Origin of the sequence: Dietzia psychralcaliphila (assembly GCF_003096095.1) — a bacterium.
GTDB classification, from domain to species: domain Bacteria; phylum Actinomycetota; class Actinomycetes; order Mycobacteriales; family Mycobacteriaceae; genus Dietzia; species Dietzia psychralcaliphila.
Window position 1 is genome coordinate 228731 of record NZ_CP015453.1, and the last position, 57671, is coordinate 286401.

The 57671-nt window shown below is 70.5% G+C and carries 49 protein-coding genes and 2 riboswitches (2 of these 51 running past the window's edge); of the genes, 28 read left to right on the forward strand and 21 right to left on the reverse strand.

Annotated elements, in window-relative coordinates; genetic code table 11:
* The 7 genes from A6048_RS01000 to A6048_RS01025 all read left to right on the forward strand — a co-directional run.
* On the forward strand, positions 1-124 hold the 3' end of the coding sequence (locus tag A6048_RS01000) for a TetR/AcrR family transcriptional regulator (RefSeq protein ID WP_146166356.1). Its footprint begins 548 nt before the window's first position; the window shows 124 of its 672 coding nt (coding positions 549-672); its start codon lies beyond the left edge, outside the window; the stop codon is at positions 122-124.
* A gap of 8 nt (positions 125-132) precedes the next feature.
* Positions 133-1041 (forward strand): ABC transporter ATP-binding protein, encoded by a 909-nt coding sequence (locus tag A6048_RS01005; RefSeq protein ID WP_107748075.1) that lies wholly within the window; start codon positions 133-135, stop codon positions 1039-1041.
* Positions 1038-2747 (forward strand): ABC transporter permease, encoded by a 1710-nt coding sequence (locus A6048_RS01010; RefSeq protein ID WP_107747837.1) that lies wholly within the window; start codon positions 1038-1040, stop codon positions 2745-2747. Before A6048_RS01005 ends, A6048_RS01010 begins: the two co-directional genes overlap by 4 nt.
* A gap of 148 nt (positions 2748-2895) precedes the next feature.
* The gene (locus tag A6048_RS01015; protein WP_107748076.1) at positions 2896-3525 is read left to right on the forward strand and encodes a nucleotidyltransferase domain-containing protein; all 630 of its coding nucleotides are present in this window, start codon (positions 2896-2898) and stop codon (positions 3523-3525) included.
* Positions 3525-3911, forward strand: a complete 387-nt coding sequence (locus A6048_RS01020) for a hypothetical protein (protein WP_107747838.1) — start codon at positions 3525-3527, stop codon at positions 3909-3911. The genes A6048_RS01015 and A6048_RS01020 overlap by 1 nt, the downstream gene beginning before the upstream one ends.
* A 40-nt stretch (positions 3912-3951) precedes the next feature.
* Positions 3952-4233 (forward strand): hypothetical protein, encoded by a 282-nt coding sequence (locus A6048_RS18155; RefSeq protein WP_162533917.1) that lies wholly within the window; start codon positions 3952-3954, stop codon positions 4231-4233.
* A 76-nt stretch (positions 4234-4309) separates the two neighbouring features.
* Positions 4310-4990, forward strand: a complete 681-nt coding sequence (locus A6048_RS01025; RefSeq protein WP_159110318.1) for a TetR/AcrR family transcriptional regulator — start codon at positions 4310-4312, stop codon at positions 4988-4990.
* 31 nt (positions 4991-5021) lie between these two features.
* Here the strand turns inward: A6048_RS01025 and A6048_RS01030 are convergent, their stop codons facing one another.
* From A6048_RS01030 to A6048_RS01040, 3 genes are read right to left on the reverse strand one after another with little or no spacing between them, the layout of a single operon-like run.
* Positions 5022-6512 carry a sodium:solute symporter family transporter gene (locus A6048_RS01030; protein ID WP_107747840.1) on the reverse strand — a complete coding sequence of 497 codons (1491 nt, stop codon included), beginning with the start codon at positions 6510-6512 and terminating at the stop codon, positions 5022-5024.
* Positions 6509-7558 carry an isopenicillin N synthase family dioxygenase gene (locus A6048_RS01035; protein WP_107747841.1) on the reverse strand — a complete coding sequence of 350 codons (1050 nt, stop codon included), beginning with the start codon at positions 7556-7558 and terminating at the stop codon, positions 6509-6511. Before A6048_RS01035 ends, A6048_RS01030 begins: the two co-directional genes overlap by 4 nt.
* On the reverse strand, positions 7551-8219 hold the full coding sequence (locus A6048_RS01040) for a hypothetical protein (protein WP_107747842.1): 669 nt from the start codon (positions 8217-8219) through the stop codon (positions 7551-7553). Before A6048_RS01040 ends, A6048_RS01035 begins: the two co-directional genes overlap by 8 nt.
* A 177-nt stretch (positions 8220-8396) precedes the next feature.
* Between A6048_RS01040 and A6048_RS01045 the strand changes: the two genes are divergently transcribed.
* Positions 8397-9029: a Type 1 glutamine amidotransferase-like domain-containing protein gene (locus tag A6048_RS01045; protein ID WP_107747843.1), complete on the forward strand. Its 633-nt coding sequence runs from the start codon at positions 8397-8399 to the stop codon at positions 9027-9029.
* 90 nt (positions 9030-9119) lie between these two features.
* Positions 9120-9899 (forward strand): UbiA family prenyltransferase, encoded by a 780-nt coding sequence (locus A6048_RS01050; RefSeq protein ID WP_235027500.1) that lies wholly within the window; start codon positions 9120-9122, stop codon positions 9897-9899.
* Between the two features lie 91 nt (positions 9900-9990).
* Here A6048_RS01050 and A6048_RS01055 read toward each other — a convergent pair whose 3' ends face one another.
* The 5 genes from A6048_RS01055 to A6048_RS01075 form a co-directional block, all read right to left on the reverse strand.
* Positions 9991-11385, reverse strand: coding sequence for a hypothetical protein (locus tag A6048_RS01055; RefSeq protein ID WP_107747845.1), 1395 nt, complete (start codon positions 11383-11385; stop codon positions 9991-9993).
* A gap of 197 nt (positions 11386-11582) precedes the next feature.
* Positions 11583-12230 carry a 5,6-dimethylbenzimidazole synthase gene (bluB, locus tag A6048_RS01060; RefSeq protein ID WP_235027501.1) on the reverse strand — a complete coding sequence of 216 codons (648 nt, stop codon included), beginning with the start codon at positions 12228-12230 and terminating at the stop codon, positions 11583-11585.
* Entirely contained in the window at positions 12227-13762 is a 1536-nt protein-coding gene (locus tag A6048_RS01065; protein WP_107748077.1) for a precorrin-2 C(20)-methyltransferase, read from the reverse strand. The genes bluB and A6048_RS01065 overlap by 4 nt, the downstream gene beginning before the upstream one ends.
* Positions 13763-13851: 89 nt before the next feature.
* Positions 13852-14517, reverse strand: coding sequence for a precorrin-8X methylmutase (locus A6048_RS01070; RefSeq protein WP_107747847.1), 666 nt, complete (start codon positions 14515-14517; stop codon positions 13852-13854).
* A 53-nt stretch (positions 14518-14570) separates the two neighbouring features.
* A riboswitch (cobalamin riboswitch) is annotated at positions 14571-14685 on the reverse strand.
* Complete coding sequence (locus A6048_RS01075) at positions 14685-15554, reverse strand: nitrite reductase (protein ID WP_200837377.1); 870 nt, start codon at positions 15552-15554, stop codon at positions 14685-14687. It overlaps the preceding riboswitch by 1 nt.
* 81 nt (positions 15555-15635) lie before the next feature.
* Between A6048_RS01075 and A6048_RS01080 the strand changes: the two genes are divergently transcribed.
* The 4 genes from A6048_RS01080 (at position 15636) to A6048_RS18385 (ending at position 22237) form a co-directional block, all read left to right on the forward strand.
* Positions 15636-16973, forward strand: a complete 1338-nt coding sequence (locus tag A6048_RS01080; protein WP_235027502.1) for a M23 family metallopeptidase — start codon at positions 15636-15638, stop codon at positions 16971-16973.
* Between the two features lie 64 nt (positions 16974-17037).
* Positions 17038-17233: riboswitch (cobalamin riboswitch) on the forward strand.
* A complete protein-coding gene (cobN, locus tag A6048_RS01085; protein ID WP_211310055.1) occupies positions 17225-21238 on the forward strand; it encodes a cobaltochelatase subunit CobN in 4014 nt (1337 codons plus the stop codon). (Overlaps the previous riboswitch by 9 nt.)
* The gene (cobF, locus tag A6048_RS01090) at positions 21231-22028 is read left to right on the forward strand and encodes a precorrin-6A synthase (deacetylating) (RefSeq protein ID WP_235027447.1); all 798 of its coding nucleotides are present in this window, start codon (positions 21231-21233) and stop codon (positions 22026-22028) included. The genes cobN and cobF overlap by 8 nt, the downstream gene beginning before the upstream one ends.
* A gap of 71 nt (positions 22029-22099) precedes the next feature.
* Positions 22100-22237 (forward strand): hypothetical protein, encoded by a 138-nt coding sequence (locus A6048_RS18385; protein ID WP_162845704.1) that lies wholly within the window; start codon positions 22100-22102, stop codon positions 22235-22237.
* A 154-nt stretch (positions 22238-22391) separates the two neighbouring features.
* Here the strand turns inward: A6048_RS18385 and A6048_RS01095 are convergent, their stop codons facing one another.
* Together A6048_RS01095 and A6048_RS01100 are read right to left on the reverse strand one after the other, a co-directional pair.
* Entirely contained in the window at positions 22392-24278 is a 1887-nt protein-coding gene (locus A6048_RS01095) for an NTP transferase domain-containing protein (protein ID WP_107747850.1), read from the reverse strand.
* A complete protein-coding gene (locus tag A6048_RS01100; RefSeq protein WP_107747851.1) occupies positions 24275-24889 on the reverse strand; it encodes a TetR/AcrR family transcriptional regulator in 615 nt (204 codons plus the stop codon). Before A6048_RS01100 ends, A6048_RS01095 begins: the two co-directional genes overlap by 4 nt.
* Positions 24890-25078: 189 nt before the next feature.
* Here A6048_RS01100 and A6048_RS01105 point away from each other — a divergent pair, with 189 nt between their 5' ends.
* Positions 25079-26650, forward strand: coding sequence for an MFS transporter (locus A6048_RS01105; RefSeq protein WP_235027283.1), 1572 nt, complete (start codon positions 25079-25081; stop codon positions 26648-26650).
* 116 nt (positions 26651-26766) lie between these two features.
* Here A6048_RS01105 and A6048_RS01110 read toward each other — a convergent pair whose 3' ends face one another.
* From A6048_RS01110 to cysK, 5 genes are all read right to left on the reverse strand, one after another.
* Positions 26767-29166, reverse strand: coding sequence for an FdhF/YdeP family oxidoreductase (locus A6048_RS01110; protein WP_107747853.1), 2400 nt, complete (start codon positions 29164-29166; stop codon positions 26767-26769).
* Between the two features lie 81 nt (positions 29167-29247).
* Complete coding sequence (gene fdhD, locus A6048_RS01115) at positions 29248-30069, reverse strand: formate dehydrogenase accessory sulfurtransferase FdhD (protein ID WP_107747854.1); 822 nt, start codon at positions 30067-30069, stop codon at positions 29248-29250.
* 58 nt (positions 30070-30127) lie between these two features.
* A complete protein-coding gene (locus A6048_RS01120; RefSeq protein WP_107748080.1) occupies positions 30128-31144 on the reverse strand; it encodes a zinc-dependent alcohol dehydrogenase family protein in 1017 nt (338 codons plus the stop codon).
* Positions 31145-31324: 180 nt separating this feature from the next.
* Positions 31325-31948: a serine O-acetyltransferase EpsC gene (gene epsC / locus A6048_RS01125; RefSeq protein ID WP_107747855.1), complete on the reverse strand. Its 624-nt coding sequence runs from the start codon at positions 31946-31948 to the stop codon at positions 31325-31327.
* Entirely contained in the window at positions 31948-32883 is a 936-nt protein-coding gene (gene cysK, locus A6048_RS01130) for a cysteine synthase A (protein WP_107747856.1), read from the reverse strand. Before cysK ends, epsC begins: the two co-directional genes overlap by 1 nt.
* Positions 32884-33057: 174 nt before the next feature.
* Between cysK and A6048_RS01135 the strand changes: the two genes are divergently transcribed.
* Positions 33058-34866 carry an AMP-dependent synthetase/ligase gene (locus A6048_RS01135; RefSeq protein WP_107747857.1) on the forward strand — a complete coding sequence of 603 codons (1809 nt, stop codon included), beginning with the start codon at positions 33058-33060 and terminating at the stop codon, positions 34864-34866.
* Between the two features lie 118 nt (positions 34867-34984).
* Here the strand turns inward: A6048_RS01135 and A6048_RS01140 are convergent, their stop codons facing one another.
* Positions 34985-36775, reverse strand: coding sequence for an AMP-dependent synthetase/ligase (locus tag A6048_RS01140; protein WP_107747858.1), 1791 nt, complete (start codon positions 36773-36775; stop codon positions 34985-34987).
* Between the two features lie 150 nt (positions 36776-36925).
* Here A6048_RS01140 and A6048_RS01145 point away from each other — a divergent pair, with 150 nt between their 5' ends.
* The 7 genes from A6048_RS01145 (at position 36926) to A6048_RS01175 (ending at position 45611) form a co-directional block, all read left to right on the forward strand.
* Entirely contained in the window at positions 36926-38137 is a 1212-nt protein-coding gene (locus A6048_RS01145; RefSeq protein WP_107747859.1) for a GAF domain-containing protein, read from the forward strand.
* 257 nt (positions 38138-38394) lie between these two features.
* Complete coding sequence (gene mdo / locus A6048_RS01150; RefSeq protein ID WP_107747860.1) at positions 38395-39666, forward strand: NDMA-dependent methanol dehydrogenase; 1272 nt, start codon at positions 38395-38397, stop codon at positions 39664-39666.
* 121 nt (positions 39667-39787) lie between these two features.
* Positions 39788-40861, forward strand: a complete 1074-nt coding sequence (locus tag A6048_RS01155) for a MadB family AAA-type ATPase (RefSeq protein ID WP_067714965.1) — start codon at positions 39788-39790, stop codon at positions 40859-40861.
* A complete protein-coding gene (locus A6048_RS01160; RefSeq protein ID WP_107747861.1) occupies positions 40858-42390 on the forward strand; it encodes a VWA domain-containing protein in 1533 nt (510 codons plus the stop codon). Before A6048_RS01155 ends, A6048_RS01160 begins: the two co-directional genes overlap by 4 nt.
* Positions 42391-42415: 25 nt before the next feature.
* The gene (locus A6048_RS01165; RefSeq protein ID WP_162845705.1) at positions 42416-43579 is read left to right on the forward strand and encodes an iron-containing alcohol dehydrogenase; all 1164 of its coding nucleotides are present in this window, start codon (positions 42416-42418) and stop codon (positions 43577-43579) included.
* Positions 43576-44943 (forward strand): GAF domain-containing sensor histidine kinase, encoded by a 1368-nt coding sequence (locus tag A6048_RS01170; RefSeq protein ID WP_107747863.1) that lies wholly within the window; start codon positions 43576-43578, stop codon positions 44941-44943. Before A6048_RS01165 ends, A6048_RS01170 begins: the two co-directional genes overlap by 4 nt.
* Positions 44940-45611, forward strand: a complete 672-nt coding sequence (locus A6048_RS01175) for a MadR family response regulator transcription factor (RefSeq protein ID WP_107747864.1) — start codon at positions 44940-44942, stop codon at positions 45609-45611. Before A6048_RS01170 ends, A6048_RS01175 begins: the two co-directional genes overlap by 4 nt.
* A gap of 120 nt (positions 45612-45731) precedes the next feature.
* Here A6048_RS01175 and mftM read toward each other — a convergent pair whose 3' ends face one another.
* Positions 45732-46565, reverse strand: coding sequence for a mycofactocin oligosaccharide methyltransferase MftM (gene mftM / locus A6048_RS01180; protein ID WP_107747865.1), 834 nt, complete (start codon positions 46563-46565; stop codon positions 45732-45734).
* Positions 46566-46779: 214 nt separating this feature from the next.
* Between mftM and exaC the strand changes: the two genes are divergently transcribed.
* From exaC to A6048_RS01195, 3 genes are all read left to right on the forward strand, one after another.
* Positions 46780-48303: an acetaldehyde dehydrogenase ExaC gene (gene exaC / locus A6048_RS01185; protein ID WP_107747866.1), complete on the forward strand. Its 1524-nt coding sequence runs from the start codon at positions 46780-46782 to the stop codon at positions 48301-48303.
* An 80-nt stretch (positions 48304-48383) separates the two neighbouring features.
* Positions 48384-48977 (forward strand): DUF779 domain-containing protein, encoded by a 594-nt coding sequence (locus A6048_RS01190; protein WP_107748081.1) that lies wholly within the window; start codon positions 48384-48386, stop codon positions 48975-48977.
* A gap of 61 nt (positions 48978-49038) precedes the next feature.
* Positions 49039-49683: an HD domain-containing protein gene (locus A6048_RS01195; RefSeq protein ID WP_107747867.1), complete on the forward strand. Its 645-nt coding sequence runs from the start codon at positions 49039-49041 to the stop codon at positions 49681-49683.
* 87 nt (positions 49684-49770) lie between these two features.
* Here the strand turns inward: A6048_RS01195 and A6048_RS01200 are convergent, their stop codons facing one another.
* Positions 49771-51336, reverse strand: a complete 1566-nt coding sequence (locus A6048_RS01200; protein ID WP_107747868.1) for an FMN-binding glutamate synthase family protein — start codon at positions 51334-51336, stop codon at positions 49771-49773.
* 275 nt (positions 51337-51611) lie between these two features.
* Between A6048_RS01200 and A6048_RS01205 the strand changes: the two genes are divergently transcribed.
* Entirely contained in the window at positions 51612-52448 is an 837-nt protein-coding gene (locus tag A6048_RS01205) for an acyl-[acyl-carrier-protein] thioesterase (RefSeq protein ID WP_235027559.1), read from the forward strand.
* A 106-nt stretch (positions 52449-52554) separates the two neighbouring features.
* Here the strand turns inward: A6048_RS01205 and A6048_RS01210 are convergent, their stop codons facing one another.
* Positions 52555-53676: a glycerate kinase gene (locus tag A6048_RS01210; RefSeq protein ID WP_107747870.1), complete on the reverse strand. Its 1122-nt coding sequence runs from the start codon at positions 53674-53676 to the stop codon at positions 52555-52557.
* Between the two features lie 115 nt (positions 53677-53791).
* The gene (locus tag A6048_RS01215) at positions 53792-54463 is read right to left on the reverse strand and encodes a hypothetical protein (protein ID WP_107747871.1); all 672 of its coding nucleotides are present in this window, start codon (positions 54461-54463) and stop codon (positions 53792-53794) included.
* 226 nt (positions 54464-54689) lie between these two features.
* Between A6048_RS01215 and A6048_RS01220 the strand changes: the two genes are divergently transcribed.
* Complete coding sequence (locus A6048_RS01220; RefSeq protein WP_107747872.1) at positions 54690-56264, forward strand: bifunctional aminoglycoside phosphotransferase/ATP-binding protein; 1575 nt, start codon at positions 54690-54692, stop codon at positions 56262-56264.
* 107 nt (positions 56265-56371) lie between these two features.
* On the opposite strand, the gene A6048_RS01225 is transcribed toward A6048_RS01220, so the two are convergent.
* A complete protein-coding gene (locus A6048_RS01225) occupies positions 56372-57535 on the reverse strand; it encodes a DUF4185 domain-containing protein (RefSeq protein ID WP_107747873.1) in 1164 nt (387 codons plus the stop codon).
* A gap of 109 nt (positions 57536-57644) precedes the next feature.
* Between A6048_RS01225 and A6048_RS01230 the strand changes: the two genes are divergently transcribed.
* A protein-coding gene (locus tag A6048_RS01230; protein ID WP_235027558.1) for a thioredoxin domain-containing protein crosses the window boundary here: on the forward strand, positions 57645-57671 show its 5' portion. The gene runs 492 nt beyond the window's last position; the window shows 27 of its 519 coding nt (coding positions 1-27); its start codon is at positions 57645-57647; its stop codon lies beyond the right edge, outside the window.

The following is a 57671-nucleotide window of genomic DNA, read 5'->3' on the forward strand; positions in this document are numbered from 1 at the left end:
GGAGAACCTCGCCCCCTACATGCTCCCGGTCGTGGAGCTGTTCACCCAGGGCGTGTTCGAACCCGGCACCATCGACCGGTTCGCGGACGCCTTCGACACCCTCGACGATCCCGACAAGGAGTAGTGACCACCATGAACGACTTCGTGATCTCCGCGCGAGGGCTGGTCAAGACCTTCGGCACCACGCGCGCCCTCGACGGCCTGGACCTCGAGGTGACGCGGGGGGAGGTGCACGGATTCCTCGGACCCAACGGCGCCGGCAAGTCCACCACCATGCGCGTCCTGCTCGGCCTCCTGCGCGCCGATGGGGGCACCGTCCGACTGCTCGAGGGCGACCCGTGGACGGACGCCGTCGAACTCCACCGCAGACTCGCGTACGTCCCAGGGGACGTGGAACTGTGGCCCAACCTCACCGGCGGGGAGGCGATCGACCTACTCGCCCGACTGCGTGGCCCGCTCGACAAGCGCCGTCGAGACGCCCTGTGCGAGCGCTTCGACCTGGACCCCACCAAGAAGGCCCGCACCTACTCCAAGGGCAACCGGCAGAAGGTGGCGCTGATCTCCGCCCTGACCTCCGACGTGGAACTGCTCCTGCTCGACGAGCCCACCGCGGGCCTCGACCCCCTCATGGAGGTCGTGTTCCAGGACGCGATCGGTGAGGTCAAGGCCGCCGGCCGCACCGTCCTGCTCTCGAGCCACATCCTCGCGCAGGTCGAGGCGCTCGCGGACCGCATCTCCATCGTGCGACTGGGTCGCACCGTGGAGAGCGGGAGCCTGGAGGAGCTGCGCCACATGACCCGCACCACGATGGTCGCCCGTACCGAACGACCATCGGACGACCTGCGTCGGGTCCCGGGTGTCCACGCCGTGGAGATCGACGACGACGAGGTCCGCTTCCAGGTCGACGGGGACAAGACGGACGAGGCCGTTCGTGCACTCGCCCCACTGGGCGTCCGCTCGCTGGTCGCCCATCCCCCAACCCTCGAGCAGCTGCTCATGCGCCACTACGGCGACGCTGCTGAGGCGGGGACAGCGCGATGACCGGCAGTGCGGCGACCGGCAGTGCGACGACCGGCAGTGCGACGACCGGCAGCGCGACGACAACCCCACCCACGGCCACCCGCGAGCGCGCACACACCACCGGGTCCGCTTCCGCGCTGGCCGGCACCGGCACCCTCGTGCGGTTCTCCCTGCGGCGGGACCGGATCAAGCTCCCGGCCTGGGTGGGCGGCCTCGGCCTGTTCGTGGTCTACATCGGTGCCGCCCTCCCTCAGCTGGCGCCCACCGAGGAGGACCTGGCCGCGGTCGTGCCCCTGTTCACCCAACCGGTCGGGCGGATGTTCACCGGCCCCGCCTTCGGAATGGACGCCCCCACCTTCGAGCGGTTCTTCGCCGCCGGTTACGCCCCGTACCTGTTCCTCCTGGCCGCGCTGATGAACATCATGCTGGTCACCAGGCACACCCGCGTCGAGGAGCAGACCGGCCGCGCCGAGCTGATCCGCGCCAGCGTCACCGGCCGACATTCCGCTCTCACCGCCACCCTGATCGTCGCCGGGATCACCAACGCCCTCGCGTGCGTGGTGGTCGCAGGACTGGCGGTCGCAGGCGGGTTCGCCCCCCTCGGCTCCCTGCTCATCGGGTTGGGCACCGCGCTCACCGGTATGGCGTTCGCCGGGATCTCGGCGGTCACAGCGCAGCTCAGTGCGTACTCGCGGGCGGCCGCGGGAATGGCCGGGCTGGTGCTCGGGGTCTCCTTCATCCTCCGTGCGCTCGGCGACATGGCGGCCGTCGGCGGCACCGCCCTGTCCTGGGCCTCGCCCCTCGGGTGGGCAGCCCAGACGGCCCCCTACGTGTACGACCGCTGGTGGCCGCTGCTCCCCCTCGTCGTCGTCGCCGTGGTCGGTGCCGCCGCCGCGTACGTCCTCCAGTCGCGCCGCGACTTCGGCGCGAGCCTCCTCGCCCCCCGCCCCGGACCCGCGCACGCCGGCCGGTTCCTCGGACAGCCGGTGGGCCTGGCCGCCCGACTCCAGCGGGGCGCCCTGCTCGGGTGGGGCGCGGCCATCGTCGTCCTGGGCACCGTCAACGGCGCGTTCACCGACGCCATGCTCAGCGCGAGCCAGGACATGCCGCAGGCGATGCAGGACATGTTCGGCGCCCAGGGCCTGGTCAACGGCTATGTGTCCTTTCTCGGGTCATTCATCGCCGTCCTCACCGCCGCCTACGTGGTCTACGCGCTGCAGTCCCTCTGGGACGAGGAGGGGCGGGGCCGCGCCGACCTCGTACTGGCCACCCCGGTCAGCCGCGTCTCGTGGGCGGGCGCGCACCTGGACGTGGTTGCGGTGGGTGCGGCGCTCATCCTCCTGGTTACCGGGGTCTTCACGGCGCTCGCCGCCGTGGGCGTCACCGGCGACGGATCGCTCGCCGGCGGGGTGATCGGCGCGCACCTCGGCACCATCCCGGCGGTTCTGGTGGTACTGGGAGTCTGCGCGGTGCTCTACGGCTGGGCGCCGCGCCTGACGGCCCCCGTCGGCTGGGCGGTGGTCGTGCTGATGTTCCTGGTGACCAACTTCGCCGACCTGCTGGACCTTCCCGGGTGGCTCCGGTCGCTCTCGCCACTGCACCACCTCGCGGCGGTCCCGGTGGAGGAGTTCGCCGTGGTGCCGTTCCTGCTCGTCACCGTCCTGGCGGGGTTCCTCGTGGCCGTGGGCCTGGTCGGGTTCCGGCGCCGGCAGGTTGCGGCTGTCTGACAACAAGGCGCAAGGCGGTGGCGATGTCTGCTACGGCCACTGCGGTCCCCGATTGGGTTCGACAGCACGCATAACCACGACGTCGTTCGACATTCTCCAACTATAGTTGTGCTACTCTAACTTTAGTTGGAGAAATGGGGTGTGGAGTGTGCAGCTGAACAAGCCGTTCGCCACGGTGACGCCGACACTGGACGGCGACGTGCTGGCGGTCCTGGCGAGCGCGGACGTCACGTTCACGGTCAGCCAGGTCCAGCGGATCCTCTCCACCGCGTCAGGGGAGGGCATCCGCAAAGTCCTCAACCGCCTCACTGCTCAGGGCGTGGTGCTGCACGACGAAGTGGGCCGGACCCACACCTACCGCCTCAACACCGAGCACCTCGCGACCGAGCCGATCATGGAGCTATCACGGTTGAACTCCACGTTCCTGAGCCGTCTCACCCAGCACCTGGGCGAGTGGGGGACGGCGCTGCGGTACGGCGCGGTGTTCGGGTCGGCGGCGACGGGGCGCATGACGCTCAGTAGCGACATCGACCTGTTCCTGGTGCGCGCCACCGATTACGGGAATGACGTCTGGGAGCAGCGGGTGACTGAACTCGCCCGGCTGGTTACCGCTTGGACCGGCAACGAAGGCCGAATCGTCGAGTTCGCCGAGGACGAGTTCCGCGCTGCGGTCGACGCAGGTGAGCCCCTGCTCGATGACGTGGCACAGCAGGGCCTGACCGTCGCGGGGACACGGGCCTGGTTCATCGCGCAGCTGCGCTCGGGAAGGAGGTCGTGATGGCGGGGCAGCGGAACTGCGATGCGGTGGTCACCGCGGGGCGTCTGTCCAAAGCGAACGAGTTCTTTGACGCCGCAGACCATCTCGGACTGGATATGCCCAACGCCGCCGGGGACCTGTACGTGGACGCGGGTATCGCCGCCTCGGACGTCATCTGCTGCGTGCGGCTGGGCGTGCATTCCAACACCGGCAACCACAGCGAGGCCGTCGCCTTGCTGAAGCTGGCGGACAGCGGATCCGAGCGACATCTGAACACCCTGCTCAACCTGAAGAACAAGGCTGCCTACACGCACCAGGACTTGACCGACGCGGAGTTGAAGAAGATGAGCCGTGCGGCAGATCACCTGGTCGAGGCCGCCAAACAAGCAGTGGCCGCCCGCGGGTAGTTCGCAGTTCGCCGCTTGTGTACGGCGTCGTTGCCAATGGGTGGGGACCCGCTGGCGACGAACCGTGCTGTACGGCTGGGCGCCGCGGCTGACGGCCCCCGTCGGCTGGGCGGTGGTCGCGCTGATGTTCCTGGTGACCAACTTCGCTGACCTGCTGGACCTTCCCGGGTGGCTCCGGTCCCTCTCGCCACTGCACCACCTCGCGGCGGTCCCGGTGGAGGAGTTCGCCGTGGTGCCGTTCCTGCTCGTCACCGTCCTGGCGGGGATCCTCGTGGCCGTGGGCCTGGTCGGGTTCCGGCGCCGGCAGGTTGCGGCTGTCTGAGCGGCCGGAGCGACCAGTCTGCGACCGGCGGCGACCAGCGCGTCGCGCTCGACAGGGGATTGATAACCTCGGCCGGGTGACCAAGACTCGTGGCCGGCCGCGCCGCAACCCCGGGTCGCCGACAGGGCTCGGCAGCGAGCAGGACATCCTGCACGCCGCGGGAGAGCTGTTCGTCACCAGAGGTTTCGGCCGGACCAGCACCCGGGCCATCGCGGAGGGCGCGGGGTTGCAGCAGGCCAGCGTCTACCACTGGTTCGGGTCCAAGGACGAGATCCTGCTCCGGCTGGTGCTCGGCACGGTGATCCCGTCCCATCGGATCGCCGACAGACTGCTGACGAGCGACGCCCCGGGCCACGTCCTGTTGTGGGCGCTGGCGTACGCGGATGCGGGATTGCTGCACGAGGACCCGCAGAATCTGGGGGTCCTCTACTTCGATCCGGAGCTCGACGGCGATCAGTTCAGGGAGTTCCACGAGGTCCGCGACTCACTGCACGAGGCTTACCGGGTCCTGCTCGAACGCACCACGGGGGAGGCCGTCACCGACGTCGACGTGGCGATGCTCGTGGGCCTGGTGGAGAACGTCATCACCTACCGGCGCCGGACGCGGTCCCCGATCCCGGACGACACCCCGGCCCGGGTCGCTGACGCGATGCTGACGCTGGCACGGGTCCCCGAACTCCTCACCGACGAGACGCGGGCCCGGGGAATCGAGATTCTCGGTGCTCTCGACTCCCCGGGCCCGGGGTCTGCCGGGTGACGCCGCTCGCACACGACGCCCCCGCGGGAGGCTAGGTCCTCGCGGGAACCTCGACTCCCCGGTCCGGTGCCGGTTCGTCGACAGCGGGTGTCGACGTGGCCTTCCGGGTGTCGGCCCGGGTATCGGCGGCGGCCACGGCCACGTAGACCACGAGTGACACGGCCGCGGCGAGGAACGTGGTCCAGCCGTCGACGCTCGTGGTGACCACCTCGTTCGGGATGTACAACAGGGTGTTCTCCACCCCGTAGATCGTCGGGGTGAGGACGAAGAACCCGAGACGTACGCCCAGTCCCAGCACCGCCGAGATCACCAGCGCCCTCGTGCTGACCAAGCGTGTCCACAGGGACAGTACGAACGGCACCACGAGGCTCGCGCACAACAGGTCGAAGGTCAGGGTGAGGAGGATCCCGGTGTGGTTCACCCGGAGAGCCACCAGGATCCCGATGGCGGCCACGGGGACCATCGCCCACCGGGACGCCTGGAGCACACTCAGCCGCAGGTTCTTCGTGTCGAGGATGGTGCCCACGACGATGGACGAGGTCGCGAGGAGGATCCCGCTGACCGTGGTGAGTGAGGCCGCCAGCAGGGCTGAGATGACCAGCATCGCGATCGGTGTCGGCACCTGCCCGGTGAGGAGCTGGAACAGGATCGGCGACTCGGAGGTGCTGTCCCCGAGCATCCCGGCCCCGGCCACGGCGACCGCGGCCAACGGGACACACAGGACCACTGTTCCGGCGGCGGCGATCAGGCTCGCGGTCCGGGCGCTCCGGGCGGTCTTGGCCGAGGACACACGCTGGAAGACGTCGATGGCCACCAGGTTGCCGAAGCCCAGAGCGAAGAGCGTCGCCCAGTTGATCGCCGCTCCCGCGGCAGGCGCGGTCAACTGTTCGAGATCGGAGATGCCGAGCCCTTCCGGCGCCGTGTAACCGGGGCCGAGGAACATCCAGAGCGTCAGGCCGACGAACCCGACCGCCATGACCACCATGAGGAACAGTCCCGTGTACACGGACGCGAACATCCCGCCGACCATCGTGTAGGCCAAGATCGCCATGGTGACGAACACGATCGCGACCCAGTAGGGGACTCCGACGAAGTGGTCCATCATGTGCCCCAGGGCGACGAGATTGCCCGCCATGAGGATTCCGAAGCTGGAGACAGTCAGGACAGCCGCCAGGACCTCGCCGGTGCGTCCGAAGGTCTGGCGGAAGTATCCGGGCAGCGAGTACAGCTCGCGCTCCCGCACCTTCTCGGCCACGAAAAGCCCCATCAACAGGAATGACACGGCTATACCGAGGGGCATCGCGGCACCGGCCCAGAAGCCGAAGCCGCCCGCGAGATCCGCCGCGCCCACGGTCGCGTTGGAGTCGATCACCTGCGACATCAGCAGGACGGCGACGAGGGGCACGGTCAGCGTCCGCCCCGCGACCGCGAAGTTGTGGTTCTGTCCCTGGACCCTCTTCGAGGACAACAGGCCCAGGACGACGAGCAGGGCGACGGTGCCGCCGATGGCGAGACTGATCATTGCGACTCACCCACCAGGGAGCTCTCGCGCCCGAGCGAGTACAGGGGACGAGCGCCCTCCGGGAGTGCGAGGTCACCGTCCGCGATCCGTCGCCTCAGGTAGGCGAAGCTCTGCGCGGTCTGGGCGAACAGGTGCTCGCCGGCATGCATCGGCTCGTACGTCGCCGAGTTCGACCCGGGGAAGGTCAGGGGAGCGACCACCGTGTCGTAGTCGACGGTGAAGAACAACGGGTAGGAGTAGCGCTCCCGCGAGACCTTCCTGACCCGGTGCGACGTGGCGACGAAGGCGCCGTTGGTCCAGACCTCGAGCAGGTCTCCGATATTGACGACGATCGCGTCCTCGCGGTATGGGACCTCGATCCACTCTCCCCGGCCGTTCATCACCTCCAGCCCGGGAGCGGTGGGCTTCAGCAGCGTCAGCGCCTCGTAGTCGGTGTGCGCACCGATCCCGGGGCGGTCCTCCGCGTCGGGGTTATACGGGTAGTGGATGAGCCGCAACTGCGAGGGCGGCTGGGTCACCGACCCGAGGAACGTGGCGGGGTCGATGTCGAGGTACCGGGCGAATGCCGCGAGCAGCCGCGACCCGAGGGTGAACACTTCGTCGTAGTAGGTCATCACCGCCTCCTCGAACCCTGGCAGTTCCGGCCACTGGTTCGGGCCGAGCAGTGGGTTGCCGGCCAGGTACTCCGGATGGTCAGCCGGTAGATCGATGGACAGGTCGTAGGCCTCCTTGAGGTCCGGGGTGGCGCCGGCGAAGACCTCCTCGCCGATCGGGACGTATCCGCGGTGGTTGGTGGAGTTGCCGATGTACACCTCCTGCTTGACGGCGTCCGGCTGGCTGAAGAACCGCTGCGAGGCCTCGTGCATCGCCCGGAACGTCTCGTCGGCCACTCCGTGGTTGACGATGAGGAGGAAGCCGACGCCTTGGGCGGCCTCGCCGAGTTGGTCGACGCACTCGGCTGAGGGGCCGCCGGGATCGGCGAGCGTGGACACGTCGATGACCGGGATCGACTCGAAGTCGGTGGTGGGACGGTGGGGGTCAGGCATTCCTGGCTCCTTGCTGGATCGGGTGGAAGGACACGGGTGGACCGGAGTGCTCGCCGGCCTGCCAGGAGATGGCGAAGCAGCCGTCGGGTTGAGGGGAGAGGGAGAAGAGCGGAGGCTCGGATGCCGACCACGACGAGTACCGCGCGCGCCAGTCCTGACCGTTGCGCGATCCGATGTGGACCGACGATGGCCGTCCCCCCGCGGGGTCGGCGCCGAGTGCGAGGCCGAAGCGGTCGCCGACACACACGACCAGTGCCTCGGTGCCCTGCTCGTCGACCCCCCTGGCCTCCCACAGCGGTCCGGGTTCGTCGGCGCACTGTTGCCAGAGTTCGACGTAGTCGAGATGTCGGCCCACCTCCAGCAGCCCCCACCCCGGCACGTCGAAGAGCTGACCGATGTCGGCGGCCCCGAAGGCCTCCCCGGCGGCGATGGCGTGTACCCACTCGAACTCGCCGGTGGTGGCGTCCGTGCACTCGAGTCGGCCGGCGAACCCCATGTGGAAAACCCTCGTGCCCGAGGAATCGGTGGAGAACCGGGCATCGCAGAAATAGCGGCTCCCCTGGACCCAGAAGACGTCGGAGCACTGGTCAGGGGTGGCGTCACGGGAGTGGAACAGGTGGCGCCGGTAGACCGCGGGGGCAGGGCGCAGTGCGGGTTCCATATGTCTCCTCCAAATCGATCATTCGATCGGAATTAGTGAAGCTGTGATGCGTTGCGTCGCTGTTACGTCAACGTCAAGGAAGGAGAAATTGGCTGATCCGTGGCACGGGGGAAGCGGCGGGGCAGCCGTCGGCAGAACACGCCGTAGGGCACTCGGTCCCCCTCGTAGAGTGGCGCCATGAACCTGCTCCTGCTGTCCCCCGGCGTCGGTGCCGTGCCCGACTTCATCGCCGAGCACGTCGCCCATCCCGCACCCGCGGTGCGCATCGGGTACCTGAACGACGCCGCCAGTCCCTACGCGGGTGCGGAGTTCGTGGCCGCGGAGCGCGCGCAACTCTCGGATCTCGGTTATGTGCTGACCGACATCACCGCCGCCGACTTCGGCGACGCGGGTGCATTCGCCAGTGCGCTCGACGGGGTCGACGTCCTCTATGTGGCGGGCGGCAACACCTTCGTGCTCCTGGCGGCGCTGCGCCGTCATGGTGCGGATGCGGTCCTCGTCGACCGGGTGCGAGCGGGACTGCCCTACATCGGCTCGAGCGCCGGATCGGTCATCACCGGACCCAGCATCGAACCGATCAGCCTCATGGACGACCCCTCAGCCGCGCCCGATCTCGCCGATCGAAGCGGACTCGGTCTGGTCGAGACCGTCGTGATCCCCCACGCGGACGGCGCCCTACCGCCCTACCCACCCGCGCTCATCGCACAGCTCAAGGACACCTACGGGAGCGACTACCCGCTCACCTGTGTGAACGACGACCAGGCCCTGCTCGTGGAGAGTGAGACACCACGCCTGATCAGTTCGCCGTGAACCCGTTACCGAAACGAGGTTCGCTAAACCCATGAACCGGTGTGCTGGCAGCGGCAGCGAGACGTCACTATGGCCCTGATTCCCCCTTTCGTGCGGACCGCTCACCCCGTTCCGGCTCTCGCGGTCACTGTCCTCACCCTGTTGCTCGCGGCGAGTATGGGCGTGAGCGCCTACACGGCGGTCGTGCTCGTCGTCGCCGTCCTGAGCGGTCAGCTCGTCGTGGGATGGACCAACGATCTGTGGGACCGAGATCGTGATCGTCGGGTCGGCCGCTGCGACAAACCACTCGCGACCGGTCAGATCTCGGCGGGGGTGGTGCGCTCGGCGATCGGTGCGGCAGGTGTGGTGTGTGTTGTCGCGTCGCTGTTGTGCGGCATCGGCGCCGGCCTTCTCCATCTCACGTTGGGGGTCGGTTCGGCTCTGGCGTACAACGTCGCGCTCAAGTCCACCGTGGTGTCATGGCTCCCGTACTCGATCGCCTTCGGCTGCCTGCCCGCCGTGGTGTCGTTGGCTCGGGACCCGGCCGCTCTGCCGCCCCTGTGGATGGTCGCCGTCGGTGCGCTGCTCGGCTTTGCCGCGCACCTGCTCAATGCCATGCCCGATCTCGCCGACGACGCCGCGACCGGAGTCCGAGGATTCCCCCACCGACTGTCGCCCTCGATAGTCCCGCCCGCGGCCGCACTGGCACTCGTCGTGGCCTCGGTGGTCTCCGTCTTCGGCCGGGGCACTCCACCGACGGTCGGTCAGTGCATCCTGTTGGCCGTGGTGCTCGTGCTGGCGGTGGCGGCGACCCGCACCACGGGGAAGGGGCCGTTCTACGCGGCGATCGCCATCGCGGGAGTCAACGTGGTCATGCTGCTGATCGGGTGAACCATGCTCCTGCGAGCGCATTCATAGCGCAGGTCCGCCCGGCATGGCACCGGGCTCCCGGCTCGCGCCGCTACCGGGTACACCTCGCAGATCAGCCCGTCGACGCCGTCGACGAGGAGGAGGGCGTCCCCGACGCCGGGCCCGATCCGCCCGCCGAACCCGCTCCGACCGATCCCGGAGCGCCCTCGGCGGGAGAGCCGAGCCACCTGAACGGCTGGCGACCGGACGTGCTCGGCCCGGTCTCGACGCCGCCGCGGTAGCTGGCCTCGGCCTCGTACGAACCCGGGGGCATCGTAGGAACCGCGAAGGTCATCGACGTCTCGCTCACTCCTCGGTCGAGGAGCGTCGTGACGGGCGGTCCGGTGCTGGTCAGGAACTCGGTGCCGACCGGCAGGCCGGCCTGGCGCCACACGTCGAGTGATGTGGGGCCGTCGAGCGTGCCAGTCAGGCTGTAGGTGCGGATCGTGAACAGAGCGCCGCAGGAGGGCCCCGGTTCGGCCGGCGGTATGCAGGAGCGGAACGGCGATGAACCCGCGACCTCGAGGGTGGTGACTGTGAGCGCCGGGTCGACGACGATCGTTGCGTCGAGCGTGGCGTCTGCTTGACGACCGTTACGCGCCCGGAGCGTGATGGGGAACGTGCCCCTCTCCAGCGGGGTGCCGACGATGCCGGCGAAGGACTGGGCGCCGCCTCCCTGCCTGAGCTCGAGCCCGTTCGGGAGTCGGCCGCGGTCGATCGAGAGCACAGTGGGTACTCCCGCGGTCCCGCCGGTTCCGACGCAGGGCTGGTGGTACGCGGACCGCAGCGCGGCAGGCGCGACAGCGCAGTCGATGCCGAGCGGCGTCGCCGGCTGAGGTGGCCTGGCGGTGATGGTCGCCGTCCAGAACAGCGTCATCGGCACCACTCGGCTGATGGAACAGTCACTCTTCGAACCGCAGACGACCTGCCAGTTCGGCAGACCGACGGAAGGCATCTGCACGAAGTTGAGGCTGTTGTGGACCTCCGTGGCGCCACCGGTGACGTCGATTCTGACCTGTTGCAGGCTCGGCTCGAAGACACAGGCGAACGAGTCGTTCCGCACGGTGAACGCCATGGGGATGGTCGTGACCGCTTCCTGGGTGACGAAGTCCACGGTGGGGAAGGGTCCCATGCAGTTGCTGTCACCCGAATAGATGCGCACGCGGACGCCGGCACCGACATCCAGCTTCATGGTGAGCTGCAGCGGGTAGTTGCCCGACCCCGGGAGTGTCGTTTCCGGACTGACCGGATCGGCCGTGGACATCTCCACGCTGGAGGACGACGGCGCCGTGGTGCTCTGTGCGGCCGCCTCGGTCGGCAACGAGGCGCCGACGAAGGGCGCGGAAACGGCGACGACCATCGCGACGAGCAGGGCGGCGACCGATCGGAGACCGACTCTCCACCTGCCGGGGCCGTACGACACGGTGTCTGGCCGTCGGTGAAGTGCGCGCGAACTGGTCTGGTCCATGGGCCCGCCGCCTCTGTCATCAGGGTCGCGGTACGACCCGAGATGCGTCGAAGACTAGTGACCGACCTGACCTGCGTCCGGTAAACACCGATATGGGCGAGATGACGCTCGCGCTCGCGTAGTGCTATCGGTCGTTCCGAGTGGCGGAATCGCGTGGTGGGGCGCGAAAACCGGGTGGAGTCCCGCAGGTGAGCGGCCTAGACCCAGTCGACCGACAGCGGTGACCTGCGTCCCCACCCCACGGTCTGCAACAACGGCTCCTCGAGGTCCAGTTCTGGGTGCCCGAGGCACAGGTAGGCCAGGGGTCGGGCGCCGTCCGGGAGCGGCACGCTGTCGGAGAGGTGGTCGGGGTCCACAAGGCTCACCCAGCCCATGCCCAGTCCCTCAGCTGTGACCGCCAGCCACAGAAGGGTGATGGCGGCGATCACGCTGTACTCGGTGGCCGCCGGGACGCTCGTGGTTCCCAGGACCGGGCCGGCGGGTGGGACGTGGCTGACCACCAGGCCCACGGGAGCCCCGAGGATGCCCTCGAGGCGCAGCGAGTCGTAGAGTTCGCGGCGCTCGCCGTTGAAGCGCTCGGCCTCGGCACGGCGAACGGCGCGGAAACCGGCATGGACCGCCTCGCGCACTCCCCGGTCCTCGACCACCGTGACGTGCCAGGGTTGACTCAACCCGACACTCGGGGCGACGGCGAAGACCTCGAGCAGTCGCTCGATGGTGTCGCGCGGGACCGGGGTGGGATGGAAGTGGCGGTGGTCGCGGCGCGTAGCGAGGATCCGCCACAGCGCATCGCGGTCGGGAGAAGCACCTCCGCCGTTGTTGTCACCCAGGGGGTCCGCGCTCATGACCGCACGAACCGCGGGCTCCACACCCGTCCCGACTCGGTGACGCGGGTCCCGGATGCGCCCACGATGAGCAGGCATTTCATGTCCACCGAGTCGCAGTCGAGTTCGGCGAGGGTCGTGATGGTCAGCGATTCCTCGGCGCGGCCCACGTCGCGGCCCACCACCACCGGAGTGGCCGGGTCGCGGTGTCGCAGGAGGACGTCGCGGGCATCGGCGACCTGGCGGGTGCGCGAGCGCGAGGCGGGGTTGTAGACCGCAAGGACCAGGTCCGCGGCGGCGATCGCGTCGAGGCGCCGGGAGATGACCTCCCAGGGCTTGAGTCGGTCGGACAGGCTCATCACGGCGAAGTCCGCGCCGATGGGGGCCCCGGCCCGTGCCGCGACCGCCTGTACGGCCGACACCCCGGGCGCGACCCGCACGTCGATCCGGGAGTACAGCGGGTCCTCGGCGGCCTCGAACACGGCCGCGGCCATGCCGAACACGCCCGCATCGCCCCCGGAGACCACCGCCACTCGTTCGCCGGAGCGGGCGAGGTCCAGGGCGAGCCTGGCCCGGTCCACCTCGACGGTGTTGCCGGAGCAGTGCCTTGTCAGGCCCGCGCGCTGGGGCACTCGGTCGACGTAGGGCGCGTACCCGACCACGTGGTCTACCTCGGCCAACACCCGCCGTGCCTCCCCGGTGAGCCAGTCGTCGGGCCCGGGGCCCAGGCCCACCACGTGGAGTTCCCCGTCCGGCAACACGCCCCGCGCGGTGAGGCCGTCGAGCGGGGCGGGGCGTCGCCCGAACGGATCGAGCTGCCGGGAGTCGCCGGGGACGACGATGAGCGAGAAGTACGGCACGGTTACCGGATCGACGTCCCGCACCGGGTGGTGCACCTCGTCGGCGGTAGAGGCTCGTTCGACGTACACCGCGCCGTCGAGCCGTCCAGCCGCCTCCAGTGCACGGCGCACCGCGAGGAAGTTGCGCCCCAGCTTCATGATGATCGCCCCGTCGGTGTCGGCGAGGCGGCGGGCCAGCTCGGGTTCCGGCAGTGTTCCGGGCAGGACGGTGAGCACGTCCGTCTGGCGGACCAGGGGAGTGGCCGCGGCGGCGGTCGCGGCGGCGAACGCCGGTATGCCGGGCACGATCTCGGTGACGAAATGGCCGGAGAGCTTGTCGTGCATGTACATGAAGGAGCCGTAGAACAGCGGGTCCCCCTCGGCGAGCAGGACCACATCCCGGCCGGCCGCGAGGTGCTCGGCCAGCCGCTTCGCACTGCGGTCATAGAAATCCGCGATCGCTCCCGCGTACCCGCCGGGGTGGTCGGTGAGGCCCGTGGTCACGGGGTACTCCAGCACCTCCTCGACCGCACCGGCGGGGATGAGACCTGAGGCGATCCGCCTGGCATTGGACTCCTTGCCCCGGCCGGCGTGATAGGCCACCACGTCGGCGGCGCCGATCAGGCGGGCGGCCTTGAGGGTGACCAGTTCCGGGTCGCCGGGGCCCACGCCGACGCCGAACAGGCGGCCTCCGCCGCCCACCGGGTCCACCATGCCTCCGCCGCCGACCGGGTCCACCATGTTCCCGTCGGCGGACGTGCCCACCGGGCGCCCGCCCTCCGCCGCGCTCGCCGGCCCGGTGCTCACTCGGCCACCTGCGCGAGGGCGTTGACCGCGGAGACCGTCATCGCCGACCCGCCGCGTCGACCGTGAACGGTGACAAAGGGGATGTCGATGCCGTGGTCGTCCGCGAAGGACGCCAGGGCCGCTTTGGATTCGGCGGCGCCGATGAAGCCGACCGGGCACCCGACAATCGCCGCCGGATGCGGGGCGCCGTCCAGCAACATCTCCAGCAGGTGGAACAGGGCGGTGGGTGCGTTGCCGATCGCCACCACGGCGCCGTCGAGACGCTCACCCCACAGCGAGAGGGCGGCGGCCGATCGGGTGGTGCCCATCTGCCGGGCCAGGTCGAGCACGCGGGGATCGGACAACAGGCACACCACGTCGTTGTTCCGGGGGAGCCTGGACCTGGTGATCCCGGAGGCGACCATGTGGGCGTCGCAGAGGATGGGCGACCCGGCCTCGAGCGCGGATCGCGCGGCCCCCACCAGCTCCGGATGGACCTGAAGGTCGTCGACGAGGTCGGTCTGCCCGGTGCCGTGCACCATCCGGACGGCGAGCCGTTCGGCGTCGCGCGGGACGCCGGTCAGGTCGGTCTCCCGCCGGATCGTGGCGAAGGAGTCGAGGTAGATCGCAGGCCCGTCGTCGACGTAGTCGTAGCGACGTGGCGGCCTGGGGACAGCAGGCATGGGTCCTCCTCGGGGTTCTCGCCCCGGTCAGAAGTCTCAGTCGACACGCCAGGGAGCGCGTCGATCCCTCGGCCAGTATCTGGCTTGGCGACCCGTGGACCGGGCCTCACAGTGGCGGAACCGCCCCGGACTCACACCGGGTTCCTCGCCGTGGGACAGCCGGAAGTCTACGTGCGCACGGTGAGCACGCCGCGCCACGGGGTGACCACGAGCTCGGTGACGTCCCCGCCGGTGAGGCGATCGATCACCGCGCGATCGAGGACGCCGTCCGGGGCCTCGACGTGCTCGATTCGCCCCGAGGAGCAGGGGACCGGGCCATACGACAGCGCGGGGGCCGGAGGGGGGAGACGGCCGTCGCCCGGGCAGGGGGCGGCGAGTGGCGCCGGGAGTTCACGCACGTGCCAGGGGGCGTCGGGGCCGGTGCCGCGGGCGTCGGCGAAGTCGCGTGCAAGGTCGACCAGGCGATCGGCAGCCTCCTCGACAGGCACCACCGCTGACCAGACTTCGCCCACCCGGAGCTGGACGGTGCCGGAGTCGAGCGCCACCAGCCCCAGGTCGCCGGGGCGGTCCACGAGATCACCGCGACCGTCGTCCAGCACGAACAGGAAGCGGCCGGACAGTCCCGCCAGTCCGGGATCCGTCCGGAGACTGGCGTCGAGCCGGTCGGTCACCGGGCGCAGGTCGACCCGTCCGCCGACCAGGCCGGTGAGCGGTGAGACGAGGACGTTGCGGACGAGCTCGTGTGACGGAGCGGGCAGTAGCCCGGTGGCGGCGATCGCCGCCACGACCTCGTCCGCGAGCTGTCCGTCCCGCCCGGTCGGCAGGGCCCGCAGTTGCAGGTTCGCGCGGGTCGTGACGTGCACGTCGTCGTCGCCGTATCGCGCCGCTACCCCGTGAAGCGCGGCGAGGGATTCCGGCGACACGCGGCCGCCTGGGACGCGCAGCCGGACCAGGGCGCCGTCGTCGGCGGGCCACGGGCGCAGCACTCCGGGACACATGTCGGTCCGGGTGCGGGAGGTCGGTCCGGAAACGCTCACGGGACCCAGTCTGACAGCCTGTTCGACGCGGCCCGGGAGTGGTAGTTTTCTAAACAATTCTTGAAGAATCGGAGTACCACCGTGACGTCCCACCGCGTACCCGCCCTCCTCGCCGCCCTCGTCGCCGCGGTCGCTCTGGTCGCGGCCGGGTGTTCGTCGGACTCCGTCACCCAGGCGGCCGGCACCACCTCGACGTCACCGACGGCCGGCACCGCCACCGCGCCACCGCCCGCCGGGTCGGTCGCCGGGGTGACCGTGCCGGACGCGTTCACCGCCCTGACGCTGATTCCGATCGGGAATTCGCCGCTACCGTTCCGGGGAACGGATGGCAGGTACCACGTCGCCTATGACCTGCAGCTGACCAACGCCACCGGGGTCCCGGCGAGCCTGGAGAAGATCGACGTGATCGATGGCACCGATCCCACGAAGGTCCTCGCCAGCTTCTCCGGTTCGGCGCTGATCGACCCGGAGTGCGATTTCGGTGACTGCAACCGCCTGCGTGGCCTCCCAGCCGGGGTCATCGACAGCGCCGAGATCCCGCCCCAGGAGAGCCGAGTTGTGTTCATCGACTTCGCGCTGGACTCCCTCGACCAGGCCCCCGAAGCGGTGTTGCACCACGTCTACGGGACCGGCGCCGCCTCGCCGGCCTTCGGGGAGCCGGGGCCCATCGACTACCTGGCCACGCCGGTCGCCTTCTCCACGCAGACAGTGCCGGTCGTCTCGCCACCGCTACGCGGCGACAACTGGGTCGCCCTCAACGGGTGTTGCGAACCGGGTTTCCCGCATCGCAGTTCGGTGATGTCGCTCAACGGGAAGCTGAACAACAGTCAGCGCTTCGCCATCGACTTCAAGCGCACCAACGACCGCGGCGAGTTCTACACCGGGGACAGGAACCGCAACGAGAGTTATGTCGACTACGGGGCCGAGATCCTCGCCGTCGCCGACGCCACGGTGGTCTCTGTTCTCGACGGTATGGAGGCCAATGCGCCGGGGGTCCTGCCCGCCAGCGACCCGGAGTTGGCGGCAGAGCTGACCGTCGAGAACGTGGACGGCAACCACGTCGTGCTCGATCTCGGCGGTGGGGTATACGCGATGTACGCCCACCTGATCTCGGGCTCGATCACTGTCGAACCGGGCGACACGGTGACCGAGGGTCAGGTGATCGGCGAGCTCGGGAACACCGGCAATGCCAACGCGTCGCACCTGCACTTCCAACTGATGGACGGGCCGAGCCTGCTCGAGGCGGATTCGTTGCCCTACGAGTTCAGGAGTTTCGACTACCAGGGGCAGGTCCCACCGCAGCGGGTAGCTGATGCCGACGACTATCTGGCCGGCACCTTCCTGCCGGAAGGTCCGCAGCAGCGGGAGGCGCGGACCGACCAGATGCCGCTCAACCTGGCGGTCGTGACCTTCCCCTAGCTTGACGAGCGACTCCGACCACTCAGCCCCGACGGCCGGACACCCGTGGGGGACCGGGGCCGGATAGGCTCGCCGGTGCCGTGGTGCTCGGGAAGCCGGAGGAAAAGCCGGCGCGGCCCTCGCCACTGTAGTCGCGGAGTCACGCGGCCCTCGTCCGTCCCCGAGTGGGGCGGAGACCACTGGATCCCGAGGATCCGGGAAGGTCGGTCGCGCGGCGTCGATGCGAAAGCCAGGAGACCGGCCACGGCGACATGTTCCACGAGGGTTTGGAGAAGAACATGCGCCATGACCGGCGTTCGGCGTCCCCTGACGACGCCTCGGCACCATCGAATGACACAGCACCATCGAATGACACAGCGTCACCGAGCAACGCGGCACCATCGAACGACACGGCACCATCACGAGACTCGGTGAACGCACCGCGCATCACCCTGCTGTCCACCTCCGACACGGACCTGCTCTCCGCGCGGGCCTCCCGCGCGCACTGGACGCTCGGCAACCCGTCCCGGATCGACGTGGAGGCGGACCTGCCCGGTCTGATCGCAGGCGCCGACCTGGTGGTGGTCCGGATCCTCGGCTCTCGGCGGTCGTGGGAGCCCGGATTCGCCGCGGTCCTGGCCTCGGGACGGCCGGTGGTCGTCCTCGGCGGCGAGCAGGCCCCGGACGCCGACCTGATGGAGCTGTCCACGGTGCCGATCGGGATCGCGGCCGAGGCGCACCGCTACCTCGCCGAGGGCGGGGAGCGGAATCTCGCCCAGCTGCACGCCTTCCTCTCGGACACGGTGCTGCTCACCGGAGCCGGCTTCGAACCCCCGGAGAGCGTCCCGGTGTGGGGGATGCCGCCACGACCGGGCGCCGACTCCCCGGCGAGTGGTCACGAACGACGAGATTCCCGGAACGGGACCTGGGAGAACGTGATCGGAACTGACCAGTCGCGGGGCGTCCCCCGCGTCGGGGTGCTCTACTACCGTGCCCACGAGGTCAGCGGGAACTCCGAGTTCGCGCACGCGCTCGCCGACGCGATCGACGCCACCGGGCAGGCCGTGGGCGTGCCGGTGTTCGCCGGGTCCCTGCGCTCGGCCCCCGACGAGTTGTTCGACGCACTCGGCTCGCTCGACGCCCTGGTCGTCACCGTCCTGGCCGCCGGCGGCACCACACCCGGAGCGGTGAGCGCGGGTGGCGAGGACGAGACCTGGGACGTCGAACGCATCGCCGCTCTCGACATCCCGGTCCTGCAGGGCCTGTGTCTGACGTGGAGCCGGGAGGACTGGGAGGCCTCCGACGACGGCGTCAACCCGCTGGACTCGGCCAACCAGATCGCCATCCCGGAGTTCGACGGCCGGATCATCACCGTGCCGTTCTCCTTCAAGGAGATCGACGCCGACGGCCTCCCGCGCTACGTGGCCGATCCCGAACGCTGCGCCCGCGTCGCGGGGATCGCGGTCTCCCACGCCCGGCTGCGCCACGTGCCCGCTGCCGACCGCCGGATCGCCCTGGTGCTCTCGGCGTACCCGACCAAGCACTCCCGGATCGGCAACGCGGTCGGGCTCGATACCCCGGTGTCGACCATCCGGCTCCTGCGCCGGATGCGCGACGAGGGGTACGACCTCGGGCCGGCCGACGGGCCCATCGCCCGCTTTCTCGATCGCTCCGAGGAGTTGCCCGACGACTCGGCCGCCGGTGACGCGCTGATCCACGCGCTGATCGCCGCGGGTGGGCAGGACGAGGAGTGGCTGACCAACGCCCAGCTCACCGACAGCCACGTCAGGATCAGCACCGACGACTACCTGAAGTGGACCGCGGACCTGCCCGAGTCCCTGCGCGGGGAGATGGTCGAGGCGTGGGGCCCGGCCCCCGGGCAGCTGTTCGTCAACGACGCCGGCGAGATCGTCCTGGCCACCATCCAGGCCGGCAATGTCGTCCTCTTGATCCAGCCGCCGCGCGGGTTCGGGGAGAACCCCGTCGCCATCTACCACGATCCCGAGCTTGCCCCGTCCCACCACTACCTGGCCGCGTACCGGTGGCTGGCGCACGGCTTCCGCGCGCACGCGCTGGTCCACCTGGGCAAGCACGGGTCCCTGGAGTGGCTGCCGGGCAAGAACGCCGCGCTGTCTGCGGCGTGCGCGACCGACGCGGCGATCGCCGACCTGCCGCTGATCTACCCGTTCCTCGTCAACGACCCCGGGGAGGGCGCCCAGGCCAAACGCCGCGCCCACGCGACGATCGTCGACCACCTGGTGCCGCCGATGGCCCGAGCGGAGTCCTACGGCGACGTCGCCCGCCTCGAGCAGCTGCTGGACGAGTACGGGAACATCGCGTCGATGGACCCGGCCAAACTGCCGGCCATCCGCGCGCAGATCTGGACCCTCATGCGGTCCGCGCACATGCACGAGGACCTGGGCCTGGAGCAGCAGCCCGGGGACGAGGAGTTCGACGACTTCCTGCTGCACGTCGACGGCTGGCTGTGTGAGATCAAGGACGTCCAGATCCGGGACGGACTGCACGTGCTGGGGCAGGCGCCGGCCGGCGAGGCGCGGGTGAACCTGGTCCTGGCGATCCTGCGGGCCTCGCAGGTGTGGGGCGGCGAGTTCGGCGCCGTTCCCGGTCTGCGCCGCGCCCTCGGGCTGGGGGAGGACGCCCCGACCCCGGAGGTCGACCGCGTGGAGGCCCTGGCCCGGGCGCTGGTCGAGGGGATGGACGCACGGGGGTGGGACGTCGCGGCGGTGCCGGAGGTCCTGGCCGACGCGGGGCTCGGGAGCGGCGAGGCCGGAACCGGCGGAGCCGGCGGCGAGTCGGCGGGCGGCGCGATTGAGAACGGCGCGGTCGAGAACGCCGCGGGCACGAACGGCGCGGTCGAGAACGACGTGGTCACGACTAGCGCGGTCGAGAACGGCGCGGTCCAGAACGGCGACGAGGTGGGCCGCGTCCTGGAGTTCGCCGCCCGCGAGGTGGTGCCGCGCCTGGCCGCGACCGTCGACGAGCTCGACGCCGTGATGCACGCGCTCGACGGCGGGTTCGTGCCCGCCGGGCCGTCCGGATCCCCGCTGCGTGGCCTGGTCAACGTCCTGCCGACCGGCCGGAACTTCTACACGGTCGATCCACGCGCCATCCCGTCCCGGCTGGCCTGGGAGACGGGCCAGGCGATGGCCGACTCCCTGCTGGACCGGCATGTGGCCGAGACCGGCGAGTACCCGAGTTCGGTGGGTCTGTCGATCTGGGGCACCTCTGCCATGCGGACCTCGGGCGACGACGTGGCCGAGGTCCTGGCCCTGCTCGGCGTCCGGCCGGAGTGGGACGAGGCGTCCCGCCGGGTGAACGGGATGGAGGTGATCCCGGCCGCCGAACTCGGTCGTCCGCGCATTGACGTGACGGTCCGGATCTCGGGCTTCTTCCGGGACGCCTTCCCGCACGTCATCACCATGCTCGACGACGCCGTCCAGCTGGTGGCGGAGCTGGACGAGCCGGACGAGCAGAATCACGTCGCCGCCCATACCCGCGCGGACCTGGCAGAACACCACGACCACCGCCGCGCGACCACCCGCATCTTCGGTTCCGCGCCCGGGTCGTACGGTGCGGGGATCCTGCAGACCATCGAGGCCGGCAACTGGCGGGACGACCGCGACCTGGCCGAGGTCTACACCCGCTGGGGCGGCTTCGCCTACGGTCGCGACCTGGAGGGCGTCCCGGCGGCGGATGACATGCGCACTAACTACCGGCGCATCGCGGTGGCCGCCAAGAACATCGACACCCGTGAGCACGACATCGCCGACTCGGACGACTATTTCCAGTACCACGGCGGGATGATCGCGACAGTGCGCGCGCTCACCGGGGCCGAGCCCCGCGCCTACGTCGGGGACTCCACCACCCCGGACGCGATCCGCACCCGGTCGCTGGCCGAGGAGACGGTCCGGGTGTTCCGGGCCCGCGTGGTCAACCCCCGGTGGATCGCGGCCATGCAGCGGCACGGCTACAAGGGGGCCTTCGAGCTGGCTGCGACGGTGGACTACCTCTTCGGCTTCGACGCCACCGCGGGGGTCGTTCATGACTGGATGTACGACACGTTGGCCAGGGAGTACGTCCTGGATCAGACCAACCAGGAGTTCCTGCGCCGCTCCAACCCGTGGGCCCTGCGCGGGATGATCGAACGGCTCTCCGAGGCCGCCGACCGCGGACTGTGGGCCGAACCGGACGCCGAGATCATGGACCGGATGCGGCAGGTGTACCTGGACGTCGAGGGCGACCTCGAGGACACCCACGGTGACTGACCGGACCCCTCTCGACCCGAGCAGCCCAGACGCGCTGCGCCGCCGGGTTCGGGTGGTCGGCATCGGCTCCGGGGGACCGGACCAGATCACGGTGGAGGCGATCGCGGCCCTGCGGGAGTCCGCCTACGCGGTGGCCGCGGTGAAGGGGGCCGAGGACCCGTTGGTGGATCTCCGCCGGCAGCTGCTGGCCCGTCACGCGCCGGGCGTCGAGTTAGTGGGAGTGGCCGATCCGGAACGGGACCGCTCGTCGTCGTCGACCTCCTCCCACGTCGGGTACCGCGGTGTTGTGCTCGACTGGCACGAGGCCCGCTCCCTGGCCTGGGAGCGGGTCCTGGCGGACCGTCCCGGAGACGTGGCGGTGCCGGTGTGGGGCGATCCCGCCTTCTACGACTCCACCCTGAGGATCGTCGACCGGATCCTCGCCCGTGGCCGGCTCGATTTCCATGTCGAGGTGGTTCCCGGCATCTCCGCGCTCCAGGTGCTGGCCGCGCGTCACCGCCTGGTCCTGCACGAGATCGGCGGGACGGTCACCGTGACCACCGGCCGCCGCCTGGCGGAGGTCGTCGCCGGGGGCGCGGACAACGTCGTGGTGATGCTCAACGCGGATCTGCCGCTGGACGGCCTGCTCGACTGGCACATCTGGTGGGGCGGCAACCTCGGTGATGAGGGCGAGTGCCTGGTCTCGGGCAGGGTCCGCGACGTCCTGTCGGACCTGCGAGCCCACCGCGAGCGGCTGCGCGCCGAGCACAGCTGGGTGATGGACGTGTATCTGCTGCGCAGACCGGGGTGATCTCGCTGCCGGTCGCGGACGGAGGGAGCCGTGCCTACACTGGCGCTCCCCCAGAGACATAGAGGTGAATGATGAGTTTTCTACGTGGCGCACTGAGGACCGGTGTCGCGCTCAAGGCCGCCGAGGTGGTCAAGCGTGAGGCGTCGAAGCCGGAGAACCAGCGGAAGGCCCGCGAGTTCGCGGACAAGATCCGCAACCGCAAGCGCTGACCGCTGGCGCTGAACGCAAGCGCTGAAACCTGGCGCTGACCGATGGCGCCAGCCACCGGCACTGACCGTCGCCCGCTGATCGCCCGAGGGGATCAGCGGGCGAGCTACTGCGCGCGCCTTCTCCCCCCGGACACGGTGGCGTACCGCCGGTCGGTCACATCCACTCGATGAGTTCCACGGGGTCGTCGGCCCCGGCACCCTCCGGCACCACGGCGAGCAGTGGGGCGCCGGCGAGATCGGCCAGGTGGGCGGTGCGGACCCGGCCGGAGAGCGTCCATCCACCGGTGCCGTCGGGGCGGGCCGGCAGGACCCGAGCACGGCCCGGGGCGGCGACCCGGTCGAGTCCGGTCACCCGGGCCAGGACAGCTGGTCGCTCGCGGCCGGTCAGCGCGTCGACCAGGGCGCGGCCCGTGGTGGCGGCCGCGCACACCGCCGCCAGCGGATTCCCCGGAAGGCCCAGCAGCACGCGCCCGTCGGGAAGTACCGCCACGAGTTGCGACCCACCGGGCCGGACCCGCGCCCCGTCCAGCACGATCGTCGCGCCCGCGCGTCGCAGTGCCGGGCGGAGGTGGTCGGCCACCCCGCGGCCGGTCGCCCCGATCAGGACGATGACGTCCTCGGCCTGTTCCCCGCCCCCGGCTCTGCCCCCAACCCCAACCCCGGTCCCGCCCTCGGCCCCGGCGCCAGGGGAGCCGCTGATCAGCGCGTCCATGGCATCGGCGGTGTCCGAACAGTGCGAGGTCCGCGCAGCGCCGCCGATCGTCCCGGCGCCCGTCGCGAACCCCGCCCGCGCGAGGACTCCGCCGATCGTCCCGGCGCGCGTCGCGAACCCCGCCCGCGCGAGGACCCCGCCGAGCAGCGGGCCCACGGTGTCGCGGATCCGGCCCGGCGGCAATGGCGACGGACTGTCGGCGGGCAGCACCTCGTCACCCGTCGTCACCACGACCGAGCGCACCGGCCCGCGGACCGACACCGAGGCCAGGCCCGCCGACAGGGCCGCGGAGGCGAGCGCCGGGTCCAGCGTGACCCCGGCGGGCGCGAGTTCGTGGCCGGCGGGCCAGTCCTCGCCGACCGGGCGCAGGTCGTCGACTCCGGCGGCCTCGGGCAGGGCGGTCACGACCGCGGGATCGGAGCCGTCCCGCGCCACCTGGACGAGTTCGTGGCGGAGCACCCGGCCGCTGCCTGGTGGGACGAGTGCGCCGGTGGCGATGGGCGCGGCGGTGCCGGTGGCCATGCTGCCGGGTGAGCCGTCGCCGGCCCGCAGCGCGGTCCCGGTCAGTCGCCACGGTCCCGGTCCGGCCAGGGCGTACCCGTCCATCGCCGACACCGGCTCCCGCGGCATCGGGTCGGCCGCGACCAGCGGTGCGGTGAGGACGGCCCCGACCGCGTCGAGGGGGGCGCGCACGGTCGGCGGCAGCGGCGCGAGCCCCGCGCGCAGGACCGCCCCCACGTGGGCGAGCGCGACGGGCCCGGAGGAGACCACCTCCGCCCAGGTGTCGACGTCCCGCGCGGGTGCGCCCACCGTCACGCGGGTGAGCACCTCGTCGTCGTACAGGGCCCGGACCGGTCGCCCGCCCGCGCCACCGGATCGCTGCACGGCGTCCAGTCGGGTGGCGAGGGCGCGGCGGTCCCACACGGCGAGCAGGTATTGGTCACGGCCGTCGGCGTCCACGGCGAGCGCCGCGGTAGGTCGGCGGTCGCTGCCGAAGGCGGCGGGCAGTCGAAGCGCGGCGACGAGAGAGCGGAGGGTGTCGGCGTCGAGGTCCGGCAGGTCACAGGCGACGACGACGACGAGGTCCGCCGATCCCGGGAGCACCGACAGCCCCGCCGCGATCCCGGCCACCGGCCCGGAGAACGGCGGATCCTCGCGGGTGTCGCCACCGGGGCCGACCGTGACGACAGAGTCGGCGACTGCCGCGGCGGCGCCCACCACGGTGTCGAGCATCGGCCGGCCGGCGACCGCGATCCGCGCCTTGTCGGCTCCTCCGAGTCGGCTCCCGCGGCCACCGGTCAGCACGATCGCGCCGACGGCATCGGTCACGAGTCGGTCCCCTCGCCGGGTCCGGAGGCGTCCTCCGCCAGGCGACTGCGCAGGAAGTCGTCGACGAGCATCTCGATGTCCGCAGCTGTGAACGGGCGCAGTCCGATCATCCGCGCGAGCACCACCGGCCCGGCGAGCTGGGCCACCGCCAGGTCGCGGTCCCCGGGGATCAGGGTGCCGTCGGATTCGGCGGCGGACAGGACCGCGTGCAGGGGCTCGGCGTAGGAGTCCACCACGCCGCGGCGCAGCGCGCCCACCTCGTCGTCGGTCCCGGCGCCCCGGCCCATCGCCAGCCACCCCAACATCGACTGTTGCATGGGCGCGTCCTGGAGCAGGCGCGCCATGGTCGTGCACAGCTCCAGGAGTTGCTCGCGCACCGGGGCGTCGCTCGGCGGTGGCTCCGGCGTCGGCAGCAGACGGCGGAACGCCGCGGCGATCAGGGAGTCGGTGGAGGGGAAGTTGCGGTACAGCGTGGTCCGCGCGACGCCGGACACGCGAGTGACCGCGTCCACCGTCACCGCGGCGGCGCCACCGGAGAGGAGCAGGTCCACCGCGGCGTCCAGGAGTTTGCCCCGCGAGCGTGCCCGGCGCGGATCGGTCGGTGACTGCATGGGTCCATTGTGACGGCCCGTGGTGGGATACGGTGGGTTGACCAAAGCGATACCGACGGTATCGTTTCCTGCAGGGGTCGTCATCCGCCGACCTTCACCACCATCGAACCGCGCCACCATCGAACCGCGCCACTACCGAACCGTGTCACCACCGAACCGAGCCACTGATCAACCCTGGGAGCCCACGTGATGGAACTGACCGCCGGACGGCGCCGCTGGCTCCTGTTCGTCAACATCGTCGCGGTGTCGCTGGTCGTGGCCACGATGTCCGCCCTGTACACCTCGCTGCCGGACATCGCCGTGGCCACCGGCGCCACCCAGGCCGAGCTGACCTGGATCATCGACTCCTACACCCTCGCGCTGGCCGCCCTCGTGCTCACCGCCGGCGCCCTGGGCGATCGCTTCGGCCGACGCGCCACCCTGATCGTGGGACTGGCACTGTTCACCGTGGCCTCGGCCCTGCCGATCTGGCTGGACTCGCCGCTGTGGGTGATCGGCCTCCGCGCCGTGGCCGGCGTCGGCGCGGCGTTCGTCATGCCCTCCACCCTGTCCCTGCTCACCGCCAGCTTCCCGCCGGAACGCCGGGGGACCGCCGTCGGGATGTGGGCCGGGTTCGCGGGCATCGGCGGCATCATCGGACTGCTCGGCTCGGGGGTCATGCTGCAGGTGTGGTCCTGGAAGTCCATCTTCGCGATCTATTCGGTGCTCGGTCTGCTGGTGCTCCTGGCAGCCTTCACCATCGGCGAATCCGTGGCCTCCCGGCACGGTCGACCCGACGTGCTGGGGGCGTTGTTCTCGGCACTGGCGGTGGGAGGTCTGGTCTTCGGGCTGATCGAAGGGGCGCACACGAGTTTCGGAGAGCCCCTCGTCGTCGTCGCACTGGTCGTGGCAGTGGTGAGCCTGCCGGCCTTCGTGGTGGTGGAGCTGCGCGCCGCGGACCCGTTGCTCGACGTGCGCTACTTCCGCCGCCGGGGCTTCACCACCGGGTCCATCTCCGTGGGGATGCAGTTCCTCACGATCTTCGGGTTCTTCCTGCTGATCGTGCAGTACCTGCAGTTGGTCAAGGGCTACGACGCCATCTCCGCCTCCACCGCGCTGGCGCCCATGGTGCTGCCCGTGCTCGTGTTCTCGCTGATCTCCCCCCGCATCACCGCGGCCGTCGGGCTCCGCGTGGTCTCCGTGGTGGGAGTGGGCGCGATAGCGGTCGGCATGCTCCTGCTCTCGCGTCTGGACGCCGACTCCACCTACTGGGCGATCCTGTGGCCGATGCTCGTGGCCAGCGTGGGACTGGGGCTCTCGACCGCCCCTGCGACCTCGGCGATCGTCTCCGACGTACCCGCCGACGAGCAGGGCGTGGCCGCCGCCGTGAACGACGCGATGCGCGAGATCGGTGCCGCCATCGGGATCGCACTGTCGGGCAGCATCCTGGCCGGCTACTACTCCTCGCAGATCGTCGAGGTCCTGCCCGCCGTCCCCGAGGCCGGGCGACAGGCTGTGGAGAGCTCGTTCGCCGGTGCCGTGGAGTTCGGGGCCGTGGCCGGGCCGGCCGCGCAGGGAGTCGTCGACGCCGCCGCCGAGATCTTCGCCGCCGGCATCTCCGACGCCCTGTTCGCGCTGGGGCTGGTCGCTGTGGGGGCCACGATCGTGTTGCTCTTCGTGGCCCCCGGTCGTGGCTACGTCGCGCAGGGCGACCCGCCTGCCGCCGACGCCGAGGAGGCCGGTGAACCCACGGGACTTCCCGCAGAATCCCGTTCCGGATAGGAACAGCGGCGCGAGGGTCGTCAGGTGTAGTCGGGACTGTCAGGGGTCGGGATGTCGATGACGATCGGCGAGTTCGATACCGGGGACGCCGCGCTGCGCTCGCTAGCGCTCTGTGTTTATGCGCGTCCCGCTGCGGTGCTTGCCTCGCTGGCGCTCGGCGAGCTCCTCGGGGCCGACGGGCGCGGCTCGAACCGGACGGTCACCGCCTTGAAGCCCGGCGTATTGGACTCCCGCGCCACATTCTCCCGGTGCACCAGATTGTTGGCCTCGGGGAAGTACGCCGCGCAGCAGCCGCGGGCCGTCGGGTAGGACACCAGCCTGAACTCGTCGGCCCGGCGCTCGGTGGTCGCGCCGTCCGAGCCGGTGAACACACTCACCACGTCGACCAGCTGACGATCCTGAAACCCCAGGTCGACCAGGTCGTCGGGGTTCACCAGGATCACCCTCCGCCCTCCTGAGATCCCCCGGTAGCGGTCGTCCAAGCCGTAGTAGGTGGTGTTGTACTGATCGTGCGACCGCACGGTCTGCAGGATCAGGTGCCCGGCCGGCGCCTCCAACCACTCCAGCGGCGCGACCGTGAAGTGCGCGCGCCCCGACGCGGTGGCGAAGGACCGGGTGTCACGCGGCGGATTGGGCAGCACGAACCCGGACTTCTGCCGCACCCGCCGGTTGTAGTCGGTGAAACCCGGGATCACGCGGGCGATGTGATCGCGGATCACGTCGTAGTCGTCGGCCATCGCCCGCCAGCCCACCTCGTGGTGGTGACCGAGGATGGCCTCGGCCATGCCGGCGACGATCTGCGGCTCGCTGAGCAACTGCTCCGAGACGGGCTCGAGTCGCCCGGTCGAGGACCGGATCACCGACATCGAATCCTCCACCGAGACGAACTGCGCGCCACCCGGATGCCGGTCATCGCGGTCCGTGCGACCGAGCGTCGGCAGGATCAGCGAGGTCTGACCGTGCACCACATGCGAGCGGTTCGGTTTGGTCGACACGTGCACGGTGAGTCCGGTGCGCTGCATACCCTTCTCGAGGACGTCGGTGTCCGAGCAGGCCTTCGCGAAGTTGCCGCCCATGGAGACGAACACGTCCACGTCGCCGCGCTCGAACGCCTCGAGCGTCTCCGTCGAGTCGTACCCGTGCTCCCGCGGCGAGCTGATGCCGAACTCGTCGTCGAGCCCGTCCAACAGAGCCGGTACCGGCTTCTCCCAGATCCCCATCGTGCGGTCGCCCTGCACGTTGGAGTGCCCACGGACCGGGCAGGCACCGGCGCCAGGCTTGCCGAAGTTCCCCTGGACCAGCAGGACATTGACGATCTCGCGCAGGGTGTCCACAGAATGCGGTTGCTGCGTGAGCCCCAGGGCCCAGCAGATGATCGTCCCCTCGGAGTGCACCAGCCGCGTGGCCAGGCGCTCGATCTGGTCGCGGCGCAGGCCCGTGGCGCGTTCCGTGGCCTCCCAGTCCAGGTCAGCCCGGGCGGCGGCGTAGGACTCGAACCCCTCCGTGGACGACTCGACGAACTCGCGGTCCACCACCGTTCCGGGGGCCGCCTCCTCCGCGCGGAGCAGCAGGTGACCCAGGGCCTGGAACAGGGCCAGGTCGCCACCCACCTTGATCTGCAGGAAGTCGTCCGCGACCGTCTCGCCCCCGCCATCGACGAGGCTCTTGGCGATCCCCGTGGGGGACTGGGGATCGGCGAAGTTCAGCAGACCGGCCTCGGGCAACGGGTTGACCGCCACCACGTGGGCCCCGCGTCGTCGGGCGTCGGTGAGGGTGGAGAGCATCCGTGGGTGGTTGGTGCCGGGATTCTGTCCGACGACGAGGATGACGTCCGCGTGCTCGAAGTCCTCGAGCGAGACGGTCCCCTTGCCGATGCCGATCGTGGGCGTCATGGCCGACCCGGAGGACTCGTGGCACATGTTGGAGCAGTCGGGCAGGTTGTTGGTGCCGATCGAGCGCGCGAGCAGCTGGTACATGAAGGCCGTCTCGTTGGCCGTGCGCCCCGAGGTGTAGAACACGCACCGGTCCGGCGAGGTGGCGTTGACGTGCTCGGCCATGAGCGCGAACGCCTCACGCCAGCCGATCGGCGAGTAGTGCTCGTCGCCCGGCCTCAGCACCACCGGCTCGGTGATCCGGCCCTGGTTGCCCAGCCAGTACTCGGTCTTGTCCCGTAGCTCGCGGATCGGGTGCGCGGCCCACCACTCGGGGGTCACCGTCCGGGTGGTGGACTCCTCCGCCACTGCCTTCGCGCCGTTCTCGCAGAACTCCGCCGGCTTGCGCGGCCCGGTGATGGACTCGGGCCAGGCGCAGCCCGGGCAGTCCGTGCCGCCCCGGTGATTGAGGCTGGTCATCGCCCGGACCGTGCGGGTCACGCCGGCCTGCGAGATCCCCCGCTCGAGTGCCACCGAGACCGCCTTGAGGCCCGCCGCGCTGGTCTCGGGTTCGCCGACCCGCAGGTCGTCCTCGTCGATGTCGGCGACGGGCGCGGACCGACGGATGCGGGGGAGCAGGCTCATGTGCCCATTGTGCGCCGGAAGACATCGCGCCGCAGCCGCAGCCCCGGTGTGCACGCGGCCCGGTGTGCACGCGGCGGCCGGTCAGCCGTCGACGCGCTCCGGGTGGGTGTAGACCGTCGCGCGGTCACCCCTACTGAACCCGACCAGCGTCACCCCGGTCTCGTCAGCCAGGTCCACGGCCAGCGACGAGGGTGCGCTGACCGCGGAGATCACCGGGATCCCCGCCATCGACGTCTTCTGCACGAGTTCGAACGAGGCCCGGCCGGAGACCTGCAGGATCGTCTCCCGCAACGGGAGTCGGCCCTCGCGCAGCGCCCAGCCCACCACCTTGTCGACCGCGTTGTGCCTGCCCACGTCCTCGCGCAGGCACAGCATGTCGCCGGCGGGGGAGAACAGGGCCGCCGCGTGGACGCCGCCGGTCCTGCCAAAGACGACCTGACCTTCGCGGAGCCGGTCGGGCAGCGAGAGCAGGACCGTCGCCTCGACCAGGGGTGCGGCCGGCTCGGCGGGGAAGTGGGTGGCCTTGCGGACCTCCGCGATCGAGTCGACGCCGCACACCCCGCAGGCGCTGCTCATGGTGGTGGCGCGCGCGGACCGCGGTTCCGGGACGTCGGGCGAGAGGGTCACGGTGAGGGTGTTGTAGTCCTGCTCGGTGCGGCCGCTCGCGGTGGTGCAGTAGCAGATCTCGGGTAGATGGTCACGGTGCCAGATCGCGCCCTCCGACACCAGGTAGCCGGCGGCCAGGTCCATGTCGTCGCCCGGGGTGCGCATCGTGACGAGGTACGGACGTCCGCCGAGGCGGATCTCCAGCGGTTCCTCCACCGCCAGGGTAGCCACCTCACGTCTGGCGTCACTGCCGGCGATGATCCTCCGCGCGGGGTGACGACTGGTCCGTCGTCCCATGGTGCCGAGGTTAGCTGGTGCCAAGAGCAACCGGAGTTCCGGTCAGCCTGTGGACGAGTCAGTTCGTGGACCGGTGGGCCACGCGGAGAACGCCCGCCCCACGGACGTCGCCCGCGTCCAGGTAGGCCAGGGCGTCGGCGGCCTCGTCGAGCCGGTACTCGTGGGTGGTGGGACGGAGGCCGAGGCGCTCGGCCAGGGCGAGGAACTCCTCGCCGTCGGCCCGGGTGTTGCTCTCCACACTGGTCATGGTCTTCTCGTGGAACAGGTGCCGCTGGTAGTCGAGCCGGGGGATGTCGGAGAGGTGGATGCCGGCCACGGCCAGGGTCGCGCCGGGGGCGAGTGCCGCCAGGGCCGCCGGGACGATCTCGCCGGCCGGGGCGAAGAGGATGGCTGCGTCGAGTGGGACCGGGGGTTGCTCGTCAGCGCCCCCTGCCGAGGTCGCCCCGAGTTCGAGTGCCAACCGGCGGGCGCCCTCACCCCGGGTGAGCACGTGGACCTCCGCGCCCTGCGCCAGGGCGAGCTGCGCGGTGAGGTGGGCCGAACCGCCGAAGCCGTAGAGACCCAGCCGTCCGCCCGGCGGGAGCACCGCGCGCTTCAAGGCGCGGTAGCCGATGATGCCCGCACACAGCAGCGGTGCGGCCGAGAGGTCGTCCAACCCGTCGGGCAGGGCGTAGGCGAAGGCTTCGGGAACCGTCGTGAACTCCGCATAACCGCCGTCGGCGTCCCATCCGGTGTAGCGGGACCGGCCGCACAGGTTCTCCCGTCCGGTCCGGCAGGCGTCGCAGCTCCCGCAGGTACTGCGCAACCAGGGGACGCCCACCCGGTCCCCGGTGGCGAATCGGACGCACCCCGGCCCAGATCCGATGACCTCTCCGACGATCTCGTGACCCGGAACCACCCGTGGTCGACGGACGGGGAGGTCGCCGGTGGCCACGTGCAGATCGGTCCGGCACACCCCGCAGGTGAGGACGCGGAGCAGGATCTCGCCCGGTCCGGGCCGGGGCACTGCCAGCTCGACGAGGTCCAGCGGTGATTCAGCCAGTGGCCCCGGCTCGCGGACCACCCAGGCACGCATCGTCGTCATGGCTCCGGTCACCTCGATTCCGGGTGCGGTGACGGCGATCCTATCCCCGCCCGCCGAGCTCGAGCCACCCCCGGATCGCGCGCGAGCAGGCCACGGGGAGGGCCGACGCCGTGACAGAGGCCGAGACCCACCCCGAACACTCGCAGGGGGTGGGTCTCGGATCGCTCGGGATCAGATGTAGATGGCGGGGTCGATGTAGAACTGCGCGTCGCGCAGCTCCTCCTTCGACTCCTTGGCGGGCTTGGCGACGCCCGGGATGCCCACGACGATCGAGTTCGCGGGCGCGTCCTTGACCACCACGGCGTTGGCGCCGACCGAGGAGTCGGAACCGATCTCGACGGGGCCGAGGATCTTGGCCCCGGCGCCGACGGTCACGCGGTCGCCCAGGGTCGGGTGGCGCTTGACGTGCTTGAGCGAGACGCCGCCCAGGGTGACCCCGTGGTAGAGCATGCAGTCGTCACCGATCTCTGCGGTCTCCCCGATGACCACGCCCATGCCGTGGTCGATGAAGAACCGTCGACCGATGGTGGCACCGGGGTGGATCTCGATTCCCGTGAGGAACCGGGTGAACTGGCTCAGGACGCGGGCCGCGAACCGGCCGGCCCCGCCGGCCACCCACAGCCGGTGGGAGAGCCGGTGGGACCAGATCGCGTGCAGGCCGGAGTAGACGATTGCGTTCTCGACATCTCCCCGGGCCGCCGGGTCGTGGGCACGCGCCGCGGCGAGATCCTCGCGCAGGGTGCGCAGGATGCCCGTCGCGGGCGCGTCCGCGTTCGACGGAGTCGGGTCGGTCATCAGTCGCGGTAGTCCTCGAACAGCATGGTGGACACGTAACGCTCGCCGTAGTCGCACACGATCACCACGATGGTCTTGCCGGCGTTCTCCGGGCGCTTGGCCACCTCGAGCGCGGCCCACACGTTGGCACCGGAGGAGATGCCGGCGAGGATGCCCTCCTCGGTGCCGAGACGCTTGGCGATCCGAAGCGAGTCGTCGAGGGTGACGTCGATGACCTCGTCGTAGATGTCCCGGTTGAGGATCTCGGGGACGAAGTTGGCACCGAGACCCTGGATCTTGTGCGGTCCGGCCTTGCCCTCGGTGAGCAGCGGCGAGTCCTTGGGCTCGACGGCCACGATCTGGATGTCCGACTTCTGCTCGCGCAGGTAGCCGCCGGCGCCGGTGATGGTGCCGCCGGTGCCGATGCCGGCGATGAAGATGTCGACCTCGCCGTCGGTGTCCTCCCAGACCTCGGGGCCGCTGGTCCGGCGGTGGACGTCCGGGTTGGCCGGGTTGGCGAACTGCCGGGCGAGGACCGCGTTCTCGCGGGTGGAGGCGACCTCCTCGGCCTTGGCCACGGCGCCCTTCATGCCCTCGGAGCCCGGGGTGAGGATGAGCTCGGCGCCGTAGGCGCGCATGACGGCGCGGCGCTCGACCGACATGGTGTCGGGCATCACGAGGACGGACTTGAAGCCGCGGGCGGAGGCGACCATGGCCAGCGCGATGCCGGTGTTGCCGGAGGTGCCCTCCACGATGGTGCCACCGGGCTTGAGGGCACCCGAGGCGACCGCGTCGTCGATGATCGCGGCGCCGATACGGTCCTTGACGCTGGCGGCCGGGTTGGCGGACTCCAGCTTGGCGAGCACCGTGGCGTGCAGACCGTCGGTCAGGGAGTTGAGGCGGACCAGCGGCGTGTGGCCGATGGTCTCGGTGATGTCGGAGTAGATCTTCGCCATTTGTGGGTTCCGTTCTGAAGAATGAACAGGTCTGTCTATCCGTGAGTGTACGTGATAGGGCGACATGGCACGAGGGTGCGACCAGGGAATGGTCCCCCGATTGCCGCCGGCCCCCGACGGGTCGACAATGGACCGCGCTCCATTTTCGTCGTCGTCCGAAAGGCCGCATCCGGCATGCGCGAGATCACCGTCCCCGCCCAGCGAACCTTCACCCGTTCCGACCTGATCCCGGTGGTGGCGCGAGGGCGCGCCACCACCGAACCACGGGCGGTCCCGTTCGAACACCACGGCGACGGTCGGTGGCGATCCGTCTCCAACGCCGAACTCGTCGAGCGCGTGGACACGATCGCGGCCGGACTCATCGCGGCCGGCGTCGAGCCCGGGGACCGGGTGGCGCTCATGGCCGGAACCCGCCTCGAATGGGTGCTGGTCGACCTCGCCGTCTGGACCGCCGGAGCCATCACCGTGCCGATCTACCCGTCATCCTCCGCAGGGCAGCTCGAGTGGATCCTCGCCGACTCCGCTGCAAAGGTCCTCGTGGCCGAGAACGACGACCACGTCGTCGTCGTCGGAGACACCGACGTCCCCGACACCTGCACCCGGATCCTCTACCTCGACGACGGCGCCCTCGAGACCCTCGCGGCCGACGGTGAGGCCGTCGAGGCCGAGACCCTCGACGCCGCGGTGGCCACCCTCGAACCCGACACCCCCGCCTCGATCATCTACACCTCCGGCACCACCGGACGGCCCAAGGGCTGCGTGATCACCCACCGCAACCTCCTGTCGGAGTGTCACGCGCTGCTCGACCACCCCATCGGGTCGATGGCGCAGCAGGGCAAGAAGGTCCTGATGTTCCTGCCCCTGGCCCACGTGCTCGCCCGCGCCGTGACCTACACCGTCTACCTGGGTGACGCGACCGTCGGCTTCTGGGACGACACGTCCACCATCCTCCCGCGCTTCGCCGATTTCCGGCCGCACATGATCCTCGGGGTCCCACGCGTCTTCGAGAAGGTACGCGACGGGATAGCCACGAAGGCCGCCGCCAAGGGCGCGGTGCAGAGGGGGATCTTCGAGCGCGCCGAGGCGATCGCCATCGAGGACAGCGTGCGGCGCGGCAATGACGGACTGGACGACGCCCGCCGACCCTCGCTCCTGCACACCGTCCGGTACAAGGCGCTCGACCTGCTCGTCTACAAGGCCATACGCGAGGCGCTCGGCGGCCGGTGCGAGTACGCCATCTCCGGCGGCGGCGCCCTGCCCGACCGCATCTCGCACTTCTTCCGCGGAGTCGGCGTGCCCGTCTACGAGGGCTACGGTCTCACCGAGAGCACCGCCGCCGCCACCGTGAACGGCCCCGGTTGCCAGCGCATCGGTACCGTCGGGCGACCCGTGGCCGGGACGAGCGTCCGGATCGCCGACAGTGGAGAGGTGGAACTGGCCGGCGAGCTGATCTTCGACCGCTACTGGAACAACGAGGAGGCCACCGCCGAGGCCCTCCGCGACGGCTGGTTCGCCACCGGTGACCTCGGTTCGCTCGACGGGGACGGATATCTGACGATCACCGGTCGCGCGAAGGAGATCATCGTCACCGCCGGCGGCAAGAACGTCTCGCCGGGGCAGATCGAGGACGCGATCCGGGCGCATCGACTCGTCGGCCACGCGGTCCTCATCGGTGAGGCCCGTAAGTTCGTCTCCGCGCTGATCACGGTGGACGAGGCCGAGCTCGAGAACTGGGCGGCGGAGAACGATCACAGTGGCCGGCCGGCCGAGGACCTGGTCACCGACCCCGAGCTGCGCGCCGAGATCCAGTTCGCCGTGGACCGTGCCAACCGGCAGGTCTCGCACGCCGAGGGCGTCAAGAAGTTCGTCCTACTGCCCCGCGACTTCACCGAGGACTCGGGCGAGTTGACCGCGACCCTCAAGGTCAAGCGGCACGTGATCGCGGACCACTACGCCGGGCAGATCGAGGGCATGTACGCCTGATCTGGCTCGCCCTCGTCGGCCACGGCCTGCCGGGGCGCGTCCGGACGGGTGACGTCCGGATCGGGCGGACACGAGAGCGCCCGGACCCCGTGGGGCCCGGGCGCTACCGGTCGAGGGCTCAGTTGTCGGTGTAGAGAGACTCGATCTCGCTACCGAAACGGTCGTGCACGACGTTGCGCTTGAGCTTGAGCGTCGGGGTGAGCTCGCCGCTCTCCACCGTGAACTCCGCCGCGAGGATCTTGAACTTGCGGATGGACTCGGCGCGGGAGACCGACTTGTTGGCCTGGTCCACGGCGTCCTGGATGGCGCCCACCAGCTCGCCGTCCTGCAGCAGGTCCTTCACCTCGCCGGTCTTGCCGTGCTTGTCGCGCCACGCCGGGAAGGTCTCCGAGTCGACGGTGATCAGGGCCGCGATGTAGTTGCGGTTGTCGCCCACCACGACCGCCTGGCTGATCAGCGGATCGGCCGAGAGCAGGTCCTCCATCTGGGACGGTGAGACGTTCTTGCCGCCGGCGGTGACGATGAGGTCCTTCTTGCGGCCGGTGATCGACAGGTAGCCGTCGGAGTCGAGCTCGCCGATGTCGCCGGTGTGGTACCACTCGCCGGTCCAGGAGTCCTCGTTGGCCTGCGGGTTCTGCCAGTAGCCCTTGAAAAGGGTCTTGGCCTTGGCGAGGATCTCGCCGTCGTCGGCGATCTGGATTGTGACGCCCGGGATCGGTCGACCGACGGTGCCGATCTTCGCCTGACCGATCGGGTTGACGGTGAGCACGCCCGAGGACTCGGTGAGGCCGTAGCCCTCCAGGAGGTCGAAGCCGGCGCCACGGTAGAAGTGGCCGAGACGGGCGCCCAGGGGGCCACCACCGGAGATGATGCGGTTGCACTCGCCGCCCAGGGCCTCGTGCAACTTCGAGTAGACGAGCTTGGAGAACAGCTTCTGCTTGAGCGCCAGGCCCGCGGACGGCTTTCCGCCACCCTCGATGGCCGTGGAGTAGTCGATCGCGGTCTGCACGGCGGCCTTGAAGATCTTGGCCTTGGCGCCGCCGGCGGCCTCGGCCTTGCCCGCGGCGGAGTTGTAGACCTTCTCCAGCACGCGCGGGACCGACACGAGGAAGGTCGGGTGGATCTCGGACAGTCGCTCGACGACCTTGGTCGTGTCGGGCTCGTGGGCCACGGCGACGCGCTTGTAGAAGCAGGCCACCTCGAGGATGCGGGCCAGCACGTGGGCCAGCGGGAGGAAGATCAGGGTGCGGCTGTTGGGGACGAACGCGTCCTTGAGCTGCTCCTCGACCGCCATCACGACGCCGGCGAACCCGCCGTGCAGGATTTCGCAGCCCTTGGGGTTGCCCGTCGTGCCGGAGGTGTAGATGATGGCGCACCGGTCCTCGTGGCCCGTCGCCAGCGAGGCCTGCTCCACCTGCTCGTCGGTGATGTCGGCGCCCGCGGCGGTGAGCTGGGCGATCAGGTCGTTGTCGATGACCATGATGTCGCCGTTCCATTCGGTGCCGGACGTGAGCACCTCGCGGAGTTCGAGGTCCTCGACCACGGCGAAGGACGCGCCGGAGTCGGTGAGGATCCAGTCGCACTGGCCCGACGAGGAGGTCTCGTAGATCGGCACGGTCACGGCACCGACGGCCCAGGAGGCCCACGCGATGAGCGACCACTCGTAGCGGGTGTGGCTCATGATGGCCAGGCGGTCACCGGGCTTGACGCCCCGGGCGATGAGACCCTTGGCGACCCCCTTGACCTCCTTCAGGTACTGGGCGCAGGTGACCTCTTTCCAGTCGGTCCCGACGAGCCGCAGTACAGCGACGTCGTTCGGGGCCTCCTCCGCGTTCTTGAACACGAGCCGGCCGAGGTTCTCGACAGGGAAGGGCTTGGTTACCGGAGGGGTGGCGAACTCGGTCGTCATTGCGATCCTTAGGTCATGTGTGGCCTGTATCACTGGCAAGTGTAGAGGGTTGTCCGCCGTCCGTGTTCAGCACGGTCTATTTAGATCCGTTTATGAGGGGCGCATCAGGTTCGTGATCCTCGTTACTGTGATACGGGTTACACTGGCGCCATGTTCGGGGGTACGGGACCCGCGGCGAGCCTGCTGGTGGCCGAGTCGTGGGAGCGCAGCAGGCACCGGGGGATCGACCCCACGGTGGTCGCGCCGTCGGTCGAACTGGAGGGTCCGGACCTCTCCCGCCACGTGGCGCAGCACCGGATGGCGTCAGTCCTCCCGGTGGTCGAGTCCGTCCTCGTCCCGGGGGTGGTCTCCAGCGGGCACATCGTCGCCGTCGCGGACGAGCGGGGACGACTGCTGCGGGTGATCGGTGACCGCGGGGTCAGGTCCCGCGCGGAGTCCATGGCGTTCATCCCCGGCGCGGTCTGGACGGACGAGGCGGTCGGGGCCAACGCGCCGGGGCTCGCGCTGAGGCACGACACCGAGGTGCGGGTCCGCGGATCCGAGCACTATCTCGAGATGGCCCACGAATGGAGTTGTGCGGCGGCGCCGGTCCACGACCCCGCGACGGGTGAACTGATCGGGCTCATCGACGTCACCGGCCCGAGCAGCGCCACCTCGGACCAGATGCTCGCGCTGATCCGGGCGACGGTGATGCTCGCCGAGGGCGAGCTGCGCACGGCCGCCGGCCTCGTCGTCCCCCGGCGAGGCGGGGTCGACCGCCCCCTCGGAGGGCGTGTGAGGCTGCGGGTGCTCGGTGCGGGGGCCGGCGTCCTCGACGGGGACGGCCCGGGAGGTGCGGGGCGTGCCCTGACCGGCAGGCATGCCGAGATCTGTGTCCTGCTCGACGCAAATCCGGAGGGGTTGACGGGAGGGGCGCTCGCGGAACTGCTCGCCGACGACAGGCTCGACGAGGTCAGCGTCCGCGCCGAGGTCTCCCGCCTCCGGCGGGTGTTCGGGCCGGATGTGGTGACCTCGAGGCCCTACCGCCTGGCCCCGGGCGCTCTGGTCACCGACGTCCGAGAGGTCACGGACGCACTCGGTTCCGGGGACGTGATGAAGGCGGTGGCCTCCTATCCGGGACCGATCCTGCCGGCCTCGGACGCTCCCGGGGTGGCCGACCTGCGGCTCGAGCTCCACTCGATGGTGCGGGCCGCGGTCCTGTCCGCTGATCGGCTCCCCGTCCTCAGGGCCTGGGTCGCCGGCGCCGGGCGGGAGGACCTCGCCGCGTGGCGGAGCCTGGCCCGGTCCCGGTACGCGGACGCCTCCACCGTCGCAGCGGCCGAGGCGCGGTGTCGCGTCCTCGATCGGCGCTTCGGGGCGTGAGGGGCGCGGGGATCGCGACGGCGACGGTGGCCTGAATGTCGGAGACGAATCGGCCCGGTCCCGTCATGTCGGGGACGAATCGGCCCGGGCCCGTCCGTTCGGGTAGGTGCGGCGGTGCCATCCGGGCTGTCCGTGTGTGCCGGGTGGACAGAACACCGCAGTAGCTGTTCCGGACAGGGCGGCCGCCGGGCAAGAGTGATCGGTGTCACATTCACCGCCCCGCCGAAGGTGGGGGTCGCTCGAGCAGGAGGCGCACGATGGCGATCGAACTGAATCAGATCTGGGACATGCCGATCAAGGAGTTCCACCCTCTCCCCAAGGCTCTGCTGGGTGTCGGAGCACACGACATCCTCGGCGTGGAGGCCAAGAAGCTGGGGATGACCCGGGTTCTCATCATGACCACCGGACTACGCGGGTCGGGGATCATCGAGGAGCTCAAGGGCAAGATCGAGTACCAGGGGCTCGACGTCGTGGTCTTTGACAAGGTCGAGTCCAACCCCAAGGACTACAACGTCATGGACGCCGCGGCCCTCTACAACTCGGAGAAGTGCGACGGCATCATCTCGGTGGGCGGTGGCTCCAGCCACGACGCCGCCAAGGGCGCGCGCGTGGTGATCGCCCACGACGGCCGCGACATCAACGAGTTCCAGGGCTTCTCCAAGTCCACCAACTTCGAGAACCCGCCGCACATCGCGGTGTCCACCACGGCGGGGACCGGTGCGGAGACCTCGTGGGCCTACGTGATCACCGACACCTCGGACATGGACCACCCGCACAAGTGGGTCGCGTTCGACGACGCCAGCCTGGTCTCGCTGGCGATGGACGACCCGCTCCTCTACTACTCCTGCCCCCAGCACTTCACCGCCTACTGCGGCTTCGACGTCCTCGCGCACTGTTCGGAGCCGTACGTCTCGCGGCTCGACTTCGCCCCGTCGCTGGGCAATGCGTTGTACGCGACCAAACTCGTGGCGGAGAACCTCACGACAGCCGTGTACGACCCCCGCAACCTCGAGGCGCGGACCGGGATGATGAACGCGCAGTACATCGCGACGCAGGCGTTCAACTCGGGCGGCCTGGGCATGATCCACTCGATGTCCCACGCGATCAGCGCCTACTACGACACGCACCACGGTCTGAACAACGCGATCGCCCTGCCCCGGGTGTGGGAGTACAACCTGCCGTCCCGCTACCAGCGCTACGCCGAACTCGCGCCGCAGATGGGCGTGGACACCCGCAACATGACGACCGTCCAGGCCGCCGACGCCGCGGTGGAGGCCGCCATCCGGTTGTCCAAGGACGTCGGTATCCCCGACAACTTCAGTCAGATCACGCCCGGGCTGTACGAGAAGAACCAGATGGACACGGGCAAGTACAAGGGCAAGGGCGACAGGATCGACACCTCGGCGGAGAACATCCGCAGGATCGCCGAACACATGATGGGGGACGCGTGCACCCCGGGTAACCCGCGTGAGTCCACGGTCGAGTCACTGATCCCGATGGTCGAACACGCGATGACCGGTTCGTACTGACCGTCTCGCACCGGCAGGTCGCACGAACCCCACCAGGTCCTCCCCGGGGGCGGGCGAGCGGATCCGACCCGCGCGCCCCCCGGGGGGACACCACCATCCAGAACACGGGAAGGGCCCGACCATGGACGTCATCGACGATCGCCCCGACGAGGTGGGTCCCGCGGACGCGGTGATCGACGTGGAGGTCCTGCAGGAGGCGCTCCGCGGGACGGGCTACATCATCGACCGGGAACTCGCGACGGTCGTACACCTGGCGACGGTCCTCGACAGGCCACTGCTGCTAGAGGGGCCGGCCGGTGTGGGCAAGACCGAGCTGGCCAAGTCGCTCGCCTCCGCGTTCGGTCGGCGGCTGGTCCGGCTGCAGTGCTACGAGGGACTCGACGACGCCCGGGCACTGTACGAGTGGGACTACGCCAAGCAGTTGCTCCACGTCCAGATGCTCCGGGATCGGATCACGGTGGAACTGCAGGTGCACGAGGATCTCGCCGCCGCCTCTGCCGCGCTGGCGGAGATGGAGGTGGGGATCCACGGTGAGGACTTCCTGGTCACCCGGCCGCTGCTCGAGGCGATCATGTCCGAGGACCCGGTGGTCCTGCTCATCGACGAGATCGACCGGACGGAGGAGTCGCTCGAGGCGATGCTGCTCGAGGTGCTCGCGGAGAAACAGGTGACGATCCCGGAGCTCGGCACCTACCGCGCACGCACCACCCCCTGGGTGATCCTCACCTCGAACGACACCCGGGAGCTGTCGAGTGCCCTCAAGCGCCGGTGCCTGCACTTCCACGTGGACTTCCCGGACGCCGCACGGGAGACGGAGATCGTCCGATCCCGCGCACCGGAGGTTCCGGAGACCGTGGCGGCCGATGTGGTGGAGAAGGCGCGGCGACTGCGCGAGATGCCGCTGCGCAAGCCTCCGTCGATCTCCGAGGTGGTGGACGCGGCCCGCGCCGCGTCGGTGTGGGGAGGAGACGGTCCGGAGCTCGGCTGGGTCCTGTCCGCCGCCCTTCTGAAGTACCGGTCCGACGACGATGTCGCCCGCGGCGTGCTCGGCGGTGGGGGCGCCCCCGGTGAGGAGCCGGCAGGGAACGGGCGGGACATGAGGGCGGCCGCCGATGCGACCGGGGCGTCGACCTCCGCCGCGTTCGGGGCCGGTCGGGCCCGCAGCGGGGCCGGGCGCGGGACCGGACGGCGATGACGACCGGGACGGCGTCCCGCCTCTCGCCCTCGGACGTCCTCGACATCGCCTCCGTGGCGTTCGGCCGACTCCTCAGGGAGCGCGAGGTGGCGGTCTCCCCGGCCGAGGTGGTGGAGCTGCGGACGGTGCTCGCGCTGATCGGGACGTCCCGGCCCGAGGCCCTGCGGGCGGCGCTCCGTGCGGTGACGGTCAAGTACCAGCGGGAGAACCGGGGATTCGACGCGGTGTTCGACCGCTTCTTCCTGGGCGTGCTGACCACCCGTACCGAGGACGCCGGAGGGGCCCACGGCGGCGCCCCGCAGGTGGGCGGACTGCCCGACGAACTGGAGCTGGACACGGACGAGTCCTCGCCCTCCACCCCGTCGGACCTGAACCCGGCCGAGATCGGGGATCTGGTCGAGGGAGACGAGACGAGCCGGCGGAACGAGGACATGCACTACGACGACTCAGACTTCTCGACCGCGACCGGGGAGGAGGACCTCGCGGTCCAGGAGGGGGCGGAGCGGTGGCAGTCCTCGGTCACCTACGAGATCGAGGTGGACCGCGCGTCATCGGACCATGTCGGCGAGATGGGGTCCTCCGCGATCTCGGTGTCCGGTGAGGAGTCGTTGGAATGGGCGGACGCGCTCGACGTCCTGCGGACCCTCGACGGCTACGACGCCCGTCAGGTGTATGCGGCGCACGGTGACGACGGCGGAGATCTGAGAGGCGAGCAGGCGGGGATGTTCGTCGACGCGGTGGTCGCGTTCCTGAAGAGCCTCCCGGAGGACGCCACCGACGGACGTGACGACGACGACGAGGTCCGGGGTGGCCGGGAGGTGACCGACAGCGCCGACCTCGAACGCGCGTCCCACGAGGTGATGCGCCGCATCCGTGGCGCCCCCCGCCGACGATCGCGACCGTTCGCCGGCGGACTGCTCGATTCTCGCTCCACGTTGCGTCGGGCGTGGGGGACGGACGGCGAGGCGTTCACCATCATGAACCGGACCCGCGTCCCCGGTCCGCTCAAGCTGCTGATCCTGGTCGACGTGTCGCTCTCGGTCCGGCCCGTCACCGGCTTCGTCCTGCGGCTGGCCCAGAGCCTGCACCAGAAGGTCAACCGGTGTTCGGTCGTCGCCTTTGTCGACCGACCCGTCGACGTGACGGACCACCTCCTGTCGTCGTCCGGCGAGAACGCGTTGGCGACCGTCCTGTCCGCACCCGGACTGGATCTCGAGGCGAGCAGCGACTACGGCCGGATGTTCGCCGAGCTGCTCGACCGCCACGGCGACCTGATCGACGCCCGGACCTCGGTCCTCATCGTGGGTGACGGGCGGAGCAACGGGCTCGATCCGCGGGAGGACCTGGTGGGCCGCATCAGCAGGCGGGCCCACCGGATGGCGTGGATCACCCCGGAGGCCCGGAGGTACTGGAACCGGCCCGCGTGCGGACTGAGCGCGTATGCGCGATACCTGGACGGGGTGGTGACCGCGCGCGACCCCGCGGAACTGTCCGAACGGGCAGGTCTGCTGGGAAGCTCGCTCGCCTGAGATGCCCCGGGCCTATCGTGAGGTCATGTCGTCGGAAGGCCGGGTGGCGAAGTTCCACGCGCCGGAGATCCTCTTCGGCTTCGGAGCCCTGCCCGAGGCCGCGACCGCCGCCATGGGGCTGGGCGCACGTCGCCCCCTCGTCGTCACCGATCCGTGGCTCGAACTCACCCCGTGGCCGGGCACGGTCGTCGAGGGACTGAGGGCACAGGGTGCCGAGCCGGTCGTGTGGTCCGACGTCCGCCCCAACCCGCGCGCGTCCCAGATCCTCGAGGGCGCGCAGACCTATCACTCCTCGGGGTGCGACGTGATCGTGGCGGTGGGCGGCGGCTCGGTGATCGACGCCGCCAAGGGGGTCGCGCTCGTCGTCTCCAACGGCGGGCACGTCCTCGAGTACGAGGGGGTCGACCGTGTCCGGCTGCCGCTGCCCCCGGTGGTGGCCGTGCCGACGACAGCGGGCAGTGGGGCCGACGTCTCGCAGTTCTGCGTGGTCAACGACTCGGACCGCCGGACCAAGGTGACCATCGTGAGTCGGTCGCTGGTGCCGGACGTGACGGTCATCGACCCGAGTACCCATGCGACCGTCCCCGAGGACGTGGGGGCGGCGACCGCGATCGACGTGCTCTCGCACGGGGTGGAGGCGTACTTCTCGCGCGCGGCGGGCCCGCTGACGGACTCCCACGCCCTGCGGTCCGTGGAGCTGTGCGCGCGGTCGCTCGACAGGCTCGCGGCCGGCGAGAGGCTCAGTCACGTGCAGCTGGAGGACATGGCGCTGGCGTCGCTCGAGGCGGGGATGGCGTTCAGCAACGCCGTGCTGGGGGCGGTCCACGCGATGAGCCACCCGGTGGGCGGGCGGTACGACTCGTCCCACGGCCAGATCAACGGGGTCCTGCTGTCCCATGTCGTCCGACACAACGGGGTGGTGATGCCTCCGGACCGCATGGCCGGCCTGGCGCGCGCGGCCGGCGTCACCGTCGGTTCCCGGGGCGGCCAGGTGACGGACCGGGTCGCGGACCGCTTCCGGGACCTCTCCGCGTCGGTCGGGATCCCGTCGGGACTCACGCTCCTGGGAGTCCGGGGCGAGGACATCCCCACGTTGGCCGCGCACGCGCTCGACGATCTCTGCATGGCCACGAATCCGCGTCCCGTCACCCTCGAGGACGTCGAACGACTCTATCGGGAGGCGTCATGACCGAGGGGCCCACGGACCTGGACTCCCTCCTCGGCCTGCGGTCGGTCAAGAGGAGTTTCTTCGACCAGTACCGTGCGGCCGAATCGCGGCTGCGACGTTCCATGCACGCACTCGATCGCGTCTCCGGGGCGCTGGTGCGGACCGCCGAGGGGCCCGAGGAGTTGATGCTGTCCGTCCTCAGGGTCGCGTACGACCAGCTCGACGCCCAGTGGGCGCTGGTGGCCCTCCGGGACGGTCAGCTCCCGTCCGTCGAACCACGGCACGTCCTCGTGGACCCCGAGGGGCGCTTCGTGGCGTTCGAGGGGCGGGATCTCGCGCCGGTGCCGGACGGTCTGCCCAAGGGTGTGGTCAACGTCCTGCTCGCGGTGCTCCGGGGCGGCCGCTCCGCCGAGGTGGCCGAGGCCGGCGGCCCCGACGCGGTGACCGTGCCGCTGATCCTGCACGGCGGGGTGATCGGCGGGCTGGCGTCGTGGCGCCACCCCGGGAGACCGGCCGATGACATCGACACCGTGGTCCTGCGGATCCTCGCCGCGCAGGCGGCCGTGGCCCTGCACAACTCCGTCCTGTTCCGGGACAAGGAGACGCTGCTCGCGCGGGCGGAGGAAGCGTACGAGGAGGCCCGGGGGCACGTGGTGGAGCTGTCCCGGCGGAACTCCGAACTCGAGATCGCCCACCGGGAGCTCGACGCCGCGCATCGCCAGCGGATCCTCGACGTGGAACGGTCGCGGATGGCCCGGGAACTCCACGACAGCGTGTCCCAGCTCGTCCTCGGCGCGGGGATGCATCTCCAACTCGGCCTCGACGCGGTGGGACGGGCCGAGCAGCAGCGGCCGCTGCTCGAGAAGGCGGTGCATCTGACCGACCAGGCCGTCGAACAGTTGCGGTCAGTGATCTACGCCCTCCGCACGATCGACGACGGTGACGGGAGCCTGAGTCGGCTGATCGAGGATCTCTGTCGTCTCCACGTCCCGTCGAGCATGTCCACCGAGGTCAGGGTCCTCGGCAGCGAGTTCCCCACGACCCACGAGATCGAGCACGAGTTGCTCCGGATCGCCGGTGAGGCGCTCGCGAACGCCGCGAGACACTCGCGGGGGGACGGCGTGGTGGTGACCCTGGACTTCAGTGACGAGGCCGTGGGCCTGACCGTGGAGGACGACGGCGAGGGCCGGCCGGAGGACCTGCGCTACCTGCTCGAGGCCGCCCGGACCGGGTCCCCCGACGAGCGCCACGGGCTGGTCAACATGAGGGAGAGGGCGGAACTGGTGGGGGGCGTGATGAGCATCGCGGAGTCCGAGCTGGGCGGGGTGGCGATCACGGTGGTGGCGCCCCGCGTCGACGGTGCGGACCGGCGGCCGGTCCGATGACCCCGTCGGCAGCCGGCCCCATGACCCCACCGGCGACGATCCGCACCGTCCTGGTGGACGATCACGCGGTCCTCCGCGAAGGGCTGCGGCTGATGCTGCAGCGGGAACCCGATATCGAGGTGGTCGGGGAGGCGTCAACCGCGGACTCGGCGCTGGAGGTCATCAGCTCGACCCGCCCGGACGTCGCGGTGATCGACCTCAAACTCGGGAGCGGCTCCGAACTCGACGGACTGCGGGTCTGTGCAGCGGTCCGGGACCTGTTCCCCGACGTCGCCCCGCTGGTGCTCACCACCTTCCTCGACAAGGCGATAGTCGTGCGTGCGGTCCGGGCCGGAGCACGTGGGTACGTGGTCAAGAACGTGGATGTCACCGAGCTGGTGACCGCCGTCCGGTCGGTGTCGTCGGGGCAGAGCGCCTTCGACACCCGGACCGCGTCGATGGTGCTCGACGCTCTCAAGGGCGGGGGCTCGGCGTCCGAGGCCCTGTCGGCCCGGGAGATCGAGGTCCTGACGCTGCTGGCGGAGGGGATGTCGAACAAGGAGATCGGTCAGGCCCTGTTCATCTCGGCCACCACCGCCAAGTTCCACATCAGCAACATACTGCGCAAACTCAAGGTCTCCCGGCGTGCCGAGGCGGTGTACGTGGCCAGTCGGCAGGGGTTGCTCTGACCGCCGCCGCCACCGCCACCGACCGTGCGGCCCGACGAGAAGAGCGTTCCGCACACCCTCTTCTCGGCAATCGTGTGCGGAACGCTCTTGGCGATGGGCCGATGGGGCGGGGCCGGCGGGTCATTTGTCCACCACGAGCCACCCTCCGTGGTGCTGGTCGACCCGGGTCCGCACCCCGCGGGGCCAACTGTGACCCAGCATCTCTATCCGCGTGGCGAGTGCCGTCAGTGTGGGGATGTCGAAGGTCCGGACATGCCCGTACTGTGCCACCGCCACCGCCTCGAAGGGGACGGCGATCACCAGGCGGCGTCGCGCCAGACGGAGGGCTTCGCGGACCACGTCCCAGCCGGCGTCCTCGTCGAGGTGCTCGAGGACGTGGACGAGGTAGACGGTGTCCGCGGTGTCCGTCGCCAAGGGGGTCGTCCGCGCGTCGAGACAGACGGGGGTCGGCAGGATGTCACCGGCCGGTGCGCAGGTCCGGAGCAGCCTGAGGACGGTGGGATCCAGATCTGCCGCGATGGTCCCGGCCCCCTCCCGTGAGAGCCGCAGGGACAGGAACCCGAAGCAACACCCGATCTCCAGCGCCGAGTCGCCGACCAACTCCGCCACCGCCCGGTCGTGGACCGGGGAGAACGGACAGTGGCCGTTTGTCAGTGCTGCGATCGAGGACCGGTAGTAGTCGGACCAGCACTCCTGCCAGCTCCCGTCCCGGGAGGTCACGAGCGCGGTCACGGCCCGGTGGAACTCGTCCACGGTGTGGAGGACCCCGGTGTCGAGCAGGTCGCGGGACATGGCCGGGATCACCGCCTCGCTCACCTCGTCGTGGCTGAGGTCGTGCCCGATCCGTACCCGATGGGCGTCGGCCACGACGGTGAACGCCCCGAAGCGTCGGCCCGGTCCGCCCCGGATCGCGGAAATCTCTCGGGTCGCCCCGGGTCTCGCGGTGGTCTCCATGGGGGCTGACGGTAGGGCGGTCGGGACGTCCGCGGCGAGGGGATGCGGTGGATTCCGGCAGGTCGAACGGGTGGGGGCCTGTCCGGTCGGGCAGTGCCCGCACGGAGTCGGACGGAATCGTCCGTCGTGCAACGTTGCTGCAACCCTGCCGCAATTAGTGTCCTACATCACAGCGACGACCACGGGGGTCGCGCGGAGGAGAAGGAGGGGCACGATGCCCGTTTTCGCACAGCCCGGCGCCGATGGTTCGGTGATGTCCTACGAGAGCCGCTACGAGCACTACATCGGCGGCGAGTGGGTGGCACCCGTCAAGGGCGAGTACTTCGAGAACGTCACCCCGATCACCGGTCAGGTCTTCTGCGAGGTCGGCCGCGGCACCTCCGAGGACATCGAGGCGGCCCTGGACGCCGCGTGGGCCGCCGCCCCGGCCTGGAACGCCACCTCCGCCGCCGAGCGCTCGCTGGTCCTGCTCCGGATCGCCGACCGCATGGAGGAGAACCTCGAGGCCATCGCCCTGGCCGAATCGTGGGACAACGGCAAGCCGATCCGCGAGTGTCTGGCGGCCGACATCCCGCTGGCGATCGATCACTTCCGCTACTTCGCCGGGTGTATCCGCGCGCAGGAGGGCGGGATCTCGCAGATCGACGAGGACACGGTGGCGTACCACTTCCACGAGCCCCTCGGCGTGGTCGGCCAGATCATCCCGTGGAACTTCCCGGTCCTCATGGCGGTGTGGAAGCTCGCCCCGGCACTGGCCGCGGGCAACTGCGTGGTGCTCAAGCCGGCCGAGCAGACCCCGGCGTCGATCCTGTTCCTGCTGTCGGTGATCGGTGACCTCATCCCGCCCGGCGTGCTCAACGTGGTCAACGGCTTCGGCACCGAGGCGGGCAAGCCCCTGGCCTCCAACCCGAGGATCCGCAAGGTCGCCTTCACCGGCGAGACCACCACCGGGCGCCTGATCATGCAGTACGCCTCGGAGAACCTCATCCCGGTGACACTCGAGTTGGGCGGCAAGAGCCCCAACATCTTCTTCGAGGACGTCATGGACGCCGACGACGATTTCCGTCAGGCCGCGCTCGAGGGCTTCGCGATGTTCGGCCTCAACCAGGGCGAGGTGTGCACCTGCCCCTCGCGCGCGCTGGTCCAGAGGTCGGTCTTCGACGAGTTCTCCGAGCTCGCGATCGAGCGCACCAACAAGATCACCCAGGGCAACCCCCTGGACACCGACACCATGCTCGGTGCTCAGGCCTCTAACGACCAGCTGGAGAAGATCCTGTCCTACATCGACATCGGCAAGCAGGAGGGCGCGGACGTGCTCACCGGTGGCGGGCGGGCGGAACTCGACGGCGACCTCGCGGGCGGCTTCTACGTGCAGCCCACGGTGTTCCGCGGCCACAACAAGATGCGGCTGTTCCAGGAGGAGATCTTCGGTCCGGTGCTCAGCTTGAGCTCGTTCACCGACTTCGACGACGCCATGATGATCGCCAACGACACGCTCTACGGCCTGGGCGCCGGCGTGTGGTCGCGCAACGGCACCACCGCCTACCGGGCGGGCCGCACCATCCAGGCCGGCCGGGTGTGGACCAACACCTACCACCAGTACCCGGCCCACGCGGCGTTCGGCGGCTACAAGCAGTCCGGCATCGGACGCGAGAACCATCGCATGATGCTCGACCACTACCAGCAGACCAAGTGCCTGTTGGTGAGCTACTCGGGCAAGCCGCAGGGCTTCTTCTGAGCCGGACCGGGCGACGACAGGGTTGACTGGCCGACGAGTCGAATGGCCGCGGAAATGACCGACAGCAGGGAGGGATGACGATGGACGACGTGTGCGGGCTGCCCTCGGGCGGGAACGTGCCCATCGCGGCGCGGGCTGTGCCGCCGGAGGGTGCACCGCCCGGTCTCCCGCCGCGCGTCGTGGTCACCGAACCGGCTGCCGAGTTGATCCGTGAACTCGTCGGCCGACACGGACCGGTGATGTTCCACCAGTCGGGCGGGTGCTGCGACGGTTCGGCGCCCATGTGTTACCCCGACGGGGAGTTCCGGGTCGGTCAGCGCGACATCCTGGTGGGAGAGGTGGATCTCGCTCTGGGCGATCGTGCCGGCGGCGATCGTGCCGACGGCGATCGGGTCGGCGACGGCCCCGGCGCCCCACCGGGCGACGACGACGAGGAGCTCTCGTCCTCCTCGTCGTCGTCGCCCCGGTTTCGCGTGTGGATCTCGGGCTCACAGTTCGAGACCTGGAAGCACACGCAGTTGGTGTTGGACGCGGTCCCGGGCCGGGGCTCGGGGTTCAGTCTCGAGAACCCGACCGGCCGTCGGTTCCTGTCCCGGGCCCGGATGTTCGACGCGCAGGAGCAGGAGGCGTTGGCGGCGTTCCCGCCGCGCACGGGCGCGGACCTGGACGTCTAGGTACGTTCACGCAGTTCACGATTCACGCAGTTGAGACGGGGTCCGGCGGTAGCATCGGAACATGGATACCGACCGTCCGGCAGCCGCTGACCCCCTCGACTCCGAGGTCGAGTTCCTCACGCCCGAGTTGCGATCGGATCTGCTCGAGAGGTGGAACGAACCGCAGCGCCGCTACCACAACGAGACGCATCTGCGCGCGGTGCTCCGTGCGGTGGACGCGCTGGAGGCGGACGGTGAGGCGTTCGACGGGACCGCGGTCCGGCTGGCCGCCTGGTTCCACACCGCGGTGTTCGACCCGACGGAATCGGAGAACAACGACAAGTCGGCGGCGTTCACCGAGAAGGCGCTCGACCCGGCCGCCCCTGTCGACGAGGTGGCGCGACTGGTGCGGCTGATGGGCGGGCACCGGGTCGAGGCCGGGGACCTCAACGGTGCGGTCCTCTCGGACGCCGACCTCGCGGTCCTGGGGTCGGACCCGGAAACCTACGACACCTATACACATGACGTCCGCCACGAGTTCGCGCACGTGCCGGGCGAGCGGTTCGTGGCCGGGCGGATCGCCTCCCTGGAGGGGCTGCTCGAGCGGAAGTCGGTATTCCGGACCAGGGCCGGGCGCGACGCGTGGGAGAAGCAGGCGCACGCCAACCTCAACCGCGAACTGGGGCTGCTCAGGGCCGGCATCGCCGAGGGGGAGGACGCCGGCTGACCGGATACGGCTAGCGGATACCTCTGTCTGCATACCGGCTGGATGGATACCTGTCGGTTGGATACCGGCCGGTCAGGCGACGGGCGATCAGATGCCGGGCGGCGTGTAGGCGGCGGTGTGTTCGGCGGCACCGCTGGCGATCATGATGTCGGTGATCTGGCGGATGTCGGCCCGGCCGGGCAGGCCCCACCCCGACTGATAGCCGTAGATCTCCGCGAGAGTCGTCGACTCCCGGGTGCCGTTGGCCAGTTCCACGTCCTCGGGCCCGATCAGTGACGGGTGGGGAACGCCGACGGCGCCGGAGATCTTGACGAGGTCCCGCCGCAGTGACCGGATGTAGGCCGCGCACCGCACGGCCTTGTCGGTGGGGTCCACGCCGCGGACGAGCCACGGGTTCTGGGTGGCCACGCCGGTGGGGCAGCGGTCGGTGTGGCACTTCTGCGCCTGGATGCAGCCGATCGAGAGCATGGCCTCGCGACCGACGCTGATCATGTCCACACCGAGTGCGAACGCGACCGCCGCGTTCTCGGGGATGCCCAGCTTGCCGGAACCGACAAAGACCACGTCGTCGGTGAGCCCGGCCTCGGCGAAGACCCGATACACGCGGGAGAAGCCCAGCCGGAAGGGCAGGGACACCGCGTCGGTGAAGACCAGTGGGGCGGCACCGGTACCGCCCTCGCCGCCGTCGATGGTGATGAAGTCGACGCCGCGCTCCCGCGTCACCATCGCCGAGGCGAGCTGCTCCCAGAAGCCCAGCTCGCCGACCGCGGACTTGATGCCCACCGGCAGCCCGGTGTGCTCGGCGATCTCCTCGACCAGGTCGAGCATGGAATCGACGTCGTGGAAGGCGGTGTGCCGGGAGGGGCTCGCGCAGTCCCGGTCGGTGGGGATGCCGCGGATGCGCCCGATCTCCGTGGTGACCTTGGCCGCGGGCAGCAGACCACCGAGCCCGGGTTTGGCTCCCTGGCTGAGCTTGATCTCGATCGCCCTGATCGGGTGCTTCTCGGTGAGGGCGACCAGTGAGCCCAGGTCGAAACGGCCTTCTGCGTCGCGTACCCCGAAGTAGGCAGTCCCGATCTGGAAGACCAGGTCACCGCCCTTCTGGTGGTACGGGCTCAGGCCGCCCTCGCCCGTGTTGTGCAGTGCACCCGCGAGCGAGGCGCCGCGGTTGAGGGCCTCAACCGCCGGGGCCGACAGGGCGCCGTAGCTCATCCCGGAGATCGACACCAGGGACTCGGGGCGGAACGCGCGGGCCCGGCCGCGGGCGGCGCCGAGGACCTTGGCCGGGGGCAACTGGAGTTGCTCGGCCGAGTGCGGCTGGGCGGACACCGTCACCCCGGTGAACGTGCGCGGCTTGACGATCGGGTAGCCCTCGAGGAATTCGACGTTGTTGTCCGTGCCGAATCCGAACGTGGTGGCCCGTCCCTCCGCCGATTCGTAGACCCAGGCACGTTGGTCGCGGGTGAACGGCCGCTCCTCGTTGTTGCCCGCCACGATGTACTGGCGCAGTTCGGGGCCGATGGAACTCAGGGCCATGCGTGCGTGCCCGAGAACGGGGAACGTCCGCAGGATCGGGTACCTGGTCTGTCGCATGTCCGCGGCCGCGACGGCGGCCAGTGCGGCGACGGGGGCGCCGAGGAGCCACTTGCGCATGTCGACCTCCGGGGTCTGTCGGTGTCCCCATCATGGCCCACCCGGTGCCTCGCGTGCCCGTGGACCGGCGAGCGCACAGCTGCAGGCCGAGTGGGTTCCGCGGGCCGATCGGACGAGCGTCGGCGTCCACAGGCGGGGCCGCGGGTCTACAGTGGCCCCACGGTTGCGGCTCACGGGGACGTGCGGGTCGCCTCGCCCACTCGCACGACCGGATCGCCGGCCACCGGCACCTGCCCCGGGAGCCACTCGGATCGGACACGCGAGAGGACGCACTCATGAGCGACCCGAAACCTATGAGCGACCCGGCACAGGACCCTGGACTGCACCCACTTCCCCCGCCGCCCTCCAGCGGATCGGTGTTCTCCGCCTCCCGCACGGTGCGCACCGGCGACGTCGATCCCCAGCGACGGCTGCGGCTGGACAGCATCGCCCGGTACCTCCAGGACATGGCGGGCGACGATCTGGAGGCCGCCGGCCACGCAGGGACCGACCCGTACTGGATCGTGCGCCGTACCGTGATCGACGTGATCGAGCCGATCTCCTGGCCGGCCACCGTGCACCTTCAACGCTGGTGTTCGGGACTGTCCACGCGGTGGGCGAACATGCGTGTGCGGCTGACCGCCGAGCACCGGACCAGCCCTCCCGATTCCCTGGAGCGACCTGACGGACTGGTGGAGACCGAGGCGTTCTGGATCAACGTCAGCGCTCTCGGCGTCCCCGCCCGCATCAGCGAGGAGGGTTTCGCCACCCTCGCCTCCACTACGGACACCCACCGTTTGCGGTGGGTCGCCATGACCACGGCCCGGCCGACCGATTCCCCCGACCCGGACATGCCGGAAGACCGGCCCCACATCCTCCGGAGCACCGACTTCGACCCGCTGCAGCACCTCAACAACGCCGCCTATTTCGATGCCGTGGAAGACGAACTCCTGCACCATCCCGATCTGCTCCGACACCCTCACCGCGTGGTGATCGAGTACTCCCACCCCGTGGTGCCGGGCTCGTCGATGACGATCCGGCGGAGGCGGTCCGGAGACCGACTGGAGATGTGGATGATCGTGGACGACCGCGTTGCGGCCGCCGCCACCGTCACGGGCTGGCCGAACGCGTAGGACGAGGTAGGCGACGCGAGGGACGGGGCAGGCGACGGACGCCTGGGGCGCGACGGCTGAGACGCGACGGCTGAGACGAGACGGCTGGTGCACGACGCCGGGGCCGTCAGGCCAGGATGCGCGAGACGACCTCGGCGGTCACTTCCTCCAGCAGCGCGCCCGCGTTGGCCATCGACCTGGCCAGGTCCGGCTCCCGCTCGGTGAGGGCGGCGGCGGCCGCGAACCCCGCCTCCGCCACGCGGTCGGCACCCAGGTCCAGCCGGCCGCACACGGCCACCACCGGCACCGCGTGGGAGCGGCACAGCGCGGCCACGCCCATGGGCGTCTTGCCGTGCATGGTCTGGTCGTCGAGCCGGCCCTCGCCGGTCACCACCAGGTCTGCGGCGGACACCACGTCCTCGAGGCCGGTGAGGGTGCCCAGGACCTCGAAGCCCGGATCGAGCGACGCGTCGAGCAGCTCGCGGGCCGCGAAGCCCACGCCACCGGCCGCGCCGGATCCCGGTGCGTCCGGGTCCACGTCGAGCCCCTGGCCGCGCAGGACCTCGACCAGGCGGGTCAGGCCCGCCTCGAGGTCCTCGATCTGTTCGGCGGAGGCCCCCTTCTGCGGGCCGTAGACGCGGGCCGCGCCCATCGCGCCGAGGAGGGGATTGTCCACGTCGCAGGCGACGAGGATCCGGGAGGCGCGGACGGCGGGATCGATGCCGTCCAGGTCGACGCGGTCGAGGTTCACCAACGCTCCGCCGCCGTCGGGGAGTTCGGTGCCCGAGGAGTCGAGGAAGCGGGCACCCAGCGCGGAGAGCATCCCGGTGCCGCCGTCGGTGGAGGCGCTGCCCCCGATGCCGAGGTGGATGTTCCCGCGACCGGAGCGGAGGGCGGCCAGGAGGACCTCTCCCACCCCGCGGCTCGAGGACTCGAGGGGTCGCATCAGGCCTCCGGGGAGGCGGAGCAGCCCACATGCGTCCGCCATCTCGACGAACGCGGTGTCCGGGTCGATGGCCGCGAAGGAGGTCTCGACGGACTCGCCGGTGGGACCGGAGGCGGTCACGCGCACCTCGCGGGCGCCGCCGGCGACCATCACCTCGAGGCTTCCGCCGCCCCCGTCCGCGACGGGTCTGACCACCACATCGGTGTCCGGGTGGGCCCGGCGAGCACCCTCGGCAGCGTGATGGCATGCCTCGATAGCGGTGAGAGAGCCCTTGAAGGCCCCGCATGCCACGACGATCGTCACCCCTGCATCATTCCCCATCGTGTCCGCGGACACGCGACGGCCCGGGGTCGTGACGGTGAAGACGTCACGACCCCGGGCCGCGGAAGTGCATCCGGAGTACGGGGATGCGGGGCTATCAGCCCAGCGAGCCGGTGGTCAGGCCCGCGTCGACGCCGACCTCCGCTCCGGCCTCGGCGCCGGAGCTCAGTCCGGCGAGCGCGCCGCTGAGCGACCCGGTGTCGGTGTCGGTGCCCTCGTCAGCCGAGCCCGAGACCGAGCCGGTGTCGAGGCCCTCGTCAGCGGAGCCGGTGTCGGTGGCCTCACCGGCGGAGCCGGAGACCGAACCGGTGTCGGTGTCGGTGCCCTCGTCAGCGGAACCCGAGACCGAGCCGGTGTCGGTGCCCCCACCGAGCGAGCCCGTGTCCAGCGAGCCGGTGCCCGCATCGGTGCCCTCGGCTGCGGAGCCACCGTCGACGATGTCGCTGCCGGTGTTGGGCGAGACACCGAGGCTGCCGAGCTCGACCGAGCCCGGGTTGGACGCCTCGGCGCCCAGGTTCAGGTTGAAGGCGAGGCTGCCCAGGTCGACGGCGAGGTCGGTGCCGAGGTCGAGGTCGGCGAGGCTGCCGTCGTCGGCCGTGAGCTCCGTGAGGCTGCCGGTGTCGCCTGTGAGGCCCTCGAGGCTGCCGGCCGGGGCATCCTGGGCGGCGGCGAGGCCGGGGAACGCGATGGCGGCACCGATGCCGAACGCGCCGACGGCGGCGATCTTGGCGGTGGTGCGGGTGGTGGTCTTCCGGTGGGTGTTCGTCATATATGAACAGCTCCCATCTTCGTTGACCACGATGTCTCTCATCGCGGACACCTCGATCGGAGCGAGGTGCGTCGGTGACCCTACAAGCGATCCATGGTCGTGTCAGGGGGGTCAAAACCTGAGTGTTCCTTGATGTAACACTCCGGTCACCGGGCGCGAGGGGGGCGTATCCGGCCAGCCGCGCGGGTCGGCGGCGAACGCCGTCATACCTGCCTAGGCTGGGGTTATGGACACCCCTGCGGATGCCGACCCGGTGACGGACGGAGGGCCGGCCGTCGTCGAGACGCACAGCGCTCTCATCGTGCTCTATGGTGACGAGGCTCACAAAGTGCGCAAACGCATCGACCTCGGGTTCCTCGACAACAGGACGGTCGAGGCCAGGGCCGAGCAGAGTCGGCGGGAGGTCGAGCTCAACAGCCGCCTGGCGCCGGACGTGTACGACGGCGTACTTGAGGTCCGTGGTCCCGACGGCGAGGTGATCGACCACGTGGTCCGGATGCGTCGACTGCCCTCCGGGAGGAGCCTGGAATCCCTGGTGTGGTCGCGTGCCTCGGGCTCGGGCCGCGTCGGCGATCCGGATCTCGGGGCGGGCGTGCGCGAGGTGGCCAGGCAGCTCGACCACCTCCACGCGGCGAGCCCCCACTCGGAGGAGATCGACGCGGTGGGCACCGCCGACGCCGTTGCCGGGCTGTGGCGCGACTCGATCGACCACCTGCGTCGTCTGAGCGTGGGCGAGGACGCACCGGAGATCGTCGACGACGTCGAATGGCTGGCTGGGGAGTACCTCCGGGGGCGGGACCGACTCCTCAGGGCACGTATCGAGGCGGGCCGTGTGGTCGACGGCCACGGTGACCTGCTCGCGGCCGACGTCTACCTCCTGGACGACGGGCCCCGGGTGATCGACTGCCTCGAGTTCGACGACCGGCTGAGGTTCGGTGACGCGATGCTCGACGCCGGCTTCCTGGCCATGGACCTCGACAGGGTGGGAGCGCGGGACCTCGCAGCAGCCTTCCTCGCGGCCTATCGGGATTTCTCGGGGGATGACGCACCGTCGTCGCTCGTCCACCACTACATCGGCTACCGCGCGCTGGTCCGTGCCAAGGTCACCGCGATCCGTGCCGAGCAGTCCGAGAACTTCGGGGCGGACGCGCGACTCGCCCTGTCCCTGGCGGACCGGGCCGTCGACGCCCTCCTGCGTGCCCGGGTCCGGTTGATCCTCGTGGGCGGGGTATCCGGGTCGGGCAAGTCCACGCTGGCGGCGCCGCTGGCCGTGGCACTGGGCGCCGAGCTGCTGCGGTCCGATGAACTCCGCTTCGATGAACTGGGCTCCGACGAACTGGGCTCCGACGTTCCCGCGGGCGGCGGCGCCGAGGGTGCGCGCCCGCGCGACGACGGGACTGGGGACAGGTATTCGGAGGGGGCCGTCTCCGCCGTCTACTCGCGGATGCTCGCCAGGGCCGGGGAGTCGCTCGCGCTGGGTCGGAGCGTGGTCCTGGACGCCACCTGGCTGGACCCGCGTCGCCGTGCCCAGGCGGAGACCGTGGCGGCCGACGCGCACGCCGAGCTCGTGGAGGTCTCGTGCACGGCTCCCCACGCTGAACTCGTCCGCCGGATCGAGGAGCGGGGCCGCACCGGCACGGACCCGTCCGAGGCCACGGTGGCGGTGCTCGAGAGCCAACTCGCTGATCTGGCGCCCTGGCCCGACGCGATCGAGGTGGACACCACCGACCTGGATTCCCGCTCCGCCGACGCCGTGCAGGACTGGGCGGCACGGACCCTCGGCCCACTGCCCTGGGCCTGAGTGGTCGGGACGCACGAACCGGGACCCACATGCCGGGACGCACGAACCGGGACGCACGAGCCGGGACGGAGTGCGGGTGCAGGTGCTGTCGGACGTGCCGACGGGGTTCAGTCCCGGGCCGGGGTCCCCGGCGGACGCGGGATGGAGCCCACGAACTGCATGGACCGGTACGGCCAACCGGGGGGACCCGCGGCCGAGTCGTGGGTGTTCCACTGGCTCACCACGAAGTGCCACTCCTCTGGCGTGGAACCCGGGACCGGGCAACCGCAGTAGAGCTGCGCGACACGTGCCGGGCCGGTTGCCGGGTCGGAACCGTCGGTTTCGTCGCCCCAGGCACACCCGTGCAGGAGCGTGGTGTGGGTGGTCACCGAGCGGTCCAGCAGGTCCGACCCGATGTGCGGGAAGGTGAGGCAGTCGATCCGGTAGTGCTCCGCGTCGAAGTAGGTCAGGGTCCAGAAGTCCTCACACCTGCGCAGGTACATCTCCCCGACACGGCCCGGCAGCACGATGGTCGTGGGGTGGCCCCAGTCCCAGGCGCCCTCGCGGAAACCCCACGTCTGCCAGCCGTTGACGTCGGGATCGGCGAGGTGCTCCTCGCGGACCCGCATGAGGATGACCCCCTTGTCCCGCTGGAAGCCGCTCGACAGGACGTAGACGAATCCGTCCCCGCCGGCCTCCCAGGTCCACAGTTGGCGGTGCCCGCCCTCGAGTAGGGGGGAGAAGGTGACACCGGTCGGCTCCCAGGTGCGACCGTCGTCGACCGAGCGGTGGATCTCCGTCCGGGTGACCGTCCCGAGTCCCTCGTTGACCATGACGTGGAGGTACATCGTGTCGCCGATGGTCAGCACGTCGCTGGGGAGGACCGTGGAGCAGTCCCGGCCGTGGACGTAGTGGATGAGCTGCCCCGCGTAGTCCCGGGGGCCCGGGCCGGCGGCGTCCACCCACGCCAGGCCCCCGCCGGTGGCGTCCTCGTCGGAGAACAGGCCCACGGGGGACCGCCAGTCGGGATTCCCCGGCCCCGGCCGCTCGTCGGTGGTGGGTGCGCACTCGGCGATCCCCGGATGGGGCCGGCCCACGTGGGGCGCGCCCATACCCGCTCCGGCGAAGGTGTCCCCGAACACCGCGAGCAGGCGTCCGGAGGGCGTCCGGGCCGTGATCCCCAGATCGGTGCCCTCCATGCCGAACGCGGTGGTGATCCCCGGTCCCGTGAGGTCGCGGATCTTGCGGGTGCTGGTCGGCGGGGCCGGGGTCGGCGGTCGCGAGTCCGTCATCGCACCGACGCTACCGCCACGGACGACGGGCGGAGCACCGATCGTGGACGCATCACGATTCGGTCAATGCACGGGCGAGCGGGGATCCGGGGCGCGTAGGGTCGTCCGCGTGACACACCCCTTCGCCCGGGCGGGG

Excerpts from the sequence above, each read along its gene's own strand:
- A6048_RS01005 (WP_107748075.1), top strand. The coding sequence starts at position 133 with ATGAACGACTTCGTGATCTCCGCGCGAGGGCTGGTCAAGACCTTCGGC.
- A6048_RS01010 (WP_107747837.1), top strand. The coding sequence starts at position 1,038 with ATGACCGGCAGTGCGGCGACCGGCAGTGCGACGACCGGCAGTGCGACG.
- A6048_RS01020 (WP_107747838.1), top strand. The coding sequence starts at position 3,525 with ATGGCGGGGCAGCGGAACTGCGATGCGGTGGTCACCGCGGGGCGTCTG.
- A6048_RS01030 (WP_107747840.1), bottom strand. The coding sequence starts at position 6,512 with ATGATCAGTCTCGCCATCGGCGGCACCGTCGCCCTGCTCGTCGTCCTG.
- A6048_RS01035 (WP_107747841.1), bottom strand. The coding sequence starts at position 7,558 with ATGCCTGACCCCCACCGTCCCACCACCGACTTCGAGTCGATCCCGGTC.
- A6048_RS01040 (WP_107747842.1), bottom strand. The coding sequence starts at position 8,219 with ATGGAACCCGCACTGCGCCCTGCCCCCGCGGTCTACCGGCGCCACCTG.
- A6048_RS01045 (WP_107747843.1), top strand. The coding sequence starts at position 8,397 with ATGAACCTGCTCCTGCTGTCCCCCGGCGTCGGTGCCGTGCCCGACTTC.
- A6048_RS01055 (WP_107747845.1), bottom strand. The coding sequence starts at position 11,385 with ATGGACCAGACCAGTTCGCGCGCACTTCACCGACGGCCAGACACCGTG.
- bluB (WP_235027501.1), bottom strand. The coding sequence starts at position 12,230 with ATGAGCGCGGACCCCCTGGGTGACAACAACGGCGGAGGTGCTTCTCCC.
- A6048_RS01065 (WP_107748077.1), bottom strand. The coding sequence starts at position 13,762 with ATGGTGGACCCGGTGGGCGGCGGAGGCCGCCTGTTCGGCGTCGGCGTG.
- A6048_RS01070 (WP_107747847.1), bottom strand. The coding sequence starts at position 14,517 with ATGCCTGCTGTCCCCAGGCCGCCACGTCGCTACGACTACGTCGACGAC.
- cobN (WP_211310055.1), top strand. The coding sequence starts at position 17,225 with ATGTTCCACGAGGGTTTGGAGAAGAACATGCGCCATGACCGGCGTTCG.
- A6048_RS18385 (WP_162845704.1), top strand. The coding sequence starts at position 22,100 with ATGAGTTTTCTACGTGGCGCACTGAGGACCGGTGTCGCGCTCAAGGCC.
- A6048_RS01100 (WP_107747851.1), bottom strand. The coding sequence starts at position 24,889 with ATGCAGTCACCGACCGATCCGCGCCGGGCACGCTCGCGGGGCAAACTC.
- A6048_RS01105 (WP_235027283.1), top strand. The coding sequence starts at position 25,079 with ATGGAACTGACCGCCGGACGGCGCCGCTGGCTCCTGTTCGTCAACATC.
- A6048_RS01110 (WP_107747853.1), bottom strand. The coding sequence starts at position 29,166 with ATGAGCCTGCTCCCCCGCATCCGTCGGTCCGCGCCCGTCGCCGACATC.
- fdhD (WP_107747854.1), bottom strand. The coding sequence starts at position 30,069 with ATGGGACGACGGACCAGTCGTCACCCCGCGCGGAGGATCATCGCCGGC.
- A6048_RS01120 (WP_107748080.1), bottom strand. The coding sequence starts at position 31,144 with ATGCGTGCCTGGGTGGTCCGCGAGCCGGGGCCACTGGCTGAATCACCG.
- epsC (WP_107747855.1), bottom strand. The coding sequence starts at position 31,948 with ATGACCGACCCGACTCCGTCGAACGCGGACGCGCCCGCGACGGGCATC.
- cysK (WP_107747856.1), bottom strand. The coding sequence starts at position 32,883 with ATGGCGAAGATCTACTCCGACATCACCGAGACCATCGGCCACACGCCG.
- A6048_RS01135 (WP_107747857.1), top strand. The coding sequence starts at position 33,058 with ATGCGCGAGATCACCGTCCCCGCCCAGCGAACCTTCACCCGTTCCGAC.
- A6048_RS01140 (WP_107747858.1), bottom strand. The coding sequence starts at position 36,775 with ATGACGACCGAGTTCGCCACCCCTCCGGTAACCAAGCCCTTCCCTGTC.
- A6048_RS01145 (WP_107747859.1), top strand. The coding sequence starts at position 36,926 with ATGTTCGGGGGTACGGGACCCGCGGCGAGCCTGCTGGTGGCCGAGTCG.
- mdo (WP_107747860.1), top strand. The coding sequence starts at position 38,395 with ATGGCGATCGAACTGAATCAGATCTGGGACATGCCGATCAAGGAGTTC.
- A6048_RS01155 (WP_067714965.1), top strand. The coding sequence starts at position 39,788 with ATGGACGTCATCGACGATCGCCCCGACGAGGTGGGTCCCGCGGACGCG.
- A6048_RS01160 (WP_107747861.1), top strand. The coding sequence starts at position 40,858 with ATGACGACCGGGACGGCGTCCCGCCTCTCGCCCTCGGACGTCCTCGAC.
- A6048_RS01165 (WP_162845705.1), top strand. The coding sequence starts at position 42,416 with ATGTCGTCGGAAGGCCGGGTGGCGAAGTTCCACGCGCCGGAGATCCTC.
- A6048_RS01170 (WP_107747863.1), top strand. The coding sequence starts at position 43,576 with ATGACCGAGGGGCCCACGGACCTGGACTCCCTCCTCGGCCTGCGGTCG.
- A6048_RS01175 (WP_107747864.1), top strand. The coding sequence starts at position 44,940 with ATGACCCCGTCGGCAGCCGGCCCCATGACCCCACCGGCGACGATCCGC.
- mftM (WP_107747865.1), bottom strand. The coding sequence starts at position 46,565 with ATGGAGACCACCGCGAGACCCGGGGCGACCCGAGAGATTTCCGCGATC.
- exaC (WP_107747866.1), top strand. The coding sequence starts at position 46,780 with ATGCCCGTTTTCGCACAGCCCGGCGCCGATGGTTCGGTGATGTCCTAC.
- A6048_RS01190 (WP_107748081.1), top strand. The coding sequence starts at position 48,384 with ATGGACGACGTGTGCGGGCTGCCCTCGGGCGGGAACGTGCCCATCGCG.
- A6048_RS01195 (WP_107747867.1), top strand. The coding sequence starts at position 49,039 with ATGGATACCGACCGTCCGGCAGCCGCTGACCCCCTCGACTCCGAGGTC.
- A6048_RS01200 (WP_107747868.1), bottom strand. The coding sequence starts at position 51,336 with ATGCGCAAGTGGCTCCTCGGCGCCCCCGTCGCCGCACTGGCCGCCGTC.
- A6048_RS01205 (WP_235027559.1), top strand. The coding sequence starts at position 51,612 with ATGAGCGACCCGAAACCTATGAGCGACCCGGCACAGGACCCTGGACTG.
- A6048_RS01215 (WP_107747871.1), bottom strand. The coding sequence starts at position 54,463 with ATGACGAACACCCACCGGAAGACCACCACCCGCACCACCGCCAAGATC.
- A6048_RS01220 (WP_107747872.1), top strand. The coding sequence starts at position 54,690 with ATGGACACCCCTGCGGATGCCGACCCGGTGACGGACGGAGGGCCGGCC.
- A6048_RS01225 (WP_107747873.1), bottom strand. The coding sequence starts at position 57,535 with ATGACGGACTCGCGACCGCCGACCCCGGCCCCGCCGACCAGCACCCGC.